Here is a 57,671-nt window from a genome sequence, read left to right as displayed (position 1 = left end):
ATCCGACCGACAACACCAAGACTGCGTGGGGGGCGAACGTCGCGGACCAGCTTCACCTGGCATGGGTGAACGGCACTCAGGGCGGAGATAATTTTGTGGCCGACGCGACCACGATCTCCGCCGATACGCTGGCGCTGATGGACCAGCATGAACGCGGCTTGAACGTCGAATTGGGAGCCGGCAACGACACGGCTGTCGGCACCGCCTACGGAGATAACTTCATCATGGGTGCCGGCGTGAACTACGTCGATGGTGGCGCCAACACCGGGAAGACCCCGTGGGGCAACAAGGCGAGCGACTCGCTGGATATCTTCGTGGCCGACCAGGCCGCCGCCAATGCGGTGGCGGTGACCGCGCTCACCGGCGGTGGCGATGCAAGCGATGTGGCGGCATTCGCGTCCGGTTACACGGCAAAGGTGGTGTCGGGCAGCGAAACGACCTACCTGAAAAACATCGAAGGCATCAATATCCAGATCTGGAACGATGGCGACGGCAACGGTCAGCGGGATTGGGGCACTGAAGTCACCCCGGGGCGGTACATCGCGCTGGCAGTCAACATCGGCGAGATCCAGCTGAACCCGACCGATACCACGAAGACCACCTGGGGGGCAAACGTGGCGGACCAGCATCACTTCGCCTGGGTGAATGGCACGCAAGGTTCGGACAATTTCGTAGCCGATGCGACGACGATTTCCGACGGCACGCGGGCGCTGATGGACTTGCATGATCGTGGCGTGTACGTGGAAATGGGCGCGGGCAACGACATGGCGGTAGGTTCGGACTACGGCGACAACTTCATCATGGGTACCGGGGTGAACTACGTCGACGGCGGCGCCAATACCGGGAAGACCCCGTGGGGCGACAAGGCGCGCGACGTGGTCGAGATCTTTGTCGCAAACCAGGCGGCAGCCGACGCAGTAGCCGTGACGACGCTCAGCGGCGCTGGCGATGCAACCGATGCGGCGGCGTACTCGGCGGGCTATACGGCAAAGGTGGTCGCGGGCAGCGAAACGACCTACGTCAAGAACGTCGAAGCGGTGAGTGTCCAGGTCTGGAACGACGGTAATGGCAACGGCCAGCGCGAATGGGAAACTGAAGTCACCCCCGCGCGCTTCATTCCGCTGCAAGTGAGCGTCGACGAAATCCGCCTCAATCCGACCGATAACACCAAGACGGCGTGGGGTGCGCAGGTGGCGGACCAGCATCACCTCGCATGGGTGAACGGCACTCTGGGCGCAGACAATTTCGTCGCCGATGCGACGACGATTTCCGCCGAGACCCTGGCACTGATGAGCCTGCATAAACGTGGCTTGAACCTCGACCTGGGAGCAGGCAACGATACGGCTGCCGGTACCGCTTACGGCGACAACTTCACGATGGGTTCGGGCGTGAACTATGTCGATGGCGGTGACAACACCGGAAAGACCCCCTGGGGCAACAAGGCGACCGACTCTCTGGATATCTTCGTGGCCGATCAGGCAGCCGCCAACGCTGTGGCAGTCACCGCGCTCACCGGCGGTGGCGATGCAACGGATGTGGCGGCCTTCACGTCCGGTTATACGGCAAAGGTCGTGTCGGGCAGCGAAACGACCTACCTGAAGAACATTGAAGGCATCAATGTCCAGATCTGGAACGATGGCAACGGTAACGGGCAGCGGGACTGGAACACTGAAGTCACGCCGGGAAGGTACATCGCGATGGCACTCAACATCAGCGAAATCCAGCTGAACCCGACTGACAACACGAAGACCGCGTGGGGGGCGAAGGTGGCGGACCAGCATCACCTCGCATGGGCGAACGGTACCGAGGGAGCGGACAATTTCACGACGTCGACCGATATCTCGACGGACACCCTCGCGCTGATGGACCAGCACGGCCGCGGGCTTTATGTCGACCTCGGCGCGGGCGATGACAGGGCGACGGGCTCTGCATACGGCGACAACTTTACGATGGGCTCGGGCGTGAACTACGTCGACGGGGGAGCTCAGGGTGGTACGACCCCATGGGGGAACAACGCGCAAGATGCCGTGGATATCTACGTGTCCGACGCCGCGGCGCTGAACGCGCTGACTCTGACGGTGCTCGACGGCAGCGGTAGCGCCACCGATAGCGCGGCCTTCGCGGACGGCTACACGACCAAGGTCGTGTCCGGGGACGAGACGACGTACATGAAGAACGTCGAAGCGGTGAACGTGCAGTTCTGGAACGATACGAACGGCAATGGCCAGCGCGACTTCAATACCGGGGAAATCACCCAGGGCCGGTACATCAACCTCGTGCCGACCATTTCTGAGAATACGGCCGATCACGCACTGTTGCTCAATTCCTTCCACATGGGCTGGGCTTACGGCACCGATACGGCAGACACTGTCGACCTGCGCAGCGGCTCGTCGATGATTTCGGCGTCGCTGGCAACGAAGATGTCCACCTACAAGCGCGGCATGTTCGTGGAAACGGGCGACGGGAACGATGTTATCTTCGGCACGGGCTACAACGACAATATCAATGCCGGCTCCGGCGTCAACCGCATCGATGGCGGCGCCAATCAGGGGATCCTGCCGGGCGGACCGAACCTGTCGCGCGATACGTTGGAACTGACGGTCAACAGTACGGCCGAGGCACAGGCAGTGTCGATCACCGTGCTTGCCTCTACAGCGAGTGGCGAGGATCTTGCCGCCTTTAACGATGGCTACCGTTACAAGATCGTCAGTGCGGCAACCAATGAGACGGACTATGTGAAAAACGTCGAAACGCTGAGCATCAGGATCTGGAATGACGCCAACGGCAACGGTCAGATCGATCACCATCCGGATCCGAGCTTGAGCGAAGTGTCGACCTATCGCACCAGGGCTTTGGGGCCGACCATCACCGACACGACGCCAACCGCCACGACGCCGTCCATCGGCTATCTCTTCGGCACGCAGTATAAGGACACGCTCAGCGCAAACAACGTGCTGACCGCGCTGGGCAAGACCGTCGATCCCGCCAATCCTTTCGGTGCGTTCATCTTCGCACTGGGCGGGAATGACGTTGTGACGGGTTCGGATGGTACCGACATCGCCCTTGTGACGCAGAAGGGTTCGCATCGCATCGACGGCGGCGCCGACTCCGGGTATTACAACCTGACGAGCGGAACTCCGGTCGCCTCGGCCGACCAGTACAGGCTGGTGGAACAGTGGGCTCCGACCGAAGTCCCGACACCGAGCGCGAGCAATGGCGGTCTCACTGCTTCACACTTCCAGCCGGGCAACTATCGTCTCGTCAATCTGGAACAGTGGAGCGGCTTCGCCACGACTTCGCTCGGCCAGATGGGCGCAAGCGCGGCAGGCGACCTGATCAACGGGCTTACGCAAGCTGCGCTTTCCGAAGCGGACGTCGCGGCAATTGCGGCAACGGCTACCGAACTTGGCATTACTGGTGTGGCCGGCGACGGCTACACGATGGCCGTGGTGAAGTACGACGCCGGCGGCCAGCTTCTCGGCGTCGATTTCCTCAAGGACATCGAGACCGTTCAGTTTGGCTTGTGGTACGACTCGAACCGTAACGACGTTCCCAACGGAAGTGCCGGCGAGACGGTCACGTATGCGACTTATACCGTTGCGCAGGATGTCTTCACGCTGTCGGCGCCGCACGCGGGATGGCTGAACGCTCATCTCGGCGGCACCACACTTTCGTTTGCAGGTACGGTTTCGGGCACAGCAGCCGGTGAAGCCATCGACGCGAGCACAGTGACGGTGCCCGACCATTTTGCCGCCGGCACCGGTTTCCGCGTCACCGACTTTGGCGGCAACGATACGGTGACAGGTTCCTCCGGCGCGGACTTGTTCACCCTGGGTGCGGGCAACGATGTCGTGCACGGCGGCGCTGGCGTCGATACGGCCGCCGTCTATTGGCGGCCGAATGTCAGTGGCGGCGATGCAAGCCTGAGCTATTCGGCGGTCAACCTGGGTGGCGTCACGACCATCACGGTTTCGCAGACGCAGGGCAGCGTCTCCACCGCACTGTTCAACCTCACGAATGATGGAACCGACGGCAACTGGACTTTCCAGACAACGAGCACGGAAGCCAACGGCCTCATTCGGCCGTCGGGCACCACGAATCTTGGGGTAGGGATTGATCAGCTTGTAAATGTAGAGTCGTTTGCGGTCTATCTCCAAGCCGGCGTAAGCGGTATCGCGACCGGTGGAGTCAGCACTACTTCCGCATTCGAGATCCAGCTCGTCGGCGTACCGGCCTGATTCACCTTTGCTGGCGCAGATTCCCCCTTTCGGGGGAACTGCGCAGCGCCTTATTCTGCTTTTCCAACCATGGGAGTGCTGTCGCACGCGAAGTACATGCGCGTCGGCACTCTTTACACTCGTCATCCGACGCTTTCCTCAAGTCTTTGATTAACAAGACAAGTTCCCCCTGGCACAAGCGTTGCTTCCCGGCCAGATACAACAACTGAAACAACCGGGGACAACATGATGAACAAGACCAAGGCGATCGGCATTGCCGTGACGGGGAGCTTGCTCGCCGTTGCGGTGATGATGGCGATGGAAAGCATGCCCGTTGCGCGTGCACACCTATCCGCCGCCCTTCCTTTTTCTGCGCAGTATGGCGCGGGTAATTTCCTGCAGGCAGGGCAGCAGCATGAGACGCTCTGCGACGGTTGCGATCTGAAGATGGAGCATGGAATGGCAGCGCCACCGTCTGCCCATCACAACAGCAACTACGCATCGTCCGGCGCTCCCGGGGATGAGCCCGTTGAACCCGTCGTGACCGCATCCGGCACACTGGCACTCACGCCCCCCGCGCACAACCAGGAGAAGGGCGAGACGGAAATCGCTGATGTACGCAGCAGCATGCCGGTGTCCTACGGTGCGCTTGCGCTCGCGAGTCCTTCTCGGCAGACTGCCGGAACGCCGGAATCTTCCCCCGGCGGCAGCGGTCCGGCCGGCGCTGGTTCCACCCCCACTGTGGGCGGTCCCGCTACCACACCCAGCGGCGCAGGCGGGGATACAGGCCAAGACACGACAAGCTCTCCCGGCGCCGCCCCGGTTTCGACTCCTCCGGCCATTGCGCCCGACGTCGCTTACTGCGCAGCCCCCCCTTGCGGCGGTACGCCAGGAGCGCCACGTGCCGATCCCGTGGATCCGCTCATCGTCCCGCCTCCCGGCGGTTCCGATACCGTGCCGATTCCTGATGGGGGCAGCACGCCGGGCGATGATCAGCAGACAGCCCCGAGGCCGAACGAAGTGCCGGAGCCTTCGCTTGCCGCCTTGTTCGGCATCGGCCTGCTCGGCCTCGCGCTGGGACGGCGGCGCCGCGCTTGATTTCCTTCTGCACGGAAATTGTGCTTGATCAATAAGCACGCAAATCCGTGGGGGAGAATGCGGAGACCGTTTCCGAAGGGTATCCGCATGAGCGCACTTCACATCGAGGAATACACTGCTGTCCGTCCGCCCCGCATGCATTGCCCGTATTGCGGCGACGATTTCATCCTGAGCCACGGCAGGCCGGTGGAAGGTTTCGGTGTCATTTGCCCGAACGTGAAATGCGGGAGCCGTATCCGCATGAACATCCGCCTTCCCGAGCGCGAGCCCGCTTCACTGAACCGATATTGAGCGCCGCTCGCCGCGCCTGGTTTCCTTTCTTTATTGACCCGAAGAGCCACGGACTTGACCCTGCGGCTCAGCCCGCCTGAGCAGGAGTTCCAACTTTTGAGTTGCATCAATGGCCGCGCAACCGCAAAGCGTTGTGTGTGGCCCCGGGCAATTTAAACTGGAGTTCCTCTGGACAATGATGGTGGGGAGCGCAATGAACAAGGAGATCGACGTCGAACTCGCGCCCGTGGACGACAAGCGCGCGCGGTTCAATACGAACAAGCTGCAGGCGGCGATGTGCATTGCGCTTTCCGCTACGGCCAGCCTCTCCTTCATTGCCTGGATACTCTCCTGAATATCCCGCTTTCCTTCCTCGCTTCCTGCCTTTCCGGCACGGCTTAAGCCATCCATCCGCCGCACTGACGGCCGCTTTCCATTCTCTGAAGAAATTTTCCGAGCGGTATTTGATTCCGCACAGACATCGCTGCGCGACTTATTACAGCCTGTAACTTCGTTGCGCTTTCTCAAGAATGTAAAAAGTTTCAACAGTTAACGTACGTCATGCAAATTGATTAATAGTAAAAAGCCGTGGCCCGCAGAAGAGCTGCAGCTTGGGCGCAGGCGACATTCAGAACAACGTCGGAGTTACCAATGGTAAAGATTTTCAACCACTACGTTTCCAAGCTGGTGTCCGCGCTTTTGCTCGTCGAGATTTTCGTGCTCATCCTTTCGCTGTATGCGGCGCACGACCTTTTGGTCGCGTATGGCATTCCGGTGCGTCCGCTGGATGCGGGCTTCTTTGCATCGGCCTCCGCTTACGCGCTGGTCACGGCGCTCAGCATGGCGGCGTTCGGTCTCTACCATCTCGACGGCAAGCCGACGGCGAGCATGACCGCGATGCGCCTGGTTCCAGCCGCCGGCCTCGGTTTTGCGATCAGCGCGGTGTTCCTGCACATGCTGCCGGAACTGTATGCCGACATGCGCGTGCTGTCGCTGGCTACCATCTGCTCCGGCCTGGCGATGCTGGTGCTGCGCAGCCTCGTGTTCCGCACGTTCGAACTCAGCTTCCTGGAGTCGCGCGTGATCTTCGTCGGGGAGGGCGCGCTGGCCAAGGAATGCAGCAGCCTCGCCGTCGATACGATCTTCCCCAAGAAGTACAACGTCGTCGGTTTCGTGCCGGTGCGCACCGAGGAAACCGCGGTGTCGCCTTCCGCGCTGCTGCCCGACGGCGAGTCGCTGTTCTCCATCGCGAAGAAGCATGACGTGCGTGAAATCGTGGTCTCCGCGCAGAACCGCCGCGGCGGCAGCTTCCCGCTGCACGAGCTGCTCGAATGCAAGCTCAACGGCATCAAGGTGACCGGTGCCGCGGCCTTCATCGAGCGCGAGGCACGCCAGATCCGCGTCGATTCGCTGTATCCGAGCTGGCTGATCTATGGCGACGGCTTCAACCAGAGTGCCTTGCGCACGCTGATCAAGCGCGCCTTCGACCTTGTGGTCAGCCTGATGATCTTTACCGTATCGCTGCCGGTGATGCTGCTGACGGCGGTCTGCATCTGGCTGGAAGACAGGGGGCCTGTCATCTATCGCCAGGAGCGCGTGGGCAAGAACGGCAAGAGCTTTTACGTGCTCAAGTTCCGCAGCATGCGCAGCGATGCGGAGAAGGGCGGCAAGCCGCAGTGGGCGCAGGCCAACGACGACCGCACGACGCGGGTAGGGCGCATCATCCGCAAGCTGCGTATCGATGAACTGCCTCAGATCATCAATGTGCTGCGCGGCGAGATGAGCTTTGTCGGCCCGCGCCCGGAGCGCCCGTACTTCGTGCAGCAGCTCAGCGAGCAGATCCCGTACTACAACGTGCGCCACACCATCAAGCCCGGCATCACCGGCTTTGCGCAGGTGCGCTACCAGTACGGCTCCTCGGTCGAGGATGCAGTCCAGAAGCTGCAGTACGACCTGTACTACGTGAAGAACCACGGCCTGTTCCTCGACCTGATGATCCTGGTCGAAACGCTGCAGGTGGTCCTTTTCGCCAAGGGAAGCCGGTAAGCGCCGGGGCCGCCGATGTTGACGAGTATCGTGGCGGCGAGCTACTTCTTCGCCGCCTTCGCCTTTGCCTTCCTGGCGCTGCTCCTGCTGACGAGCTGGCGCAAACGGCGCCGCGGCGCGGCCCTGACCTGTGCCTGCGCGACGACGGCGGCCTGGGCCGCAGTCACCGGCCTGGCCGCACTGCGCGGACCATCGCTGATGCCGCTGGCGGCGGTCGCGGAAATCCTGCGCGGCGCTGCCTGGTCCTTCTTCCTGCTGACCGTGCTCGGCCCCTTGCGCAAGGGCAGCCTGCGCAACCCGGCTGCGGGCGTCGGCGTCTTCTACGCCATCATGCTCGGCGCTACCTGCTGGTTCTATGCCGATCCCGCATTCGCGCGCGGCGCCGGCGGCTTCCTCACCTTTGTCGTCGGCCGCGTGGCGATCGCCGTGCTCAACATGCTGCTGGTGGAGCAGATCTACCGCAACACCGTGCAGGATGCGCGCTGGGCGATCAAGTTCGCCTGTCTCGGTATCGGCGGACTGTTCGCCTTCGATTTCTATCTCTACAGCGATGCCATGCTGTTCCGCCACATCAGCGCCGAGATCTGGGCCGCGCGTGGCGTGGTCGATGCGCTGACGGTGCCGCTGATCGCGGTGTCGGCCGCGCGCAATCCGCGCTGGTCTTCCGCCATCGCGGTGTCGCGCACCGTGCTGTTCCACTCCGTTGCGCTGCTGGGCTCGGCCATCTACCTGCTGGCGATGGCCGCCGCCGGCTATTACCTGCGCCTGTTCGGCGGCACCTGGGGCACGGTGATGCAGTTCGCCTTCCTGTTCGGCGCCGGCATCCTGCTGTTCGCGGTGATGTTCTCCGGCTCGGTGCGGGCCTGGCTCAAGGTCTTCATCAGCAAGCATTTCTACAGCTACCGCTACGACTACCGGGACGAATGGATCCGCTTTACCCGTGCGCTTTCCGATGCCGGCCCGGGTATCAACGAGCGCACGGTGCAGGCCATCGCCAAGCTGATGGAAAGCCCCTCGGGCGTGCTCTACATCCGTCGCGAGGAGTCGGGCTGCTGCGAGCCGGTCACGCACTGGAACATGAAGGCCGGGCACCAGGGTGAGCCCTTGCAGGGGACCTTGTGCCAGTACCTGGAAACCACGCAGTGGGTGATCGACCTGCAAGAACTGGCGGACTGCCCGGAAAAGTACGACGGCCTCGCCATTCCCGGATGGCTGGCGGAGATTCGCGAGGCATGGGTGGTCGTGCCGTTGCTGCTGGAGCGCCAGCTGTTCGGCTTCATTGTGCTCGGCCGTCCGCTCGGCCGCGCCAAGCTCAACTGGGAGGCGCTGGACCTGCTCAAGATCGCCGGCACGCAGGCGGCCAGCTACCTCGCCCAGCGCGAGACGCAGAATGCCCTGATGGTCGCGCGGCAGTTCGAGTCCTACACGCGGATGTCGACCTTTCTCGTGCACGACCTGAAGAACCTGATCGCGCAACTGTCGCTGATGCTGGCCAATGCCGAGCGTCACAGGAACAATCCTGCCTTCCAGGAAGACATGCTGGAAACCGTCGATCTGTCGGTGCAAAAGATGAAGCTGATGCTGCAGCGCCTGAGCCGAGTGTCGGCCACCGAGCGGCCCGAGCCGGTTGCCCTGTGCGAACTGCTGCGGCAGGCGGTGCAGCTGAAATCCGCCGGCGAGCTCAAGCCGGTGTTGCGCATCGAGTCACCGGAACCCGTTGTCTTGGCGGATGCGTCGCGGCTGGAACGCGTGCTGGGCCACCTGATACAGAACGCCATCGAGGCCACGCCGCGCACCGGAAGCGTGATCGTGCGCCTGCGCAAGCAAGGCGGCAGCGCCGTCGTCGAGGTGCAGGACACCGGCGCCGGCATGAGCGAAGAGTTCATCCGCGACAAGCTGTTCAAGCCGTTCGAATCCACCAAGGCGGCGGGCATGGGCATTGGCGCCTTCGAGAGCCGCAGCTATATCCGGCTGCTGGGCGGCGACATCGAGGTCAACAGCGTGCCGAACGCCGGCACCACCTTCCGCGTGACGCTGCCCTTACACCGGCAGGACAAACAAGAAACATTGGCGGCGGCGGCCGCCTGACAAAAATCCAGGGAGAAAACGCATGAGCGACAACAAGAAAAAATTGCTGGTCATCGAAGACGATCCGGGCCTGCAGAAGCAGCTGCGCTGGAGCTTCGATGCTTACGAGGTGCTGGTGGCAGGCGACCGCGAAAGCGCGATCGCCCACATCCGCCGCCACGAGCCGGCCGTCGTCACGATGGACCTCGGCCTGCCGCCCGATCCCGACGGCGTGAGCGAAGGGCTCGCCACGCTGCAGCAGATCCTGGCGCTGGCGCCGGATACCAAGGTCATCGTCCTCACCGGCAACCAGGACCGTGCCAATGCGGTCAAGGCCATCGGCCTGGGCGCCTACGATTTTCACCAGAAGCCCTTCGATGCCACGACGCTCGGGCTGGTCATCGAACGCGCCTTCCACCTGCATGCGCTGCAGCAGGAGAACCGCCGCCTGCTGCGCGTGCAGGAAGAATCGCCGATGACCGGCATCATCAGCCGCGACCCCGGCATGCTCAAGGTCTGCCGCAGCATCGAAAAGGTTGCGCCGTCCACCGCGACCGTGATGCTGCTCGGCAGCAGCGGCACCGGCAAGGAATTGCTGGCGCGTGCCGTGCACCAGATGAGCCCGCGCCGCGACAAGCGCTTTGTTGCGATCAATTGCGCGGCGATTCCCGAGACCCTGCTCGAGAGCGAACTGTTCGGCTACGAGAAGGGCGCCTTCACCGGCGCGGTCAGGCAGACGCCCGGCAAGATCGAAACCGCCGACGGCGGCACCTTCTTCCTCGACGAAGTGGGCGACCTGCCGTTCGCACTGCAGGCCAAGCTGCTGCGCTTCCTGCAGGAGAGGGTGATCGAACGCATCGGCGGACGGGTGGAGATCGCGGTCGACGTGCGCATTGTGTGCGCCACGCACCAGAACCTGCAGGACCTTGTCGCGCAGGGCCGGTTCCGCGAAGACTTGTTCTACCGCCTGAGCGAGATCGTGCTCAACATCCCGCCGCTGCGCGAGCGCATCGGCGATCGCACGCTGCTGGCGCACCACTTCAAGAACAAGTACGCGATGATGCAGCGCCGCACCTCGCTCAGCTTCAGTGAGGATGCGCTGGCCGCGATCGAGGCCCACGCCTGGCCGGGCAATGTGCGCGAGATGGAGAACTGCATCAAGCGCGCCGTCATCATGGCCGACGGGCCGCAGATCACCGCCGAAGACCTCGGCCTGGCCGTGCCGCAGGCGGAAGCCTTCATCAACCTGCGCCAGGCGCGCGACGACGCGGAATACAAGGCGCTGATCAAGTCGCTGGCACGCGTCGACGGCAACATCGTCAAGGCGGCAGAGCTGCTCGGCGTCAGCCGGCCGACCATCTACGATCTGATGAGCCGCCACGGCGTGAAGTAGGGAGGCAGCCCGATGAGCATGCTCATCCATGAGCTGGTCCACGCTGCCGCGCGGGCGACGCCGGGCGCCGAAGCCCTAGTCGACGAATACCGCCGCGTCACCTACGCCGCGCTCGCGCGCCGCCTCGACATGATGGCGATGGCCCTGGTCGAAGCAGGCCTGGGGCGCAGCGAGCGTGTCGCGGTCTACCTCGACAAGCGCATCGAAACCGTCGTCGCGCTGTTCGGTGCTGCCGCCGCCGGCGGCGTGTTCGTGCCGGTCAATCCCCTGCTGAAGGGCGAGCAGGTGGCGCACATCCTGGCCGACTGCAACGTCCGCATCCTCGTCACCTCGGCCGAGCGGCTGGCGATGCTGGCGCCCGTGCTGCCGCGCTGCCTCGACCTGCATACCGTCGTCTATACCGGTCATGCCGAGAAACTGCCGTTGCTGCCGGGGCTGCGCGTGGTGCACTGGGAAGATTTCCTCGCCGCCGGGCGGCCGGTGCCGCCGCATCGCTGCATCGACAGCGACATGGCCGCCATCCTCTACACCTCGGGCAGCACCGGCAAGCCGAAGGGCGTCGTGCTGTCGCACCGCAACCTTTTGGCCGGCGCGGACAGCGTGGTGCACTATCTCGCCAACCGTCCGGCAGACCGCATCCTCGCGCTGCTGCCCTTGAGCTTCGACTACGGCCTGAGCCAGCTGACCACCGCCTTCCGCAGCGGCGCCGCGGCGGTATTGATGAACTACCTGCTGCCGCGCGACGTGGTCCGGATGGTGGAGGAGGAACGCATCACCGGGTTGGCCGCCGTGCCGCCGCTGTGGGCCCAGCTCGCGCAGCAGGCATGGCCGAAGCCATGCACGCTGCGCTACCTCACCAATTCCGGCGGCGCCATGCCGCGGCCGGTGCTCGACGCGCTGCGGCGCGCGCTGCCCGGCGCCGACATCTACCTGATGTACGGATTGACCGAAGCCTTCCGTTCCACCTACCTGCCGCCGGACGAGCTCGACCGCCGGCCGGACTCCATCGGCCGCGCCATTCCCAATGCGGAAATCATGGTTGTGCGCCCGGACGGCACCCCGTGCGACCCGGATGAACCCGGCGAGCTGGTGCATCGCGGCGCGCACGTCGCGATGGGTTACTGGAACGATCCGCAAAAGACCGCCGAGCGTTTCCGCCCGGTGCCCGGCGCCGAAAGCGGGCTGCCGGTCAAGGAACTTGCCGTGTGGTCGGGCGACACGGTGCGCATGGACGAAGACGGTTACCTGTACTTCATCGGCCGGCGCGACGAGATGATCAAGGTGTCCGGCTATCGCATCAGTCCGACCGAAGTCGAGGAAGCCCTGCATGCCACCGGCCTCGTGGCCGAGGCCGCTGCCTGCGGCGTGCCGCATCCGGCGCTCGGGCAGGCGATCGTTGCCTCGGTCATGCCGGCACCCGGGCGGGACGTGACTCCGGCCATGCTGCTGCAGGAATGCCGCACGCGCCTGCCGGGCTACATGGTGCCGGCACATATCGAACTCAGCCCGCAATCGCTGCCGCGCAATCCCAACGGCAAGATCGACCGCGCCATCCTGCGCACAACCTTCCACACGCTGTTCGCACCTCCGGCGGCATCATGACTGATCCAAGACCCTTACCCTTTCCCGTCGTCGACAACTGCATGCAGATCGGCGGTATCTCTCTGGTCCGCCTGGCGCAGCGCGTGGGACGTACCCCCTTCTACGCCTATGACCGCACCATGCTCACGCGCCGCGTGCTGGAACTGCGTGACACGCTGCCGCGCTGCATCCGGCTGCACTATGCGGTCAAGGCCAATCCGATGCCCGCGCTGGTGCAGCACATGGCCGGGCTGGTGGACGGTTTCGACGTGTCTTCCGCCGGCGAGCTCAAGGTCGCGCTGGACACCGTGCTGCCGGCGCATGCGGTCAGCTTTTCCGGGCCGGGCAAGGGCGAGGACGCGCTGTCGCGCGCGGTGGCCGCGGGGGCGCTGCTCAATATCGAATCGCCGCGCGAGCTGGAGCGTGTGGCGCGCATCGGCGACCGGCTCGGCCTGCGTCCGCGCGTGGCGCTGCGCATCAATCCCGATTTCGAGCTGAAGTCTTCCGGCATGCGCATGGGCGGCGGGGCCAAGCCCTTTGGCGTGGATGCCGAGCAGGCGCCGGCCGTGCTGCGCGAGATCGGCCGGCTCGGCCTCGACTTCGAAGGGCTGCATGTCTTCAGCGGCTCGCAATGCCTGAACGCGGAAGCGATCATGGAAGCGCAGGCGCATACGCTGGCGCTGGCAATGCGGCTGTCCGGGCATATGCCGCAGCCGCTGCGTCTCCTGAACATGGGCGGCGGTTTCGGCGTGCCCTATTTCCCCGGCGAGTCCGCGCTCGACGCGGCGCCGATCGGCGAACACCTCGCGGCGCTTGCCGACCGGCTCGCCGCGCACGCACCTGAGGCCTCGATCGCACTCGAACTCGGCCGCTTTCTTGTCAGCGAAGCCGGCATCTACGTGGCCCGCATCACCGACCGCAAGGTATCGCGCGGCCGCACCTTCCTCATCGCCGACGGCGGCATGCACCATCACCTCGCGGCTTCGGGCAACCTCGGACAGGTGATCCGCAAGAACTATCCGGTCGTCATCGGCAACCATGTGCGCGCAACGGAAACCGAGACCGTGACCATTAGCGGCCCGCTGTGCACGCCGCTCGACATCATCGCCGACAACGTGACCTTGCCGCGCACCGACGTCGGCGACCTCGTCGTCGTATTGCAGTCCGGTGCCTATGGACTCAGCGCCAGCCCCACGGGTTTCCTCGGCCATCCGCTGCCGGAGGAAGTCCTTGTCTAGCTTCAGGAAGTTCGCCTTCTTCCTTGCCGGCCTCGCAATCGCGGGAGCAAGCCTTGCTCCTGCCGCACCGGTCATTGCCAAACCGCTCACTTTCAAGGAGCTTGCTAAACCGTCTACGCCCGTCCACGTTGTTTTGTTGCAGGGAAATAAAGCAAAAAAAAGTTTTATTTCATGGAACTATTTCCCGAACGGAATTCTCTTACCCCTCAGCAACCATTACGGTGTTGATCCAGGGAAATTATCTAAGGGGAGTTCCATGATCCGATTACCTAACGGACGCGCGATCCTGCGCGCCCTGTCCTGTGCCGGGGCGACGACGCTATTGCTGGCTTCGTGCGGCGGCGGAGGCGGCGATAGCGCTGCCGAAGACGCTTTCATGAAAACCACGAACATCAATGCGAACGCCAATGCGCAGATCAGCGCTTCCAATGCGGGCAGCCAGACCGAAGAAAACTACATTACGGCTCCCGAACCGCAGGCGCAGGAGATGACCGATACGGTCGAGAGCGAGCCCACCGCCAATTACGCCCCGACCGGGAGCAACCAGAACGGCACGACGGCGACCACTACGCCGACTACGACGACCGGCACGACGACCACCACACCGACCACCGCGCCGACCACCACGACCACCACCTCGCCGACCGCCGGCGCCATTACCAACCTCAAGATCCAGAACACCGCCGCAAGCGAACAGCGCAACGTGCCGTTCACGGTCGGCCAGGTCTTTGCGAAGGGCGCGCTGCTGCCCGCCGACGGCCTTGCCGGCAGGATGAGCAACGGCACCAGCATCAACCTGCAGGTGGACGTCAAGGCGACACATCCGGACGGTTCCGTGCGCCACGCCATCATTTCCGGCGTCGTGCCCGCGCTGGCCGCGTCCGAAGTGCGCGGCATGGATCTGGTCAAGGCCGCTGCCGGCTCGAAGACCGGCGCCGCGCCGACCACGCTGACCAATGCCGGATTTACTGCGGGCGTCAGTGTCAACCTGGGCGGCATCGTCTATACTGCCTCCGCCGATGCGCTGCTCAAGGCAGGCGGCTACAAGACCTGGATCACCGGCCCGCTGGTCAACGAATGGCAGGTCAGCGCGCCGCTGAAGAATTCCGCCGGCACGCCGCATCCGCACCTGACCGCGCGCTTTGCGGTGCGTTCCTACACCGGCCTCAACAAGGCCCGCGTGGACGTCACTGTCGAGAACAACTGGGCCTATGAGCCGAAGCCGCAGAACTTCACCTACGATGCCACGGTGACCGTCGGCGGCCAGACCGTGTTCTCGCAGCCGGCGCTCAAGCACTTCCACCATGCACGCTGGCGCAAGGTGTTCTGGTGGGGCGGCGCGCCCCAGGCCGAAGTGCAGCATAACGGCAAGTACATCATCGCCACCGGCGCGATGCCCAACTACGACACCACCGTCACCGTGTCGTCCACCGCACTGGCGGGACTGGACAGCCGCTGGCTGAAGTCGAACATCGCCCCGATGGGTTCCGGCGTGGTCCTGCCCGGCATGCCAACCACCGGCGGACGCCCGGACATCGGACCCTTGCCCGAGTGGAGCGCGATGTATCTGCTGAGCATGGATAACCGCGCCAAGAAGGTCACCCTGGGTGTGGGCGACCTCGCCGGCAGCTGGCCGATCCACTATCGCGACAAGAAGACCGACATGCCGGTTTCGCTCGACAACTATCCGTACATGACACTGCTCGGCGCGGCTAGCGATGCGATCAACCCGGTTACCAAGCTGAGCGAACTGTTCCCGGCCTGCGGCGGCGATTGCGCCACGATCTACCAGCCCGATTCAAGCCACCAGCCCTCGATGTCTTACCTGCCTTACGTCACAACCGGCGACTACTACTATCTGGAAGAGCTGCAGTTCTGGGCCAACTACAACATGCTCAAGGACAATCCGCGCTACCGCGAATTCGCCAAGGGCATCGTGAAGTCCGACCAGGTGCGCGGACAGGCATGGTCGCTGCGGACCCTCGGCCACGCGGCGTACATCACGCCGGACAGCCACCCGATGAAGAAGTACTTCGTGGATCGCGTCGGCTATAACATCGACTGGTACACCGCCACCTATGTGACGGGCAATCCCAATAACCTCGGCGTGATCGATGGTTCAGGTACGCTGGCGTTCAAGCCGATGGCTTACACGACCCCCGCCGGCGCCAAGACAGGCCTCGCCCCCTGGATGGACGACTTCTTCACCTGGAGCGTCGGACACTTGGTCGAACTGGGATTCACCAACGCCAAGCCCCTGCTGACCTGGAAGGCCAAGTTCCCCATCCAGCGACTCACCGGCGCGGGTTACTGCTGGATCGACGGCGCCACCTACGCGCTGGCCGTCCGTCCGACCGAAACCTCGCCGCTGTACGCCACCATCGGGGAAGCCTACCGCTCCACCATGCGCAACGCCAGCGGCGGCGCGCTGACCAACAGCACCGGCGCGGCCTACCTCAACCAGCAGTGCGCCAGCCAGGCAATGGCTGACTGGAGGACGCAGTACGACAGGGACCGCGGCGTTAACCGCGTGGCATGGAAGGCAGGTGAAATGGACGGCTACGCAACCGTACCGTCGGGCTATCCGTCCAACATGCAGCCCGCGCTTGCGGTAGCGGCTACCAGCGGCCAGGCAAACGCGCGTGCGGCATGGGATCTGTTCATGCGCAGGCCCGTCAAGCCGGACTACTCCACCGCACCGCAGTGGAATGTCGTGCCGCGCTTCTGACGAAACGCTTTGCAAGCCTGAAGACCTCGACCTAGTCGAGGTCTTTTTTTTCGGGCGCGTGGAGATGATGTATGTTGACCGCATGGCGGGTTTCGCTGCGCTCTACCCACCCTACTCCTTTATAGAGAATCGTAGGGTGGGTAGAGCGCAGCGAAACCCGCCGCTCACGCGGGAAGTGCTGCAGGCAAACGTTAACGCGGCGGGTGGTTGTCCGACTTCCGCAGATCGGCAAGAATCCATCCCTTCAGGAAGTGCAGCGCGCGGTACCTGTTGATGAGCTTTTCATAGGCGGTACCGGCAAGGAACAGGGCCGGGTTGAACATGAACATGGAGGGATACTGCCCCACGTAGTCGAAGGACAGCATCTCGAAACCGCTGCTCTGCGCCAGCCGCGAGATCGCCGGCCGCGTGTTCGAGTGGTAGTAGGTCGGGAAGACATCGTGCGCGGCGCGTCCTTCGAGCTTGTTCACGATCCACGAATGGAACTTGTTGGGCACCATCCACGACAGCAGCGACACATAGTCCCAGAAATTGGGGACGAGGAACACGAAGCGCCCGCCCGGCTTGAGGATACGATGGATCTCGCGGTACACCGGCTCGATGTCCTCGATGTGCTCCAGCACGCTGCGCGAGATCACCACATCGACGCTGGCCGACGGCAGGTCGATCCGGCTCAGGTCATTGTTCAGCAGCTCCACGCCCGAGGCTTTCGCCTGCTCCGTGAAATTGACCACCTCGACGCCGATCAGGCGCCCGGCCTTGCCCTTGAACTTCGTAATCAGGGGGGCCGACCTGCCGCAGCCGGCATCGAGCAGTACCGTGTTCTGGGTGAGGAGCGAATCGATCCGCCTTTCGAACACCTGATAGGGATGGATCTGTCCACCGAAATAACGCTCCTTCAGCCGTTCCGACATGGAGCGCATGCGGCCCAGCGATGCACTTGCTTTCATAAATCCTTTCCGGTCGCCTGCCTGGCGAATCCATTCTCAGAAGAAGCTTTCGGGAATCACCAGGATGTCGCCCGGACGCACCGGCATGTTGGCGGAGATGTCGCCGTCACGGATCAGGTCGTTCAGCCGCACGCCGACCTTCTGCTGCCGTCCGCCCACGTTGCGCACGATGCTGGCCCGGTTGCCGGCTGCGAATTCGGTGAGGCCGCCGACGGCGATCACCACATCCATCACCGACATTCCTTCACGATAGGCAAGCGCCTGCGGCTTGGTCGCCTGACCGATCACCCGGATCTGCTCGCCGTAAGGGCCAACGAATCCCGTTACCGTGACGGTGACCACCGGGTCCTGGATGAACTTGGCCAGCGCCTTCTCGATGTCGCGCGCCAGTTCGGTGCCGGTCTTGCCGCTCGCGGGCAAGTCTTCCACCAGCGGCGTCGTGATCTTTCCGTCGGGGCGTACCGGAACCGTCAGCGATACTTCAGGATGGCGCCATACCGAAATGATGACGTTGTCGCCCGGGCCGATGCGGTATTCGTGCTTGTAACCGGCGGGCTCCGGCGCGGCATCGGCAACCGGTATCGCAGGTCTGCCGGCGCAACCGGCGAGCAGCACTGCAACGACAAGCCACAGCCAGTGCAGGCAACGGCCCGCACCCATGATTTCCTTTTTCATTTTCGTCTCCCTGACAGGCACAGCGCTTATTGCTACGAGATTGCTACGAGAGCGTCAGTATTGCGCGGCAGAATCTCTCCGCGTTGATGCACCTCAATGGTGTGAACTTCTTGCGGCCGCGGAAAAGTGGCCTCGCATACACTCGTTTCTCATGACCAATATCAACGGCCGCCGGCAGTCAGGGAAACAGCGGCCATCACGTACGGACGGCCCAGTGCCGCCATCAGAGAAAAAAGGAAAACGATAATGCCTTCTCTTCGTCATAAAAAGCCGCTCTGTATCGCAATGATTTCGGGAAGCCTCCTTACGGGCGGGCTGGCGGCGTGCAGCAAGTCGCCGGACGTGCAGGCGCTCGTCAGCGAGGCCGGCGAGTATCACAGGAAAGGGGATAACAAGGCGGCGGTGATCCAGCTCAAGAACGCGCTGCAGCAAAGCCCCGAGGACATGCATGCGCGCCTTCTCCTGGGCACCGTTTACCTCGACACAAACGATCCCCAGTCCGCCGAAAAGGAACTGCGCAAGGCGATCGAACTGGGCATGGCGCGCGACAAGGCGCTACCGCCTTTGGCCAGGTCGCTGATCATGCAGGGGAAGTTCGAAGCGGTATTGGCTGAAGCGGGCGACGCACCGGACGACCTTGCGGCCGCACTGGCGCGCGGCAATGCCTTTCTCGGGCTGGGCAAGGGCGACGAGGCGAAACAGGCATTCGAACTTGCCCGCAAGCTGAGCCCGGACCATCCCGACGTGCTGATCGGGCTCGCGCGCCACGCCACGCTGTCCAGGGACACGCAGCTCGCTTCGCGCTACGCGGACGAAGCGACTGCCAGAAATCCGGCAAATGCCGACGCGTGGCAGTTCAAGGCCGATCTGCTGCGCGCGCAGAACAAGGCGGAGGAAGCGCTCGCGGCGTACGAGGAAGTCCTGAAGATCAAGCCGAACGCGGCCCCGGCGCTGGTGTCCCGAGCGGGAATCGAAATCGGAATGGGGAAGTACGATGCGGCGCGCGCCAATCTGGAAGCGGCGCGCAAAGCCGGCTCGGCAACCATCATCGGCATTTATACCCAGGCCCTGTTGGAGTACAGGGAAGGCAAGCACGCCGCGGCGCTGGAGCAGCTGCAGCGTATCCTGCGCTCGGCGCCGGACCACATGCCCAGCCAGCTGCTGGCAGGATCGGCGCAGTACGCCCTCGGTGCGACGCAACAGGCGGAAGTACACCTGAAGACATACCTGGATAGTCACCCGAAGGATATCAACGCACGCAAGCTGTATGCCGCCGTGCTGCTGAAGAACGGCGAGGCCAAGCGTGCACAGACCGTGGCCTCGGAAGCGTTGAAGGACGCGCCCCAGGACCCGCAGTTGCTTGCCATCGCCGGCGAGTCGTCCTGGCAGTCCAACGACCTGCGCGCGGCGAGCGACTATTTCAAGAAGGCCAGCGCCATTGCGCCGCAGGACGCCATGATCCGCGCTTCGCTGGGCAAGGCCAAGCTGGGCCAGGGTGACAGCGATGCTGCAATTGCCGAATTCGAAAAGGCCTATGCCCTCGACAAAAAGGACCAGACCGGCACCGCCCTCGTCCTGTCATACGTCCAGCAAAAGCGCTTCGACAAGGCACTGGAACTGGTGAACGGGATGGAAAAGGAGCAGCCGAAGAATGCCAGGCTGCGGCTGCTGAAGGGAGCCGTGCACCTGGCACGGAACGATACGGCCAATGCGCGCAAGAGTTTCGAAGAGGTACTGGCGATCGAGCCGCTGAACTATCCCGCAGCCGCGAGCCTGGCCAACCTCGATGTCAAGGAAGGCAAGCCCGATTCGGCAAAGAAGCGCCTGGAATCGCTGCTGGAAAAGGATCCGAAGAATCCGGAAGTCCTGCAAGCACTCGGCGCGCTGGCTGCGCAACAGAAGCAGAACGAGGAGGCCACCCGCTGGTTCGAGCGTGCGCATGCGGAAAACCCGGATGCAATGCAGGCCGCCGGGCAGCTTTTCATGCAGTACGTCCGCAACGGACAGAAACAGAAGGCATTGTCGCTCGCGCAAAAACTGCAGAGCGCAAACCCGCAAAGCCCGGAGGCGCTCGAAATGCTCGGCAATGCGCATTTCGCCAACGGCAACCGGGAAGCTTCACTCGAGGCCTACGAAAAGCTGGCCGTCCTCAAACCTGACGCGGCCGGCGTGCACTACCACGTCGGCATTCTGCAGCTCGGGGCGCAAAAGCAGGCGCAAGCGGCAGCCGCATTCAAGAAGGCGCTCGCGCTCCATCCCGATTACATCGAGGCGCACTTGGGACTGGCAAGCATCGATGTCATGGCAGGGCGCCACGAACCGGCGCTCGGTACGGCACGCAACCTGCAGAAGCAGCATCCGAAGTCTCCAGCCGGGCATTTGCTCGAGGGAGAGGTCCTGATGGCGCAAAAGAAGCCGGCGCTGGCAGCCGGGGCATTTGAACGCGCCTTCGCGGCAGGCAAGAACGGACAGACCGCGCAAAAACTGCATGCCGCGCTGGTATTGGCCGGCAAGGAAAAAGAGGCAGACAGCCACATCAACGAATGGCTCAAGGCGCATCCGAACGACAGCGCGTCCCATGCTTATCTTGCGCTCCATTACCTGTCGACCGGCCAGAACAAACAGGCGATCCGCCAGTACGAAACCATCGTGAAGGGCGATCCGAAGAACGTGCGCGCGCTGAACAACCTCGCCTGGGCCTATCAGCAGGAAAAGGACAGCCGCGCGCTGAAGCTGGCGGAGAACGCCTACGGTATCGATCCGCGCAACCCGGCAGTGATGGACACCCTCGGCGGCATCCTCGTCGAGAACGGGGAGGTGCAGCGCGGCCTGGAGCTGCTCGAAAAAGCGGTCGCCGGTGCGCCCGACGCGCCCGATATCCGCCTGCGCTACGCCGAAGCGCTCGTGAAAGCAGGCGACAAGGAGAAAGCACGCAGCGAACTCAAGACCCTTGTCGATTCAGGAAAGGACTTTCCCAAGCTGAAGGACGCACGCGCGTTGTTGGCCCAGCTTTGAACCGAGGCCCGGATGTGCGAACGGCAGGCATGAGCGCCTGCCGTTTTTTTTGCATCGATCATGCCGCGACCACGTCTCCGTGAGCACGCAAGCATGCAAGGCAAAAAAAAGCCGGCTTTGAAGGCCGGCTTTTCATGCTGCTGAAGTGCTTCGATCAGGCTTGCAGCTGCTTGCGGCGGCGTGTGGCGGCCAGGCCGGCCAGGCCGAGGCCAAGCAATGCCAGCGGGGCCGGTGCCGGAACCGGGACGGCGTCCAGGGTCACGATGGCGGCGTTGGTGATCGGGCCGGTGCTCGTGAAGTACATGTCGGAGAGGTTCACGGTGAAGGCGCCGCCGGTGCCGAAATTGACCGTCACCGGGTTGAAGTCGATGAACAGGTCGGTGATCGAGAACAGATTCGAGTTCACCGGGCCGGCGATGGCACCCGTCACGGCGACATGCTGCACAGTCTGCGCAACCGGGCTGGTAAAGGTCAGGTTGGCGGTGACGCCGAGGTTGTCCGTTTCATTGCCGCCGAAGCCGCAGCCCAGCAGGAAATCGAACAGGCCGACACCTGTGTTGATGCAGGACTCGCGCAGGTTGGCGGTGCCGAACAGGAAGGAGTGCGAGTCGCCCGCGCTGTTCAGGTTGAAATTCACCGGAGAGGTGACCAGGTTGGTGAATACGACGTCCAGCTGGCCGTTGCCGGTGCCGTAGCCGCTGCCGACGCTGAAGCTGCCGCCAGAGACGGTAAAGGGAATAGCGCTGGCGGTTGCGGAAAATCCGAGGGCCGATGCCAGACCCAGAGTGAGCAGTGCTTTTTTCAAGAGTTTCAAAATGATCTCCCCGACTAGAAGGTTAATGTGAGTGGTGCTGCCCGCCCGTATCAGCAAGCACCGTGCCCGAGGAGAAAAGGTCTTTTGCATCAAACAGTTGATGTCGCCCGGCTGATCGGCGGCGTCGTGTCTGTAAAGTCAGCCGACACAATCCGGCAGCGCGCGATACGACGCGTGCGCAGACCTGCCGCGGCGGCAGGCCGTCGAAAAGTCTTACAGCTTGCTTGAGGGATATCGCTAACTCGCTGCTAACTCCTTGAATCCAAAGGAGGCACGCCCTCCGGCACGCAAGTTGCTGATTAGGGGGCAGTAACGCACGTAGCGCCAAACCACAACAGGAGAAAAGAAATGACAATGAAAGCCTTATTGAAAACCGCATTCGCGGTATCGGTGCTCGGCTTTGCCGGCACCACCTATGCCGCTCCCTGCGGCACCGGACTCGACACGACGAACATGACGATCAACGGCGAGTCCGCCGACGCCTGCCACGGCCCGTTCACGCCGGCCAATAGCAGCCCGGGGCAGCTTCAAAATTATCTGAACACGAACAACGTCTTCGGCGGCGGTTGGGATCAGGTTGTCCGCGACGAGACACCGGGCGGCGGCACGAGCAACGGCGACACCGTCATGGGCATCCGGTTCAGCCTGAATGCGGTAGGCAACAATACCGGCACGTTCACGCTGACGCTCACTGACACCAATGGCGCGACGCCGCTGAACCTGCCCGTGGTCTTCGATCTTGTCGGCGTCCTGAAAGCGGCCACCAGCAGCGCCGCCTACTTCTTTGACGACATCGTCCTTGACGACAGCAACCCCGGCACGTACACCATCACTTTCGACAACAACGGCGGCAATAACCCCGCCCTGTCGCACATGGATTTCCTGGTCCGCGACGGCCGCACGCCCCCGCCCACCGACGTGCCCGAGCCTGTATCGTCCGGCCTGCTCGGCATCGGTATCCTTGCCGCCGCAACGGCACGCCGCCGGAGGAAGCAAGGCGCCTGATGACGGGACGAATGCCCCGTCTGGTGCTTGCGCTGCATCGCGCCATCATCCCTGCCTCACTTCAGCCTGGCGCCGAGCCAGGCTGTTTTCCTGTTCGCCGCTCCGCACGCGAGCCCTCGCTTGCGGGCAAAAGTTCCCGCTTCCTGTTGCCAGCTTGACAAACGTCAATTCTTACCTCCTGGATATAAGTAATCTTTGATGGCGCATCAAAAGCGGCAGCAGAACAACAATGAGCGCCTATCGTGGCCGCGCCGACTCAGGGAGCAGGAAGCAATGGAAGAACAACTCGCCCAGCTGGTTTCGCATATCAAGGGTGTCTGGAAGTACCGGTGGCTCGCCCTCGCGACCGCCTGGCTGGCCGCCGTCGCCGGCGGCATCGCCGTCCATCTCGTGCCCGACAGCTACCAGGCATCGGCGCGGGTGTATGTGGATACCCAGAGTATCCTCAAGCCGCTGCTGTCGAGCATGACCACGGTGCCCAACGTGGAGCAGCAGGTGGCAATCATGAGCCGTACGCTCATGAGCCGGCCCAACCTCGAACGCCTGACGCGCATGGTCGACCTCGACATCAAGGCCAGTACCGCGCGCGAAAAGGAAGAACTGCTCGACAAGCTGGCCAAGGACATCAAGCTCAGCGGCACGGCGCGCGACAATATCTACACCATCGCCTACAGCCACGAAAACCCGAGGTTGGCCAAGGAAGTGGTGCGCTCGCTGCTGACCATCTTCGTGGAAGCCAGCATCGGCGACAAGAAAAAGGAATCGGAAAAGGCCGTCAGTTTCATCGACGACCAGATCAAGAGCTACGAAGAGAAACTCACGGCCGCCGAAAACGCACTCAAGGAATTCAAGCTCAGGAATACCGGCTTGCTGTCGCGCCAGGGCGGCGACTACAGCAGCAAGCTGATGGATGCCAACGACGCCCTCGGCCAGGCGCGCCTCGAACTGCGCGAAGCGGAGCAGGCGCGCGATGCGCTCAAGCGCCAGATCGCCGGCGACGAAGCCGATGCGGCAGCCGCCATGCGCGCCGCCGCTGCGAGCAACCCGGAAATCGACGAACGCCTGCAGACGCTGCGCAAGAACCTCGACAACCTGCAGATGCAGTACACCCCGGCGCACCCCGACATCATTGCCAACCAGCGCCTGATCGCGCAGCTCGAAGAGCGCAAGCGCGAGGAAGCGAAGACCAGGAAGCCGAATGCCGACCGCGGCGCCAACTACAGTCCCTTGCTGCAGCAGCTGACGATCTCTCTGGCTTCCGCCGAGGCGCGTGTGGCATCGCTGCGCACACGCGTTGATGAATACGGCTCCCGTGTGGCGCGCCTGACTGCCATGAACAAGGCCGTGCCGGAAGTCGAGGCCCAGCTCGCGCAACTCAACCGCGACTATGAAATCAACAAGGAAAACTACGAAAAGCTGCTTGGCCGCCGCGAGGCCGCCAAACTCTCCGGCGAGCTGACCACCACTACCGACATGATGACCTTTCGCGTCGTCGATCCGCCGATGGTGCCGCAAACGCCGTCGGGCCCGCCGCGCATGAAGCTGTTCGGCGGCGTCGTGCTCGGCGCGCTGGCCGCCGGCATCGCCGCCGCCTTCCTGATGAGCCGCATCCGTCCGACTTTCCTTACGCAATACAGCCTGCGCGAGGCCACCGGCCTGCCCATCCTCGGCACGGTCGCCATGCACTGGACGGAGCAGGAGCTGGCGCGGCAGCGCAAGGGCACGATCGCCTTCGCGGGCTCGTTCGGGCTGCTGCTCGTGCTGTGCAGCGGCGTCATGCTGCGCATGCTGATGACCTCTTAAGGCAGGCCCTCCAACCGATTTCCCGGGAGAGAATGTGAGCATTATCGAAAAGGCCGCCGGACGCATTGCCGGCCAAGCGCGCGAAAGCCGTCCCCGTCCCCGTCCTGCCACCCCGCCGCCGCTGGTGGCCGCCGTGCCGCAGGAGCCGCCGGTAGTACAACTTGCGCAGGCCGAAGTCCAGCCTGCGCGCATCGCCCCCCGCCACCAGATCGACGTGGAGCGCCTGCACAAGGCCGGCATGGTCACCCCGAACAGCGAACGCACGCCGGTCGCCGAGGAATTCCGCTTCATCAAGCGCCCGCTGATCGGCAAGGCCCTCTACAAGGGCCAGGGCGCGATCCGTCACGGCAACCTGATCATGGTCACCAGCTCGCTGCCCGGTGAAGGAAAGACTTTCTGCGCCATCAACCTCGCGATGAGCATCGCGATGGAAATGGACCATACCGTATTGCTGGTCGACGCCGATGTCGCCCGTCCGTCGGTGCTGCCGGCCCTCGGCCTCGAGGCGGAGACCGGGCTGATGGACCTGCTGCGCGACGAGTCGCTCGATCTGGCCGACGTGCTGCTGCGGACCAATGTGGAGCGGCTGAGCATCCTGCCTGCCGGGAACAGCCAGAAGAATGCCACCGAACTGCTGGCCAGCCAGTCCATGAAAGCCTTGCTGGACGACATCGCCACGCGCTACGCCGACCGCATCGTGATCTTCGATTCCCCGCCCTTGCTGCTGACCAGCGAGGCACGCGTGCTGGCCGAGCAGATGGGACAGATCGTGATGGTGGTGGAAGCCGAAAAGACGACGCGCAACACCCTGAAGGATGCGTTGCGCAAGATCGAAAGCTGCGAAAACGTCAACCTGATCTACAACAAGGGCCGCAGCTTCGCCGAACCCGAGACCTACGGTTACTACCGCTCCTGACGCCATGCGACACTTTCCCGATCACGCCATCCTCTTTCCGCTTGCGCCGATCGCCGCCTGCGTCGCGCTCGCATGGCCCGGGTCGGCCGGCGCCGCCGAGTGGACAGTCACGCCCGGCGTCGACCTCAGGGAAACGTATACCGACAACATCAGGCTGTCGCCGGCAGGCAGCGAGCAAAGCGATTTCATCACCGAGGTCGCACCGCGCCTGTCGATCCGCGGCATCGGCGCGCGCATGAAACTGTCGGCCGACTACGGCATGCGCAATTTCTTTTATGCGCGCACCGACGGCGCATCCAATACGCAGCACTACCTGCAGGCAAATGCCAACGCGGAGCTGGTCGAAAACCTGTTCTTCATCGACGGCCGCGCATCCTCCGGTCAGCAGGCGATCTCCGAATTCGGGCCTCAGGTCAGCGGCAATGGCAACCTGAGCGGCAACGAGACGGAAGTGCGCAGCGCCAGCATCAGCCCTTACCTGCGCCACCGCTTCGGCCGGGCGGCCACCGGCGAACTGCGCTACAGCCGCGACATGGTCAACGCGGACGCCGGCGGACTGCGCGACAGCAATTCCGACCGCGTGCGCCTGAGCATCGACAGCGGCTCCGATTTCCATACCCTGCAATGGGGCGTCCTCTACGACGACCAGCGCATCGAATACAAGGATGCGGAAGACGTCGACACCCGCGCGCTGTCCGGCACCTTGCGCTACCTGGTGACGCCGCGCATCTCCCTGACCGCGACCGCCGGCCGCGAAGAAAATAGCTATGCGAGCATCGGGCGCAATCCGGAGGGCAGCTTCTGGTCGCTTGGCGCCATCTGGGCGCCGTCGGAACGCACGCACATTTCGGCCGCCGCCGGCAAGCGCTTCTTCGGCGATACCTTGTCCATCGACGCCCGCCACCGCACCCGCATGGGTATCTGGAGCATCGGCTACCAGGAAGATATCACCACCGCGCGTTCGCAATTCCTCGTGCCTGTCACGCAGGACACCGCTTCCTTCCTCAGCGGCCTGTGGGAGGCCAGCATCCCCGACCAGGCCGCGCGCGAGCAGCTCGTGCAGGAATTCATCCGCGACGCCAGCCTGCCCTCGACCATGGTGTTCCCGGTGACCGCCTATACCAACCGCGTGTTCCTGCAAAAGACCGCGCATGCGTCGGTCGCCTTCCGCGGCGCGTTCAACACCCTGATCCTCAACCTGTTCCGCACCCAGCGCGAACCGCAATCCGCATCTGCCGCGGACGCCTCGCTGGGCGTCGGCATCGGCGCACTCGCCGGCGAGGCCACACGCCAGACCGGTGCGGGCGCGGTATGGAACTGGCGCCTGTCGCCGCGTACCAGCGTGGTTGCCAGCGCAGGCATCAACCGCATCCACGGCCAGGCCAGCGGCCGGGAAGACGACAACATTTCCGCGCGTATCGGCATCACGCGCCAGCTGCAGCAGAAGGTCAAGGGCGGGGTCGAACTGCGCCGTCTCGAAAAGCGGTCCAATCAGGTGAACGCGGAATACCGCGAAAACGCCGTCACCGCTTTCCTGCAGATATCCTTTTAACGGAGCCAAGTCCGCAATGTACGAATCCTTTTACGGATTGACCGCCAATCCCTTCCAGCTCAAGCCCGACCCGGCCTTCTTCTATGGCAGCAAGGGCCACAAGCGCGCGATGGCCTACCTCGATTACGGTATCTCGCGCGGCGAGGGATTCATCGTCATCACCGGCGAGGTCGGCGCCGGCAAGACCACGCTGATGCGCAACCTGTTCCACAAGCTGGACGCCAACCGCATCCGCGCCACCCAGATCGTCAACACCGCGCTCGACGCCGACGACATCCTGCGCACCGTCGCCGCCGCATTCGGCCTGCCGCACGAGAACGCCAGCAAGACCACGCTGCTGGGGCGGCTGGAACTGTTCCTGCGCCAGTGCGACCAGCAGGGCAGGCGCGCGCTGCTCGTCGTGGACGAAGCACAGAACCTGCCGCCGCGCGCGGTCGAGGAATTGCGCATGCTGTCCAACTTCCAGACCGACGACAGCTGCCTGATGCAGATCTACCTGCTCGGCCAGCCCGAGTTCCGCCGCACGCTGCTCAGCCCCGACATGGAACAGCTGCGCCAGCGTGTGATCGCCACCTACCACCTCGGTCCGCTCGACTACTTCGAAACCTGCGCCTACATCGAGCACCGCCTGCGCACCGCCGGCTGGCAGGACGACCCGCGCATCACCGACGACGCCTTCGCCGCCATCCATGAATACACGGGCGGCGTGCCGCGCAAGATCAACACCCTGTGCGACCGCCTGTTCCTGATGGGCTACCTGGAAGAGCTGCACGTGTTCGACGAACCGGAACTGCAGACCGTGATCGGCGAAGTGCAGCGCGAATTCGGCATGCACGCCGAATAACAGGCAATGCTGTTCAATTCCTACGCCTTCCTGCTGGCCTACCTGCCGGTCACGGCCGTGGTCTTTTTTCTGCTCGCGCGGCGCAGGCGGGAACTGGCGGCCGCGTGGCTCGCCGCCGCCTCGCTGTTCTTCTATGCATGGTGGAGCCTGGCCTACCTGCCGCTGCTGCTGGCATCGATCGCGTTCAACTTCCGCGCCGGGCAATGCATCGCCGCCGCCAAGGGCAGGGCGCGCCGCCGGTGGCTGGCGTGCGCGGTGGCCGCCAACCTCATCGTACTGGCCTACTTCAAGTATGCGGACTTTTTCCTGGCATCGGTCAACGCGTTGGCGGGAAGCGAGTTCCCCATGCTGCACGTTCTTCTGCCAATCGGCATTTCCTTCTTCACCTTCACCCAGATCGCCTTCCTGGTCGATACCGCGCAGGGAAAGGTGAGGGAATTCCGCTTCACGCACTACCTGCTCTTCGTCACCTACTTCCCCCATCTGGTGGCCGGCCCCGTGCTGCACCACAAGGAGATGATGCCGCAGTTCGCGGAAGAGGCGACCTACCGTTTCTCGGCGCAGAACCTCGCGGTCGGGCTCACCATCTTCATCATCGGCCTGGCCAAGAAAGTGCTCATCGCCGACAACCTCGCCGACCACGCGAACTTCGTGTTCGACAAGAGCGATTCCGCCAGCCTGCTGGTCGCCTGGGGCGGCGTGCTCGCCTATGCCTTCCAGCTCTACTTCGATTTTTCCGGCTATTCGGACATGGCCATCGGCCTGTCGCGCATCTTCGGCGTGCGCCTGCCGCTCAATTTCAATTCGCCGTACAAGTCGGCCAGCATCGTCGAGTTCTGGCGGCGCTGGCACATGACGCTCTCGCGCTTTCTGCGCGACTACCTCTATATCCCGCTCGGTGGCAACCAGAAGGGGCCGCTGCGGCGCCATGCCAACCTGATGGCGACCATGACGCTGGGCGGGTTGTGGCACGGCGCTTCCTGGAACTTCGTGCTGTGGGGCGCGCTGCACGGCGCCTACCTCATGCTCAACCATGCATGGGCAGCGCTGGCAGGCGACAGCCGCTTCCGCCGCAGCCGCGCCTGGCATGCTGCGGGCGTGCTGCTGACCTTTGCCGCCGTCTGCGTCGCCTGGGTGTTCTTCCGTGCCACCGACCTGCCCAAGGCGCTCTGGATTCTGCAAGGCATGGCCGGCATGTATGGCGTCGGCCTGCCCGATGCGATCGGCTACCAGCTCGGCGCGGCAAAACCGCTGCTCGAACAATGGGGCGTCACTTTCTACCTGGGGGGCGGCGCGCGCTTCATGCAGACCTGGGGCTGGGTCGCCTGCGCCGCGGCAATTGCCTTCCTGATGCCCAACACGCAGGAGCTGATGCGCCGCTTCGAACCGGCACTGGACGTTGCCGCCGATGCGGCGCAGCGCGTGCGCGGCCTTGCCTGGCAACCCGGCACACGCTGGGCGGCGGCGGTCGGCGTGCTGGCCGTGTTTAGCCTGCTGTCGCTGAACCGCCCCACCGAATTCCTGTACTTCCAGTTCTGAGGCCATGAACGCGACATTCGACCGTGACCACGCGCGCTTCCTCCGGCGTACCTGCGCAGTGGTCGCTGCCGGCGTGCTGCTGGCAGCGGGGACGGCGGTGCTGGTCGATCCCTATGGTCTGTTCGGCATCGTGCAGAAGCCCGGCTTCAACGCGGTGAAACCGCGGCCGGACCGCTACCAGGAAGAGATCAAGCTGACCGCCGCGCGCCGCCTGCAGCCCGAAGTTGTCATCGCCGGCAACTCGCGTGCCGAAATCGGTTTCGATCCGGCCCATACAGCGCTGGCGGGCAAGAACGCGTACAACCTTGCCATTCCCGGCACCAGCATCCACGCCACCCGGCGCCAGCTCGACTACCTGCACGCGGCGGGGCAGCGGCCCGCGGCAGTCATCCTCGGCGTGGAGTTCCTCGATTTCCTGACCGCCCCGGAGGTGCGCCGCCGGCAGGTGGCGGCGGCGGGGACGCAGCAGAAGGTCGATGCGTTCGGCTGGAAGGTGGATGCCGTCTTTTCGCTGTCCGCACTCGCCGACAGCCTCGCCACGCTGCGCCTGCAGCGCGATCCGGAAGGCAAGACCATCGCGCCCAACGGCTTCAACCCGCTGCTCGAATACCGCCGCTTTGCGCGCGAGGGCGGTTACCACGCGCTGTTCCGGCAGCGCGCGGAAGAATATGCAAAGGCCTTCGCGCGCCTGCCTCGCACCGTGCCCGGGCCCGAGACCGGCGGCTCGCCCGACCTCGATGCCCTTGGCCAGATCCTGCGCACACTCGCGCCGGCCTCGGAAGTGCATCTCGTGATCTATCCCTACCACGCGCAGATCCTTGCGATGTTCGAGGAAACCGGCCTGTGGGACGCCTTCGAGCAATGGAAAGCGATCCTCGCGCGCGAAGTGGCGGCGGTCCGCCGCGCGCATCCCGATGCGCGCCTCACCTTGTGGGATTTCAGCGGCTATTCGTCCTACCAGTGTGAGCCCATTCCCGTCAGCGGCGACAGGAAGACGGAGACCCGCTGGTACTGGGAGGCGGGCCACTTCAAGTCCGCGCTGGGTGGAGCGATGCTGTCGCGGATGATGGGTGAAGGGATGGATGGCTTCGGTCATGTGCTGACCGTGGCCCGGCTGGAAGAAAACCGACAACGCATCCGCCAGGAGCGAGCGTCGTGTGCGGCCGCGCAGCCGGCATTGTTCCGCGACGCCGCCGCAATGATTCAACGCGCAGCCCATTGAAATTGCCCCACGGCATTTGCTGCAATGCAGGTATATCGATGCAGCAATCTTGCACGGTTTCACTATTTGTCCATTATCAAAACCGGCGCTCCATCCGCCTTGCACAATAAACACAAGCTTGCAAAAAAGTTCATTGCAGCAGCCGCACCAAACGACATGAACGGCTGCGCGATAGGGCGTCCGAATCAACAACGATAAAAACAGGGAGTGTGTCATGCGTTCCATCCACAAGCGCCACACCGTCTGGCGGCTGCCGGCTGCACTGGCAAACCCTCTGTCGAGCCTGCGCTAACGCGCGCCTATCCACCTTTCCACAATACGATTCCATGCAGAACACACCGTACCGTCTCCTGTGCGTCGTCGGCGCGCGTCCCAACTTCATGAAAATGGCGCCCATCATGGCCGCCATGAAGGAAGCCGCACCCGAGATCGATGTCTGCCTGCTGCACACCGGGCAGCATTACGACGCGGCGATGAACCACCAGTATTTCGATGCGCTGGGCATCCCCGCGCCCAACATCAATCTCGATGTCGGCTCCGGCAGCCATGCCGCGCAGACGGCGGACGTGATGCGCCGCTTCGAGCCTGCGCTGGACGCCGAGCAGCCCTCCGCCGTGCTGGTGGTGGGCGACGTCAATTCCACGCTGGCCTGCGCGCTGGTGGCCGCCAAGAAAGGCGTGCGCGTGATCCACGTCGAGGCCGGCCTGCGCAGCTACGACCGCAGCATGCCCGAGGAAATCAACCGCATCCTCACCGACCAGATCTCGGACCTGCTGTTCACCACCGAGCGCGAAGGCCGCAACAACCTGCTGCGCGAGGGCGTGGCGGACGAGCGCATCCACTTCGTCGGCAATGTGATGATCGATACCCTGCGCCGCAACCTCGCACGTGCGGTGCCGGTGCAAGACATCCTCGAACAGGCGGGCGCGAGCAATCTGCTTGCCGGCGGCAAGGACTACGCGATATTTACCCTGCACCGCGCCTCCAACGTCGACGACCCGGGCACGCTGCGCGGTCTGCTGGACACGCTGGCGACTGTCAGCAAGTCGCTGCCGGTGATCTTCCCCATGCATCCGCGCACCCGCAGCATGATCGAGAAGGGCGGCATGGCCCGCCTGCTCGATCCGGCCCGCATCCTGCAGCTGCCGCCGATGGGCTACCTCGAAATGCTCGGCCTGATGCGCGATGCACGCGTCGTGCTTACCGATTCCGGCGGCATCCAGGAAGAGACCACGGCGCTCGGCATTCCCTGCATCACCCTGCGCAACAATACCGAACGTCCGATCACCGTCACCGAAGGGACCAATACGCTGGCCGGCACCGATCCCGCCAACATCCTCGCGATCTTCGACGAGGTGATGCGCGCCGGCGGCAAGGCCGGGCGCATCCCGGAGTTCTGGGACGGGCGGGCGGCGGTACGCATCGCGCAGGTGATCCGCGGCTGGATCAAAGGCGAGATGGAACCGGCAGCACTGGCCGCCTGAGGAGTGCGCATGGCTATCCGCAACGCCATGACCATCGACGTGGAGGACTATTTCCAGGTCTCCGCCTTCGAGCGCCACATCCCGCGCGCGCAATGGCCGTCATTGCCGTGCCGGGTGGAAGCAAACATGGACCGCATCCTCGCGCTGCTCGACGCCGAAAACGTCAAGGCCACCTTCTTCACGCTCGGCTGGATCGCCGAGCGCTATCCGGCGCTGGTGCGCCGTATCGTCGACAACGGCCATGAGCTGGCCAGCCACGGCTACGGCCATGCGCGCGCCTCCGACCAGACGCCGGAAGAATTCCACCAGGACGTAAGCCGCGCCAAGGCGCTGCTGGAAGACATCGGCGGCAAGCCGGTGCGGGGCTATCGCGCGCCCAGCTTTTCCATCGGCCTGCGCAACCTGTGGGCGCTGGATGTGCTGGGGGAAGCCGGCTACCGCTACAGCTCCAGCATCTACCCCATCAGCCACGACCACTACGGCATGCCGGATGCGCCGCGCTTTGCGCACTACCCGCGCGGCAGGGACGGCGTGCTGGAAGTGCCGATCACCACGGTACGCGTGATGAAGAAAAACCTGCCCTCCGGCGGCGGCGGCTATTTCCGCCTGTTCCCCTATGCCGTGTCGCGCTGGCTGCTGCAGCGCGTGAACCGGGAAGACCGCCAGCCCGGCATCTTCTACTTCCATCCCTGGGAAATCGACCCCGGGCAGCCGCGACAGAGCAACGTGGGCCTGAAGACCCGCTTCCGTCATTACGTGAACATCCACCGCACCGAGGCGCGCCTGAAGGCACTGACGCGCGATTTCCGCTGGGGCCGCATGGATGACATTTTCCTGGTGAACAATTGAACACACTCGTCGAACCGCGCGCATTCGCCGCGCCGCTTGCCCCGGCCGCCAACGCAACCCTCGCCGTGCGCGAAATGCAGCGCGGCGACATCGCTCGTTGGGATGCCTTCGTCACTGCCTGCCCCGAGGCCACCTTCTGCCACCGCGCCGGATGGAAGGAAGCGATCGAACGCGCCTTCGGCCATCGGACATGGTTCTTGTTTGCAGAAAACCAGGGGCGCATCGAAGGCGTGCTGCCGCTGGCGGAAGTGAAGAGTCTGTTGTTCGGCCACTCCCTGGTCTCGCTGCCGTTCTGCGTCTACGGCGGCATCGCGGCCAGTACCGAGGCCGCCCGGCAAGCCTTGCACCGCGAAGCGCAGGCACTGGCGGCGCGCCTCAAGGTCGGCCACCTCGAATACCGCAACCTGGAAGCGAAGCAGCCCGACTGGCTGGGCAAGGAACTGTACGTCACCTTCAGGAAGGAAATCTACGCCAGCGACGACGACAACATGCGCGCCATCACCAGCAAGCGGCGCGCAATGGTGCGCAAGGGCATCAAGGCCGGCCTGCAAAGCGAGATCGACAGCGGCATCGACCGCTTCTACGACGCCTACGCCAAGAGCGTGCACCACCTCGGCACGCCGGTGTTCTCGAAGAACTACTTCCGCATCCTGCGCGAGGTGTTCCCCCACGATTCCGAGATCATGACCATCACGCTGGACGGCCGCACCATCAGCAGCGTCATGAACTTCTACTTCCGCGACCATGTGATGGCGTATTACTGGGGCGGCGCGGGCGAGGCGCGCGAAGTCGCCGGCAACGACTTCATGTGCTGGGAAGTGATGCGGCGCGCCGGCAAGCGCGGTATCCGCACCTTCGATTTCGGCCGCAGCAAGATCGGCACCGGCTCCTACGACTTCAAGAAGGGATGGGGATTCGAACCGCAGCACCTGCCCTACGCTTACCAGCTGCACCGCGCCAAGGCACTGCCGGACAACAACCCGCTCAACCCGAAATACCAGCGTTTCATCAAAATGTGGCAACGGCTTCCGCTGCAGGTCGCCAATGCCATCGGCCCGCATATCGTCAAGAATCTGGGGTGATGCCTTGGAACACCTCCTTCTCCTGGTCCACCGCATGCCGTACCCGCCCAACAAGGGTGACAAGATCCGCTCCTACCACCTGCTCGCACACCTGGCACAGCGGTTCAAGGTGCATCTCGGCACCTTCGTCGACGACACCGACGACTGGCGCCACGCGGACACCGTCAGGCATCTCTGCGCCACGGCGCACATCGCCGCCTTGCATCCGATGCGCGCCAAGCTGCGCAGCCTGCGCGCATTTGCCGCCGGCCGGGCGCTCACGCTCGACTATTACCGCGATGCCGCCATGCAGGCCTGGGTGGAAAAGACGGTGGCCGAATACGGCATCCACCGCGTGGTCGTGTTCTCGTCCGGCATGGCGCAGTACGCCGAAGGCATCCCCAATGCCTGCCGCATCATCGATTTCATCGACGTCGATTCCGACAAATGGGTGCAGTATGCCGACACCAAGCCATGGCCTCTAAGCTGGCTGTACCGGCGTGAAGGGCAGGAACTGCTGCGCTACGAGCGCCGGGTTGCACGGGAATTCGACGCTTCGCTGTTCGTCTCCGCGGCCGAAGCAGGCCTGTTCCGAAAACTCGCCCCGGAGAGCGCGGCCCGCATCGGCCATATGAGCAACGGCGTGGACACCGCCTATTTCTCGCCCGAACGCAGCTACGACAACCCCTATTCCCCCAACGAGGCGGCCGTCGTGTTCACCGGTGCCATGGATTACTGGCCCAATATCGACGCCGTCCAGTGGTTCGCCGAAACCATCATGCCGGCGGTGCGCGAGCGCAATGAAAAGGCGATGTTCTACATCGTCGGCGCGCGGCCCACCCAGCAGGTGAAGAACCTGGAACAGATCCCCGGCGTAAAGGTGACCGGAGCGGTGGACGACGTGCGTCCCTACATCGCCCATGCCAAGGTGGCCGTGGCACCGCTGCGCATCGCCCGCGGTATCCAGAACAAGGTGCTGGAAGCGATGGCGATGGGCAAGTCGGTGGTGGTCTCGCCCGCCGCGCTGGAAGGCATCGACGCCGCACCGGGGCGCGAGATCCTGCTTGCCGGCGACGACACGCAATATGTCAATGCAGTCACCGCGCTGCTGACCCTCTCCCTGCCCGAGATCGGGCGCGCGGCGCGGCGCAAGGTGGTCGAGCAGTACGGCTGGGCCAGCCATCTGCGGACACTGGACACTCTGCTGGATGTGCCGGCCGGCGAGGCCCTGCAGCCGCTGGCAGGAGAACGCGCGTGAACACCGCCGGCGCACAAGCGCTTTCCCTGCCCCGTCTGCCGGCCGCCATCGCGCTTGCCGGCGTGCTGCTGGCCGTTCTCGCCATCTATGCCGACACCGCCCGCTCGATCGTCGCCATCTGGGACAGTTCCGAGACCTTCGCCCACGGCTATGTGATCCTGCCGATCAGTCTCTGGCTGATCTGGCGCCGGCGTACGGAACTGGCCCGGATCGCGCCCCAGCCCTGCTGGCCGGCCCTGTTGTTGCTGGCCGTCGTCGGCTTCGGCTGGCTGCTGGCCGACGTCGGCGGCGTGCAGGTCGTGCGCCAGTACGCCTTCGTGGCGATGCTGCTGCTGACCGTGCTGGTGGTGGCCGGCCTGCGCCTGTCGCAGGCGGCGGCATTCCCGTTGCTGTTCCTGCTGCTTGCCGTGCCCTTCGGCGAAGCCTTCGTCCCGCCGCTGATCGACTTCACCGCCGACTTCACGGTGGCGGCACTGCAGCTCACGGGCATCCCGGTGCTGCGCAACGGCAGCAATTTCGAGATTCCGACTGGCAGCTGGTCGGTGGTGGAAGCCTGCAGCGGCGTGCGCTACCTGATCTCCTCGTTCACGCTGGGCTGCCTGTATGCCTATCTCAACTACCGTTCGCCGCTGCGCCGGGGGATGTTCGTCGCGCTGTCGATCGTGGTGCCCATCATCGCCAACGGCCTGCGCGCCTACATGATCGTGATGCTCGGCCACCTCAGCGGCAACAAGCTCGCCGTCGGCGTCGACCATCTGATCTATGGCTGGGTCTTCTTCGGGCTCGTCATGTTCCTGATGTTCTGGATCGGCGGCTTCTGGCGCGATGACGGCAAGGATGAGGAGCCGGCGGCGCCGCGCGCCACGGAGGCGCCGGCGGCATCGCCCGCTACCATCGCCGCTGCCGCCGCTGCCAGCATTGCCTGCGTCGCCGTATGGCCGTTCTACGCGCATTACCTCGACCGCGCCACCTACAATCCCGAGCCGGTCAGGCTCGACGCCTTCCACACCACTTGGAAACCGGCACCCGCATTCACCGGCTGGCGGCCCGGCTTCACACCGGCGGCGCTGGAGTTCGACCGCTTCTACCAGGAAGGCGGCGCGAAAGCAGGCATGTCGATCCGCTACTACCGCAACCAGCACGAGAGCGCCAAGCTCATCAGCTCGTCCAACCGTCTCGTGCAGGAAAAGGAGAAGCGCTGGCTGCACGTGGCAACAGCCGGCCGCAGCGAACAGATCGGCGGCCGCACACTTGCCCTGCGCGAAGCGCGTGTGCAAGGCGAGGGCGGGCCTTTCCTGGTTTGGTCCTGGTACTGGATCGACGGCCGCTTCCTCGTCAACGACTATCTCGGCAAGCTGCTGCAGGCAAAGGAAAAGTTGATGATGCACGGCGACGACGGCGCCGCCATCCTGCTCTATGCACCCTACGACTCGAACCCGGAACAGGCGCGGGCGGCGATGCGTACCTTCCTGTCCGCGCACCTGCCGCAACTGGAAACGGCGCTCGCCGCCAACAGGAAATAAGCCATGGCGCACGCAGCTCCCCTGGTCGTCCACCTGATCTACCGTCTCGATTTCGGCGGGCTGGAGACTCTGCTCGCCGAATGCGTGAACCGCATGCCGGCGGGGAAGTATCGGCATGCGATCGTCTGCCTGACCGGCTATACCGGTTTCGCCAGCCGCGTCACCCGGCCGGGCGTGGGCATCTTCGCGCTGGACAAGCCGCCCGGGCTGGCGCCGATGACCCACGTCAAGCTGTGGAAGCTGCTGCGCCAGCTGCGGCCGGCCGTCCTGCATACCTATAACTTCGCCGCGCTCGAATACAACGTCACGGCCGCGCTGGCCGGCGTGCCGGTGCGCGTGCATGCGGAACACGGACGGGACGCGTCCGACCCCGAAGGCTTGAACCGCAAGCACAACCTGCTGCGCAGCCTCCTGATCCCCTTCATCGATTGCTACATCCCGGTCTCGCGTGACCTGCAGCGCTGGCTGCGCGAGCGCGTCGGCATCCCCGAACAGAAGAACCTGCTGATCAACAACGGTGTCGATACCGATGCATTCCATCCTGCGCCGGCTGCGCGTGACGGCGAGTTCGTGATCGGCACGGTCGGACGCGTGCAGGACGTGAAGGACCACGCCGGCCTCGTCGATGCCTTTCTCCATTTGCGCGCGCTGGTGCCGGAGCATGCGCACCGCCTGCGCCTGGCCATCGTCGGGGACGGCCCGCTGCTGCCGGCGCTGAAGGCAAAGGTCGCGGCCGCCGGCATACAGGATTGCGTCCGGCTGCCCGGCGCACGCGACGACGTGGCTCAGCTGATGCAGGGGTTTTCCGTCTTCGCGCTGTCGTCGATCGCAGAAGGCACTCCGGTCACGCTGCTCGAAGCGATGGCCTGCGGCCTGCCCGTCGTCGCCACGCGCGTCGGGGGCATCCCGGACGCCGTGGTCGACGGGCACACCGGGAGGCTGGTCGCACCGAAAGACCCGGTCGCGCTGGCCGAAGCGCTGGCCGCCTATGTGCGGCAGCCGGAATTGATCGAACAACACGGTGCCGCCGCGCGCGAACGCGCGGAGCGGCATTACAGCATCAGCGCCATGGTGGCGGCCTATACCGGCCTGTACGACCGCCTGTGCGACACCAACAACCTGAGAGAGGCAAGCCAAGCATGTGCGGAATAGTCGGGATGTTCGATACGCGCGGCAAGCGCGAGATCAACCGTCTGCTCCTGGAGCGGATGAATGAAAGCCAGCACCACCGCGGCCCGGTGGAAGGCGGCCTGCACCTGGAACCCGGGCTCGGCTTCGGCCATCGCCGGCTGTCCATCATCGACCTGTCGTCCGGCCGGCAGCCGCTGTTCAACGAAGACGACAGCGTGGCCATCGTCTTCAACGGCGAGATCTACAACTTCCACGAGCTGATGGCGGAACTGATCGCCCTCGGCCACCGCTTCCGGACGCGCTGCGACACCGAGGTGATCGTGCACGCATGGGAAGAGTGGGGCGAGGATTGCGTGCTCCGCCTGCGCGGCATGTTCGCCTTCGCCGTCTGGGACCGTAATCGCCAGACGCTGTTCCTCGCGCGCGACCGCCTGGGCATCAAGCCGCTGTTCTATGCGCTGCTGCCCGACGGCATGTTCGCCTTCGGATCGGAACTGAAGTCCCTGCTCGAATTGCCGGGACTGGCGTGCGACATCGACCCGCGCTCAGTCGAGGACTATTTCGCCTACGGTTACGTGCCCGAACCGCGCACCATCTACAAGTCGGCCAGCAAGCTGGCGCCCGGCTGCATGCTCACCCTCCGCGCCGGCAAGCCGGTACCGGCACAGCGCCGTTATTGGGACGTGCCCTTCACGCCGAATGCCGCGATGGCGGAAGCCGATGTCGAGCATGAACTGATCGAGCGCCTGCGCGAAGCGGTGCAGAGCCATCTCGTGTCCGACGTGCCGCTCGGCGCATTCCTTTCCGGTGGCGTCGACTCCAGCGCGGTGGTCGCGATGATGGCGCAGATGTCCGCCGGCCCGGTCAACACCTGCTCCATCGGCTTCGACGATCCGCGATACGACGAATCGCGCTACGCCGCCATCGTCGCCACCCGCTACCGGACCGACCACCATGGCGACACCGTCGACGAAAACGATTACGGCCTCATCGACAGGCTGGCCGCGCTCTACGACGAGCCCTACGCCGACAGCTCCGCCATTCCCACCTACCGCGTGTGCCAGCACGCGCGCAGGCGCGTCACGGTCGCGCTGTCCGGCGACGGCGGCGACGAGAACTTCGCGGGTTACCGCCGCTATCGCATGGCGATGGGAGAGCAACGTGTGCGCGAACTGGTGCCCTCGTCGCTGCGCAAGCCGCTGTTCGGCTTCCTCGGCAACTACTACCCGAAGGCCGACTGGGCACCGCGGGTGTTCCGTGCCAAGACCACCTTCGAAGCGCTGGCGCGCGACCTCGTCGAAGGCTATTTCCACGGTGTGTCCACGCTGCCCGACCGCGTGCGGGAAAAATTGTTCAGCGATGGGTTCCGCCGCGCGCTGCAGGGCTACCGCGCGATCGAAGTCATGCGCGGCCATGCGCGCAACGCGCCGACCGACGATCCGCTGTCGCTCCTGCAGTACATCGACATGAAGACCTACCTGCCGGGCGACATCCTCACCAAGGTCGACCGCGCCAGCATGGCCCATGCGCTGGAAGTGCGCGTGCCGCTGCTGGACCACCGCTTCGTCGAATGGGTCTCCGGCCTGCCGGCGTCGAGCAAGCTGCGTGGCGGCGACGGCAAGCATGTGTTCAAGAAGGCGCTGCGTCCCTACCTGCCGGACGACATCCTGTACCGCCCCAAGATGGGTTTCTCGATTCCGCTCGGCGCGTGGCTGCGCGGGCCGCTGCGCAACAAGGTGCGCGCCGCCGTGCTCGGCCCGGCCCTGCTCGATACCGGGATCTTCAATGAATTCACCTTGCGCCAGATGCTCGAACAGCACCAGTCCGGCCTGCGCGACCATACCGTCGCGCTGTGGTCGCTCCTGATGTTCGATGCCTTCCTGCGCAACCACGGCGCGTGCAGCGTAAAGGCGGCCTGACTATGCGAATCCTCCACATCCTCGACCACTCCATTCCGCTGCACAGCGGCTATACCTTCCGCACCCTGTCCATCCTGCGCGAGCAGCGAGCGCGCGGCTGGCAGACCTTCCACGTCACCAGCGCCAAGCAGCGCTCTGGTGACATGCTGGAGGAAAACGTGGACGGCATGCGCTTCTACCGCACTCCCGTCGGCAAGGGGCCGCTGGCGAAGCTGCCCGTGCTGAACCAGGTCGACGTCATCGACGGACTTGCGAAGAGGCTGATGCAGATCATCCCGCAGGTGCGTCCCGACGTGCTGCACGCCCATTCGCCCTCGCTCAACGCAGTCGCCGCGCTGCGTGCCGGACGCCAGTTCGGCATACCCGTGGTGTACGAGGTGCGCGCCTTCTGGGAAGACGCCGCCGTCGACCTTGGCACCGGCAAGGAATTCGGCGTGCGATACCGGCTGTCGCGCAGGCTGGAAACCTGGGCGCTGAAAAAGGCGGACGCGGTCACCACCATCTGCGAGGGCTTGCGCAAGGACATCGTCGCGCGCGGCATCCCGGCGGACAAAGTGACCGTCATCCCGAACGCGGTGGATATCGAACACTTCAGCGCCGGCGGCCTGCCGGACAATGCCCTGAAAGCCACGCTCGGCCTGCAGGGCAAGCGCGTCATCGGCTTCATCGGCTCCTTCTATGCCTACGAAGGGCTGGACGTGCTGCTGCGCTCCTTGCCGCGCATCCTGCAGTCCGCGCCGGACGTGCGCGTGATGCTGGTGGGCGGCGGCCCGGAAGAGTTGCGCCTGCGCTCGCTCACGCGTGACCTCGGGCTGGACGACAAGGTGTGCTTCACCGGCCGCGTGCCGCATGCGGAAGTGCAGAAATACTATGATTTGCTCGACGTCCTGGTCTATCCGCGCCTGTCGATGCGCCTGACCGATCTGGTCACGCCGCTCAAACCGCTCGAAGCCATGGCGCAGCAGCGGTTACTGGTGGCCTCTGACGTCGGCGGGCACCGCGAGCTGATCACCGACGGCAGCAACGGCGTGCTGTTCAAGGCCGGCGACCCGGCGTCGCTGGCCGACAAGGTGGTGTCGCTGCTCGACGCCAGCAGCCGCTGGCCGGCGCTGCGCACTGAAGGGCGCCGTTTCGTGGAAACCGAGCGCAACTGGCACGAGAGCGTCTCGCGCTATGAGCATGTGTACGGCCGGCTGGCGGGCGCAATGGCGATATGAAGATCCTGACGTTCTCCACCCTGTACCCGAACCGGGAACGTCCCGGCCACGGCATCTTTGTCGAGACGCGGCTGCGCCACCTGGTCATGAGCGGCAAGATCGAGGCGCGCGTGATGGCACCGGTGCCGTGGTTCCCGTTCGCGCACGACCGCTTCGGCCAGTACGCGAGCCATGCGCGCGCGCCGCGCAACGAAATTCGCGACGGCATTGCGGTCGACCATCCGCGCTACCCGGTGCTGCCGAAGATCGGCATGAACGTTGCGCCGCAGCTGCTGGCAAAGGCGGTCATGCCGGCCATCCGCAAGCTGATCGATGCCGGGCAGGACTTCGACCTCATCGATGCCCATTACTTCTATCCGGACGGCGTGGCCGCGGTGATGCTGGCGAAGCACTTCAACAAGCCGGTGGTCGTGACCGCGCGCGGCTCCGACATCACGCTATTCCCGCACTATCCGCGTCCGCGCAAGCTGATCCTGCAGGCAGCCAGCGAAGCCGACGGCGTGATCACCGTCTGCCAGGCGCTCAAGGACGAAATGGTGCGCCTCGGCGTGCCCGCGCAACGCATCACCACGCTGCGCAACGGCGTCGACCTCGACCTCTTCGCGCCGGTCGAGCGCGAGCCGGTACGGCGCCGCCTCGGCATCGAGGGCTTCACCCTGCTGTCGGTCGGCAACCTCATTCCGCTGAAAGGGCACGATCTTGTGATCGACGCCTTGCAGCAGCTGCCCGGCGTGCGCCTGCTGATCGCCGGCAAGGGGCCGGAACGCGGGGCGCTCGAAGCCCGGGCAAAGGCACTGCAGGTGGCGGACCGTGTGCGCTTCCTCGGCACGCTGCCGCAAGCCGAACTGCGCCACTATTACGGCGCCGCCGATGCGCTGGTGCTCGCCTCCAGCCGTGAGGGCTGGGCCAATGTCCTGCTCGAAGCGATGGCCTGCGGCACGCCGGTGGTTGCCAGCCGCGTATGGGGCACGCCGGAAGTGGTCGCCTCGCCGGATGCCGGCCTGTTGATGGAAACGCGTTCCGCCGCCGGCGTCGCGCAGGCGGTGCGGCAATTGCAACGGCATTATCCAGACCGCGGCATGACCCGCCGCTACGCCGAAGGCTTCAGCTGGGACGACACCACCGCCGGGCAGCTGCGCCTGTTCACCGACATCCTCCGCCGCCGTTCCGGGCAGCGCACGCTTGCCGAGGCCGCATGATCGCGACAGCAGAAAAGAACCTGGGCCGGGTGACGGCCGGCATGCTGCGCACCGTCGGCAATGCGCTGTCGGCCGGCGGCAGGAACGGGCGGCGCGTCTGCATCCTCAGCTACCACCGCATCCTGGAAGCGCATGATCCCTTCCTGACATCCGAGCCGGACGTCCACACCTTCCGCTGGCAGATGGAACTGCTGGCGGAATGCTTCAACGTGCTGCCGCTGCACGACGCGGTGGAAGTGATGGGCAGGGGTGACCTGCCGCCGCGCGCCGCCTGCATCACCTTTGACGACGGCTACCGTTCTACGCACGACCTCGCGCTCCCCGTGCTGCGCGAATACCGCCTTCCCGCCACCGTGTTCGTGACCACCGGCTGCATGCGCAAGGGCAACATGTGGAACGACCGCATCATCGAAGCGGTGCGCCGCTTGCCGGGCACGCGCTTGGACATGCGCGACGCCGGCATCGGCGTTCTCTCCCTGGCCGGCGACCTCGCCCGGCATGAAGCTGCGCACCGCTTGATCGAAGCCTCCAAGTACCTGTCGCCCGGCGAGCGCGACGCCATCACGCGCAAGATCGAAGCGCTGGGCGGCCACGCTGACAGCAACGGCCTGATGCTCACCGCCGACATGGTAGCCGCGATGGCGCGCCAGGGTGTGGAGATCGGCGGTCACACCGTGTCGCATCCCATCCTCACGCGCCTGGACGACGACGCTGCCAGGACGGAAATCGAGACCGGCAAGAAGGAACTGGAAGCCATCACCGGCCGCCCGGTGCGCCTGTTCGCCTACCCCAACGGCAAGGTCGGCAAGGACTACGATGACCGCCATGTGCGCATGGCGCGCGAGGCCGGCTTTACCGCCGCTTTCACCACCGCGGTCGGTGCAGCATCGCGCCAGCACGACCGTTACCAGCTGCCGCGCAGCCGTCCCTGGGACGCCACGCCCGGGCGATTCGGCATGCGCATGCTGAGCTGGCTGGCAGCCTGAGGACGAAGCATGAACAAGCGCGCCCTCATCATCGCCTACCACTTCCCGCCGCAGGCCGCGAGCAGCGGCATTCAGCGTACGCTGAGCTTTTCCAAATACCTCGGTCGCCACGGCTGGGATGCGATGGTGCTGTCCGCCCATCCGATGGCCTACAGCGCCAAGAATCCGTCGCAGCTTGCCAGCGTGCCGCCTTCGCTTGTCGTGCGCCGCCCGCTGGCGCTGGATGCCAAGCGCCACCTCGGCTTGTTCGGCCGCTATCCCGACATCCTCGCGCTGCCCGACCGCTGGAGCAGCTGGTGGCTGACCGCCGTGCCCACCGGGCTGTCGCTGATCCGCAAGCAACGGCCGGAAGTCATCTGGTCCACCTTTCCGATCGCCACCTCGCACCTGATCGGCCTCACGCTGCACCGCCTGACCGGCATCCCCTGGGTCGCCGATTTCCGCGACCCGATGCTGCAGGAGGGCTATCCGGCCACCGCGATGCAGCGCAATGCCTTTGCCTGGATCGAGCGGCAAGCGATCACGCGCTGCTGCAAGGCGGTGTTCACCACGCACAGCGCGCTGCATGCCTATCGCCAGCGCTTCCCGCATCTGCCTTCGGAAAAGTTTTCCGTGATCGAAAACGGCTACGACGAGGAAGGCTTCCTCGGCACGGATGCGCCTGCTCCTGCCGTACAGCGGCGGAACCAGAAAGTGACCCTGCTGCACAGCGGCGTGCTGTACGCGGAAGGGCGCAACCCATCCGCCTTCTTCGATGCCATCGCGCGCCTCAAGGCGCAGGGCAGGGTGGATGCGGCGTCGCTGTCCGTCGTCCTGCGCGCCACCGGCGACGATGCGCGCTTCGCCGCGCTGGCGCAGAACTACGGCGTCGGGGACATCGTCCGCATCGAAGGCGCGGTGCCCTACCGCGAAGCCTTGCGCGAGATGCTCGATGTCGACGGCCTGCTCGTGTTCCAGGGCACGCCCTTCAACACCCAGGTGCCCGCCAAGATCTACGAATACTTCCGCGCCCGGCGCCCGATTTTCGGGCTGGTCGACCCGGCCGGGGAAACCGCGCGCATCCTCGGTGCGGCGGGCTTTTGCAACATTGCCCCGATGGACGAGGCCGAACGCATCAGCGCCGCGCTGGCCCTCTTCATCGACGAGATTCGGCAGGGGAGCGCTTACTGCGCCAGCGAAGCAGTGGTCACGGCGTCTTCGCGTGAGCACCGCACGCGCGAGCTGGCCAGCCTGTTCAACCAGGTCGCGCTCGCCTGAAGAGGCGTTGCAAAAAGGAAAACGTCCGTTGAGCTTGGTCAAGATTCCCGTCAGGCATTTCCCTAGACTGGCTCCACTCCGACGGGATTACCCATGACATTCCTTTCCCCGCTCCGCAGCCGGCTCGCCTCCGGCTCCTGCACATGCCGCCAGCCCTGATGCGTTCCCACCGGCCCACCGGCGTTTTCCACGGCGCCATCCTGACTGTCTCCATGCGCTGGACGGACAGGCTCATCGGCTTCGTCAGCACGCTGATCCTCGCGCGCCTGATCACGCCCGACGATTTCGGCATCATCGCCATGGCCTCGCTCGTGATCGGCCTGATCGATGCCTTGCTGGCACTGGGCGTGAACGTCGCGCTGATCCAGAACCGCGACGCCACCCAGGCTCACTACGACACGGCCTGGACGGTCAGGCTCGCGCAGTCCGCGCTGGCTGCCGCCATCATCTTCTGCGCCGCCTTCCCGGCCGCGGATTACTTCAACGATGCGCGCGTCACGCCGGTCATGCAATGGCTGTCCCTGAGCATGCTGATGCTGGGCTTTGAAAACATCGGCATCGTCAACTTCCAGAAGGAAATGCGCTTCGGCATGGAATTCCGCTTCGTGTTCTACAAGCGGCTGACCGGCTTCATCGTGACCATCGCCGCCACGCTCATCCTGCGCAACTACTGGGCGCTGGTGATCGCCACCATCGCTGCGCGTTTCTCCGGCGTGCTGTTCAGTTACATGATGCATCCGATGCGCCCCCGCCTGAGCATCGAGAAGCTGCGCGAGATCCTGTCGGTCTCGCAATGGATGCTGGTGCATAGCGTGGGCGTCTATCTCAACCGCGGCATCGACAAGATGTTGCTCGGCCGGCGCGCTCCGGCCGGCGTGGTCGGCGGTTATGCGCTGGCCGATGAGACTTCGGCCATGCCGACCACGGAAATCCTCGCGCCCATGAACCGCGTGCTGTTCCCCGCCTTCGTTGCCGCCAAACACGACTTGCGGGAATTGAAGCGCCTTTACCTGCTCGCGCAGGGCGTGCAATGCCTGGTCGGGATGTCGGCCGGCGTCGGGCTGGCGCTGGTCGCGCATGAAACCGTGCTGCTGCTGCTCGGCGAGCAATGGCTGTTCGTGGTGCCCATCGCCCAGGTGCTCGCGCTGGCAAGCGTGGTCGAGGCCATCACGACCAGCGGCGCCTACGTGTGCGTGACGCTTGGGGCGATCCGTTACGGCTCGCTGGTGAACTGGTCGCAGGTGGCGGTCTTCGTGATCGCGGCGCTGTTGCTGCTGCCGCAGGGCGAGGCCATGCACTTCGCATGGCTCAGGCTGGCGGTGGTGGGGGCCGGTCTGTTCCTGTCCATCGCGCTGCTGATGCGCGCGCTGCACAACGTACGCCTGGTCGAAATCGCCCGCACCGTGTACCGCCCGCTCGCCGGAGTGTGCGTAATGGCGCTGGCGGTCATCTTCGTCGGGCAGCACCTCCACCTGCCCCTGCTGCCCGCGCTCGCGGTGAAGGTCGCCACCGGCGCCGCGGTGTTCACCTCCACCGTCGTCGCGCTCTGGCTGGCAGGCGGGAAACCGGAAGGCGCGGAATCCTATCTGCTGTCCAAGGCCGCGCCCCTGTTCGCCCGGCTCGCGCCCTGAAGGAGATCGATATATGGAAGCCCTGCTCATGGTCTGCGCGCTGATCGCCGTCATCCTGCTCCTGCTCGGCTACCGCCGCGCGGCGCGGCAGGAACAACCGGACGACGCGAAGTGGCTGTTCTCCTATCGCACCGATGCGCCCGCCGAGGGTGCGCGCCGCAGCGGGAGGCGATGATGCGCGACCTCGTGATGCTGGCAGCGATGTCGGTGCTGGTGCCGATGGCGCTGGCCGAGGGATTCATCGCCTACGTGCTCTGGGGATGGACTTCGTTCTTCTCGCCGAATTACTACGTATACGGCTTCATGGATGGGATACGCTACAACCTGATGTTCGCCAGCATCGCGCTGCTCGCACTGCTGCTTGGCGGCAGGCGCGCGCCGGTGCAGTGGAGCGGCACGCAGAAGCTCTTCCTGGCATTCGCCATCCACGCCACGCTGTGCGCGCTGTTCGGCTATGCGCCGAACAAGCTCAATGCCGAAGTGTATGAAGTGCTGATCAAGGGCCTGGTCTTCTGCCTCGTCATGCCCTGGTTCGTGACGGATCGGCTGCGCCTGCATGTGCTGCTGGTCGCGATTGCCGCCGGCCTGGGTTTCCACGGCGTGCTCGAAGGTGCGAAATTCGTCGGTACCGGCGGCGGCCACAAGATCGTCGGCGTAGCGACCTCGATGATCAGTGACAACAACCACCTCGCCCTCGGCCTGCTGATGGTGATCCCCATCCTGTACTACCTCTATCGCTATTCCGACAGGCGGCTGGCGCGTTACGGCTTCCTCGCGGCCTGCATCCTGACCACGATTGCGGTCATGGGCACGTTCTCGCGCGGCGGCTTCATCGGCCTGTCCGCCGTCGCCATCTGGTTCGTGCTCTCGAGCAGGAACAGGATAGGCTCGCTGCTTGCCGTCGCCCTGGTCGCGCTCGTGCTCTACCACGTTGCGCCGGCCGCATGGTTCGAACGCATCGACACCATCAACAATGCGGGTGAGGATTCCTCGTTCCTGGCGCGCGTCAATGCCTGGAAGATCAGCTTCGCGATCGCCCTGCACAATCCGGTGTTCGGCGGCGGCTTCCATGCGGTGCAGACGCTGCAGGTGTGGTCCACCTTCAGGGAAGCGATCGACTTCCTCGCCTTCATCCCGACGCCGCCGGTGGAAGTGGGCGGACGCGCAGCCCACAGCATCTACTTCGAAGTGCTGGGCGATACCGGCTTCGTCGGCCTGTTCCTGTTCCTCGCCATCTGGATCAGCGGCTGGCGCACGGCGGGAGCGGTGAGACGGATGGCGGACGGCCGGCCCGAGCTCAGGTGGGCGGGCGACCTCGCCGCCATGCTGCGCCTGTCGTTGCTGGTGTATGCAATCAGCGGCGCCGCCGTGAGCATGGCGTACTTCGAAATGTTCTACATCGTCGTCGCCGCCACCGCCGTGCTCAGACACTGCGTGCAGGCGCTGCCGGTTGCGGATTCTCAAGATGCGCCGGCTTGTGCAAAGGTTAAATGCGTTGTTGCAGGGAATCTCCAAATAAAAAACCCCTGAGGGAGAGCATATGTTGCAGACACTAAGAAGCGTCGCAAGCAAATTCGTGCCATCGAGACTGCCGGCAGCGGCTTCGCGCCAGCTCGAGCAAGACTTGCGCGGCCTGCCGCCGGTCGACCCCGGTCCCGAGCGCGTGATCGCCGCCTGCATCGCATGGCTGTGCGCCGCGCAAGACAATTCCGCCAGCGCGGATGGCGGCGTGGCGCGCGATTACAGCCTGCTCACCGGCTGGGCGACTTCCTATCCGGAGACCACCGGCTACATCATTCCGACCATGATCGAGGTGGCACGCCGCACCGGGCGGCAGGAACTGCACGCGCGGGCCAGGCGCATGCTGGACTGGTGCGTCGCGATCCAATACCCGGAGGGCGGCTTCCAGGGCGGGAAAATCGATGCCCAGCCGCGCGTGCCGGTCACCTTCAACACCGGCCAGATCCTGCTCGGGCTGGCCGCGGGCGCCGCTGCCTATGACGATGCGCGCTATCGCGCCGCAATGGAACGCGCCGCACGCTGGCTGTGCGAGACGCTCGATGAGGACGGCTGCTGGCGCAAGCATCCGACGCCCTTCGCCAAGCCCGGCGAGAAGGCGTATGAAACCCACGTCTCCTGGGGCCTGTTCGAAGCCGAGCGCGTCGCGTCCGGCAAAGGCTACGGCGAGGCCGGCCTGCGCCAGGTCGAGTGGGCGCTGAGCAAGCAGCTGCCGAACGGCTGGTTCGACTCGAACTGCCTGACCGACCCGACGCGACCGCTCACGCATACCATCGGCTACGTGCTGCGCGGTGTGATCGAAGCCTATCTGCTGTACAAGCGTCCCGACCTGCTCGCCGCGGCGATCCGCACCGCCGACAGCCTGGCCGATGTGATCGCCGCCGACGGCTACCTGCCGGGCAAGCTGGACAACAACTTCCGCGCCGCCGCCGGCTATGCCTGCCTCACCGGCACCGTGCAGATCGCGCATTGCCTGTTCCTGCTCTACGAACTCACCGGAGAGAAGAGCTATCTCGATGCCGGCAAGCGCGCCAACCGCTACGTGCGGCGGACCGTGGCCCTCGAGGGTCCGGCAGGGACGATGGGCGGCGTCCGGGGTTCGTTCCCGGTCAACGGCGAATACGGCCAATGGCAATACCTGAACTGGGCCGCCAAGTTCTGTATCGACGCCAACCTGCTGGAGACGGACATCGTCCGCGCGGCCCATGGCTAATCCCGTCAAGGAAGTGCTGAAATCCGGGCTGGAGTCGATGCGCCGGCACATGAGCGCACGCCAGCTGAAGCAGTCCGAAGAATGCTTCAGCCGTGCCGACCTCGTGCGCGGCCTGCGTGCGATGGGCATCACACCCGGCGATACGCTGTTCATCCACTCCTCGCTGCGCAGCATCGGCTATGTGGAAGGCGGGGCGGAGACGGTGATCGCCGCCTTGCAGGAAGCGGTGGGCAGCGAGGGGACGCTGCTGATTCCGACCTACTACATGCCGGGCGGCACGATACACGGCACCTGCGCATTGACCGATTATGTCTTCGATCCGCGCCGGCATGGCACCCACATGGGGCGCATCCCGGAGCTGTTCCTGAAGACAAAGGGCATCTACCGGAGCATCCATCCGACGCATTCCGTCTCCGCATGGGGACGGCACGCGCGCTACCTGACGGAAGCGCACCATCGCGCCCCGTCCGTGTTCGGCGAGGGCTCGCCCTGGCAGCGCTTCCTCGATATTTCCGATGCCAAGGTGCTCGGCCTCGGTATCTCGATGGGGCCGGTCACTTTCTATCATGTGCTGGAAGACAGCCTCGGCGAGCGCTTCCCGCTACGCATCTGGCAGGATAAGGTTTATCAATTGCCCTGCGTGGATGAATACGGTGCGCTTTGCCATGTCCCTGTCCGGCCCTTCGATCCCGAGGTCGTGAAGCGACGCATCGACCATCCCGAACGCGGCGACCTGCGCGACTACTTCTGGCACGATTTCCAGACCCGGGGCTTGCTGGCGCAAGGACAGGTCGGCAGTGCAAGGACGTGGTCCGTGCGGGCGGACGATTTCTACGCCCGGCTCGCCGCGCTTGCCGGACGTGGCATCACGATCTATTCGGCGCCCCAAGATCTCGCCGCGGCAATAGAGAACAGCCGACGGGATTAGTAATGCGCTGCCCTTCCTAATGCGGCGGCAACATGTGGAGGCCGTGTGCATATTGCGCCATCGAAACTTCCGCTGGCAGGCCCGCTTAGGAAATCAAAAAAGGAAGCGATTTTCGCAAATTCGCTAATTTTTTTCGAAACACGGCCGCTGTGGCGGCTGTCCAATCCAGTCTAAATTGACCCGAGGAGAAGCTCATGACACCCAACCTGACGTCAGCAAGGCAAGCAATCCAGGCGGAGCTGTCGCATGCCCGCCAGGGTGTGGCCTTTTATTCCGCGCGCGTCGAAGCCCTCGAAACCGCGCTCAACCAGCTGGAAAGCGTCGAGGGCGATGAGGCGGCACCCGCCCGGAAGACCCGGGCCAAGTCCGCAAACGGACGCAGCGCCGCGTCCAGCGGACGCGGACGCAAGCCGCGCGCCGCGAAATCCGACGAGGCGCCGGCGGCACGCGGAGCCGCAAAGGGGCTGGCACGCCAGCAGAAAGGCGGGCAGCGCGCGGCACGGACCAAGGGCAAGGAGGGCAGGGGAGGGCAGGAGAGCGGACTGCCGACCACCGGCACCGACTTCTGGCTGCGGCTGGTAACCGACGAGCCGCGTACCGCGGTGGAAATCGCCAACGCCGCCGCACAGGAAATCGGCATCAAGCCCGAGCAGAAGGAACAGATCCAGAAACTGAAGCAGCGCGTGGCGCCGGCGCTGGCCACGCTAGTTTCCGCTCAGAAGGTGCAGGATACCGGCGCCGGACGCGAGCGACGCTTCTTCAAGGCGGCAGGGGCGGCCTGATCAAGGCTCGGCCGCCCGGGGTCTACGCTTGCGTTCTTGCAAGCTCGGGCGCCGCCGCCGTGCCGGCCGGGATGCCCCGAAGCCAGCGCAGGGTGGCGGCCGCGGCTTCATCGCGCCACGTCCTGCGCGAAAACGTATGGTTCGCGCCTGCCAGCCGGTGGCAGTGCACGTGCCCGGACTTCATCAGGTCTTCCCATTTGCCGGACTGCTGCACGAGGTCGCCGAATTCCTGCGCGGTGAGGTCGTTCTCGCTCAGGATCACCAGCACGTTTCCGTCGAAGCGCGCCAGCGCCTGGTACAGCCGATCGGGAAGCGGTTGCGGGTCATCGGCATCGTTGACCGCCGCCGGATTTCCATAAGCCCGCCCGACGGCGCTCCACAGCGAACGCGCCGCCGAGCCGAAGTCGAAGTCGCCGGCGGCGATCCTTTTCCACACGCCGGCGTCGAGCAGGCGCGCGCGATAGTAGTGCTTCAGCTGCGCCTTGGCTTCCCCCGCCTCGGTGCGCGTCCACGGATTCACCAGTACCGCCCCGCATACTCGCGCATCGCCGGGCGCATAGAAGGCGGCGGCGGTAGCGCCGTCGCACAATCCCCATACCACGGCCTCGCGCACCGCGGGCACGGCATCGAACAGCGCATCGAGTGCGGCGCGGATGTCGTCGCCGGCATCCTCGAAGTTGCGCGGCTCGCCCTCGCTGTCGCCCATGCCGCGGTAATCGAAGCGCAGGACCGGATAGCCCTGCGCCGCAAACGCGCGCGCCAGCAGGACGAACTGGCGGTGGCTGCCGGCCCGGTACTGCGGGCCGCCGACGACGATCAGTATTGCCCTCGACAAGGGTTGCGCCGGCTTGCTCAGGATGCCGTAGAGCGTGGCTCCGTTGCAGGAAAACGCGATCGGAATTTCATCGTGGCTCATGCCGTCGCTTCCGCAAAGATGCCGGCCGTTTCCGCGATCAGGCCCGGGCACTCGGTGACTTCGCGCGTCGCCCAGAACGACGGCCCGGTGACCGCGTGCAGGCGCACGTCCATGTTCCGGTCCGCCCAGTCGCGCGCCGTACGAATGCGGGCGGCGGGTACCAGCGTCTGGTCGTCAGGGACCAGTTCGAACCAGTGCAGGGGCGGCGCGATGCTGCGCAGCCCGGACAAATCGATACGCTCGATGCCGGCCACCAGGGCGGGCGCAAGTTCGTAACCGCCGATCTCGACGGTATCGCCACGCGCAAGCGCCTGGCGCGGGTTCTCCCGGCCGGCCTGCCGTTCCGTCATGTCGGCAGCCAGCGCGAGCCGCAGGAACTGCGTCATCCAGGTTTTCCCGTCGATGACGGGCTGCCACAGTATGCACTGCGATGCCGTGACGCTGCTGCTGCGCACTGCATCGAGGGCGAGCGCCGCGCCCAGGCGCAAGCCCCACAGCGTCACGACCGGCGACACATGCCTGCGCAACCATTGGGCAGCGGCGGCAAGGTCTTCCTTCCAGGTCTCCCAGGTGGCGTCGCGCAGGTCGCCGTCGCTGTCGCCGCAGCCGAACAGGTCCATCTGCAGCACGCCGTAGCCGGCCTGTGCGAATTCGCGCGACTGCAGCGCGGCCATGCGGCGCGACAGGTTCATCTCATCGCCGAAGGGATGCACGTAGAGGATCGCTCCCGGGCGTGCGTGCTCCGGCATCGGCGCGTGGTACAGGCAGAAGCGTTTGCCCTGCGGCGTGTCGAGGAAAAAGGGCAGGGCCGGCGGCCGGCGCTGCGGGTTCATTGCAGACGCTTGCGGTCGACCGCCGATGCCAGCGTGCCGACCGACTGGAACAGGCCGGCGGTGATCTCGTCGTCCTCGAAGCGGATGCCGAAATGATCTTCCATCGCAGCGATGAGGTTGACCACCGCAAGGGAATCGAACTCCGGCAGATTGCCAAGCAGGCCGGTGTCGGCCGTCAGCCGTGCGGCGCGCTCACCGAGGCTGAGCGTGTCGGCGAGGATGGTTTTGACTTGTTCTAGCGATTGCATCGCGGGCTCCCCTGTCACGCGTGGAATGGTCCGCCCGCCCGGTCTGTCGCGGGCGTGGGAATGCCGCACCGGACGGCGTGAAGGCGCGCGATGCGATGGACCAATGACGTTGGTTATCTTGCCTCGGACAAAATTCCTGCAATTGCGCTTTATCAAAACATCAACATACTGACCAGCAATACTTTGGCAGACGAAAGAGATTGAACGAAGCCAATTACTGCCAAAGGAGAAGCGCTTGATTACGCATGAACCGTATTCGCCGGAACTGAAGAACGTCATCGATACCCAGCTCGCCCGTATTTCCCAGCTCAGCGCTACCGCGCTCGACGATACCAAGGTTGTTGCCGTCGTCGGCCTCGGCTATGTCGGCCTGCCGCTCGCGGTTGCATTCGGAAAACACTACCAGACCGTGGGCTTCGACCTGTCCGAGACCAAGATCGAAAATTACCGGCGCTTCATCGACCCCACCGGCGAAGTCTCGAGCGAAGACCTGCGCGCCGCCACCGGCCTCGAATGCAGCTGCGATCCGTCGGCACTGGCGAAAGCCGACTTCATCATCGTCGCCGTGCCCACTCCCGTCGACATCGCACACCAGCCGGATTTCACACCGCTGATCGGCGCCAGCCAGTCCGTGGGCAAGCACATGAAGCGCGGCGCCATCGTGGTGTATGAGTCGACCGTGTACCCCGGCGCGACCGAGGAAATCTGCGTGCCCATCCTGGAAAAGTTTTCCGGCATGCAGTGGAAGAAGGACTTCCATGTCGGCTTCTCGCCCGAGCGCATCAATCCCGGCGACAAGGAACATACGCTGGCCAGCATCGTGAAGATCGTCTCCGGCGACGACAAGGACACGCTCGAGCAGGTCGCCGCGCTGTACGAGCGCGTGGTCACCGCCGGGGTACACCGTGCCTCCAGCATCAAGGTCGCCGAGTCGGCGAAGGTCATCGAAAACACGCAGCGCGACCTGAACATCGCACTGATGAACGAGCTGGCGATCATCTTCGACAAGCTCGGCATCGACACGCTGGAAGTGCTGCAGGCCGCGGGCACGAAATGGAACTTCCTGAACTTCCGTCCCGGTCTCGTCGGCGGCCACTGCATCGGCGTCGATCCCTACTACCTGACCCACAAGGCCGAAATGATCGGCTACCACCCGCAGGTGATCCTTGCCGGCCGCCGCATCAATGACGGCATGGCCAAGTTCGTCGCAGAGAAAACGGTGAAGGAACTGATCGCCGCCGGCTTCCCGGTCAAGGGCAGCAAGGTCAATGTGCTCGGTCTCACCTTCAAGGAAAACTGCCCGGACCTGCGCAATTCCAAGGTCGCCGACCTCGTCTTCGAGTTGCAGTCCTATGGCGTGGACGTCTATGTGCACGATCCCGTCGCGGAAGCGGAAGAGGCAAAGCATGAATACGGCCTGAAACTGGTCGACTGGGATGAACTGCCGCGCGCCGACGCGGTGATTGCCGCCGTCGCCCACCGCGAACTGCTCGGCCGTCCGATCGAAGACATCCGCGCCAAGCTGGTCGACAAGGGTTGCTTCATCGATGTCAAATCCCAGTTCGATCCGACCACCTTCGAGCGTGCCGGCATCAGCGTGTGGAGACTGTAATGGCTGCGCCTCTTTCCGCGCAGTACGAACAGGTGCGCAGGCAGTTGGCGGGCCGCCAGTATCACTGGCTGGTGACGGGCGCCGCCGGCTTCATCGGCTCCGGCCTGGTCGAAGCGCTGCTGAAGCTGAACCAGCGGGTCACCGGCCTGGACAACTTCTCCACCGGCTATCGCCACAACCTCGATCTCGTGCGGGAATCCGTCGGCGACCGGGCCTGGCAGAACTTTCGCTTCATTCAGGGCGATATCCGGGAACTGAAGGAATGCGCGCGTGCCTGCGAGGGTGTCGACTACGTCCTGCATGAAGCGGCGCTTGGTTCAGTGCCGCGTTCCATCCATGATCCTATCCTCACCAACGCCAACAACGTGACCGGCTTCCTCAACATGCTGGTCGCCGCGCGCGATGCGAAGGTCAGGCGCATGGTGTACGCCGCGTCCAGTTCGACCTACGGCGACAGTCCCGACCTGCCCAAGGTCGAGGACGTGATCGGCCGTCCGCTCTCGCCCTATGCCGTCACGAAATACGTCAACGAACTCTATGCCGATGTGTTTGCGCGCTGCTACGACGTGGAAACCATCGGGCTGCGCTACTTCAACGTCTTCGGCCCGCGCCAGGACCCGAACGGCGCCTATGCCTCGGTGATCCCGCAATGGATTGCCGCGCTGATCAACGACCAGCCGGTGAACATCAACGGCGACGGCCTCACCAGCCGCGACTTCTGCTACATCGACAATGTCGTACAGGCCAACCTGCTCGCCGCCTTGAGCGACGACCCGGGCGCGGTGAACCAGGTGTACAACGTCGCGGTCAACGAACGCACCAGCCTCAACGAGCTGTACGAAATCCTGCGCTCGGAACTGGCCGGCACCTTCCCGCGCCTGAGCGAACACCGTCCCCGCCATGTGTCCTTCCGCGAGGGCGACGTGCGGCATTCGCAGGCCGACATTTCCAAGGCGGCGGCGCTGCTCGGTTTCCACCCCACGCACCGCATCCGAGAAGGCTTGCGCCAGACCATCGCGTGGTACAAGGAACATCTCGCCGTCACGTGCTGATGCCGCGCGTGAGGGTTTACGAAGGCATCGCCAGCCTGCCCGCTTCCTGCGCCGGGCTGTTCCGCGGCGGCGTGTTCCACAGCCTGCCGTGGTTCCGCGTGCTGGAAGATACGCTCGGCGGCATGCGCATCCATGCGCTGGAGTCGGAGGAGGGCGTGCACGCGCTGTTGCCGATGTGCGTGCAGTCCTCCGTCGGCCTCCTTGCGCCGCGCCGCCTTGGTGCGGCGGCGAACTACTACACGCCCTTGTTCCATCCGCTGCTGGCGGATTATGCGTCGGAGCAGGTCTGTCTCGACGCCCTTGCGCGCGGCATTGCAGGGGCACGGTGGGATGGCGTCACCTTTTTTCCGATGGACCGCGAGGCGCCGCATTTTTCGGCGCTGTGCTCGGCCCTGCGCGCCGCACGGATGGCGGTGCAGCCTTACCTGTGCTTCGGTAACTGGTACCTCAAGGTCAACGGACGTTCCTATGATGATTACGCCGCATCCCTGCCGCCGCGCCTGCGCAATACGCTCAAGCGCAAGGGGCAGCAGCTTGGCAAGCGGATGCGCATCGAGATACTTTCCGGCGGCGACAGGCTGGATGAAGCGATCACTGCCTACGAAGTGGTTTACCGCGCGAGCTGGAAGCCGCCTGAGGGATATCCGCAGTTCATGCCATCGCTGATTCGTGCCTGCGCGGATGAGGGATGGCTGCGCATGGGGGTGGCGTGGATTGATGGGGTGCCGGCGGCGGCGCAGGTGTGGATGGTTTCCGATGGCGTTGCTTCCATCTTCAAGCTTGCCTATGACCAGAGGTTTGTGAAGCATTCCGTTGGTTCGTTGCTGACTGCTGCATTGATGCGGCATGTGATTGATGTTGATGGGGTGACGGAGGTCGACTTTCTGAGCGGGGATGATCCTTACAAGCAGGATTGGATGTCGCATCGTAGGGAGCGGTGGGGGATTGCTGCGTTCAATCTTCGGACTTTGCGTGGGGTGTTGTTGGGGTTGCTTCATATTGGGGGACGCTGGGTTAAACGCCTGTTTCTCTCTTCGGTGGCCCGGTTTCGGTCGTCACTCCGTTGGGGCTTGCCGGGACTCGCCCCGGCGGGCGACCTACTTTCTTTGCTTCGCCAAAGAAAGTAGGCAAAGAAAGGCGACCCCGGTACGCAGCCCCCTTCGGGGGTCCCCGAAAAAATGCAGTGGAAAGCGGGAAGCGCGGAAACTCGCCTTCGGCTCAGACAGTCCGCGCTTCTTTATCCGCTTTCCACTGCATTTTTTCGGCTGCGTACAGGGGCCAACTGCTTAAACCCATCCCCACCCTAGCCCTCCCCTTGAAGGGGGGGGGAACTGTCAGGCTTGCCAAAGTCCGGAGAGTGGGTTTGAGTTCCCTCCCCTTCAAGGGGAGGGTTAGGGTGGGGATGGGTTTCCGCTTTTCTCCCTTGTGCCGACGCCAAAAGAGCGGACGCAAAATCGGATAAAGAAGCGCAGATGTCTGAGCCGAAGGCGAGTTTCTGCGCTTCCCGATTTTGCGTCCGCTCTTTTGGGGACCCCCGCAGGGGGCGGCGGTACAGGGTCGCCTTTCTTTGCTTACTTTCTTTGGCGAAGCAAAGAAAGTGAGTGGCCCGCCGGGGCCAGTCCCGGCAAGCCCCAACGGAGTGACTACAGGCCCGAATCACCGAAGAAAGAAAACACCAGCATCAAACAACAACCTAAGCCCGATACTGATCCCTCAAACTCCTCACCTGATCATGATTCTGCAACACCCCCTGATACTGCCTCTCCACCACCGCCCTCACATCCGCCGGCAGATTCCTCTCCAGCGCCCGCCGGTAGCTGGCCACCGCAAAGTCCTCCCCCCGCTCGCACTCCCGCAATACCGCCTTCAGATCCTTGCCGGTGACGAGCGCCTTGATGTCGACCCAGCGGCGGTGCAGGGCGCCGCCGAGCCCGCCGCTGGTTTCCGGATTGCCGCCATAGGCACGGACCAGGTCCTGCAGTTCGATGGCGGCGGCCGCACAGCTTTGGGCGCGGTTTGAAAAGAAAGTTTTCAGCTGCGGGTCGCTGACGTCGCCCGCGCAGGTCCGGAAACCCTCGTCG

General features: G+C 64.5%; 45 protein-coding genes (1 of these 45 running past the window's edge). 38 read left to right on the top strand and 7 right to left on the bottom strand.

The genetic code is table 11. From position 1 onward, the window contains the following. The 10 genes from VFF99_RS10555 to VFF99_RS10510 form a co-directional block, all read left to right on the top strand. Positions 1–4,238: the 3' portion of a hypothetical protein gene (locus VFF99_RS10555; RefSeq protein WP_325017624.1), read on the top strand. The gene continues 1,756 nt to the left of window position 1, outside the view; 4,238 of the gene's 5,994 nt are visible here — the last part of the coding sequence; its start codon lies off the left edge, out of view; its stop codon occupies positions 4,236–4,238. Positions 4,239–4,463: 225 nt separating this feature from the next. Then, positions 4,464–5,315 (top strand): PEP-CTERM sorting domain-containing protein, encoded by an 852-nt coding sequence (locus VFF99_RS10550; protein ID WP_325017622.1) that lies wholly within the window; start codon positions 4,464–4,466, stop codon positions 5,313–5,315. An 87-nt stretch (positions 5,316–5,402) separates the two neighbouring features. Continuing rightward, a complete protein-coding gene (locus VFF99_RS10545; protein ID WP_325017620.1) occupies positions 5,403–5,606 on the top strand; it encodes a hypothetical protein in 204 nt (67 codons plus the stop codon). 193 nt (positions 5,607–5,799) lie between these two features. Beyond that, positions 5,800–5,940 carry a hypothetical protein gene (locus tag VFF99_RS10540; protein ID WP_325017618.1) on the top strand — a complete coding sequence of 47 codons (141 nt, stop codon included), beginning with the start codon at positions 5,800–5,802 and terminating at the stop codon, positions 5,938–5,940. Positions 5,941–6,236: 296 nt separating this feature from the next. Beyond that, a complete protein-coding gene (locus tag VFF99_RS10535; RefSeq protein WP_325017617.1) occupies positions 6,237–7,631 on the top strand; it encodes a TIGR03013 family XrtA/PEP-CTERM system glycosyltransferase in 1,395 nt (464 codons plus the stop codon). A 15-nt stretch (positions 7,632–7,646) separates the two neighbouring features. After that, positions 7,647–9,719 (top strand): XrtA/PEP-CTERM system histidine kinase PrsK, encoded by a 2,073-nt coding sequence (gene prsK / locus VFF99_RS10530; protein WP_325017615.1) that lies wholly within the window; start codon positions 7,647–7,649, stop codon positions 9,717–9,719. 22 nt (positions 9,720–9,741) lie between these two features. After that, the gene (prsR, locus tag VFF99_RS10525) at positions 9,742–11,091 is read left to right on the top strand and encodes a PEP-CTERM-box response regulator transcription factor (protein ID WP_325017613.1); all 1,350 of its coding nucleotides are present in this window, start codon (positions 9,742–9,744) and stop codon (positions 11,089–11,091) included. A 12-nt stretch (positions 11,092–11,103) separates the two neighbouring features. After that, complete coding sequence (locus VFF99_RS10520) at positions 11,104–12,693, top strand: acyl-CoA ligase (AMP-forming), exosortase A system-associated (RefSeq protein WP_325017611.1); 1,590 nt, start codon at positions 11,104–11,106, stop codon at positions 12,691–12,693. Continuing rightward, positions 12,690–13,910, top strand: coding sequence for a pyridoxal-dependent decarboxylase, exosortase A system-associated (locus tag VFF99_RS10515; RefSeq protein WP_325017610.1), 1,221 nt, complete (start codon positions 12,690–12,692; stop codon positions 13,908–13,910). Before VFF99_RS10520 ends, VFF99_RS10515 begins: the two co-directional genes overlap by 4 nt. Positions 13,911–14,166: 256 nt before the next feature. Next, positions 14,167–16,638, top strand: coding sequence for a hypothetical protein (locus VFF99_RS10510; protein WP_325017608.1), 2,472 nt, complete (start codon positions 14,167–14,169; stop codon positions 16,636–16,638). Positions 16,639–16,829: 191 nt separating this feature from the next. Here VFF99_RS10510 and VFF99_RS10505 read toward each other — a convergent pair whose 3' ends face one another. Both VFF99_RS10505 and VFF99_RS10500 read right to left on the bottom strand, forming a co-directional pair. Next, positions 16,830–17,588, bottom strand: a complete 759-nt coding sequence (locus VFF99_RS10505) for a class I SAM-dependent methyltransferase (protein WP_325017606.1) — start codon at positions 17,586–17,588, stop codon at positions 16,830–16,832. A gap of 36 nt (positions 17,589–17,624) precedes the next feature. Further along, a complete protein-coding gene (locus VFF99_RS10500) occupies positions 17,625–18,263 on the bottom strand; it encodes an XrtA/PEP-CTERM system exopolysaccharide export protein (protein ID WP_325017604.1) in 639 nt (212 codons plus the stop codon). Between the two features lie 285 nt (positions 18,264–18,548). Here VFF99_RS10500 and prsT point away from each other — a divergent pair, with 285 nt between their 5' ends. Further along, a complete protein-coding gene (prsT, locus tag VFF99_RS10495) occupies positions 18,549–21,278 on the top strand; it encodes an XrtA/PEP-CTERM system TPR-repeat protein PrsT (RefSeq protein ID WP_325017602.1) in 2,730 nt (909 codons plus the stop codon). A 154-nt stretch (positions 21,279–21,432) separates the two neighbouring features. Here prsT and VFF99_RS10490 read toward each other — a convergent pair whose 3' ends face one another. Continuing rightward, a complete protein-coding gene (locus VFF99_RS10490; protein ID WP_325017600.1) occupies positions 21,433–22,083 on the bottom strand; it encodes a PEP-CTERM sorting domain-containing protein in 651 nt (216 codons plus the stop codon). A 357-nt stretch (positions 22,084–22,440) separates the two neighbouring features. On the opposite strand from VFF99_RS10490, the gene VFF99_RS10485 reads away from it, so the two are divergent. The 24 genes from VFF99_RS10485 (at position 22,441) to VFF99_RS10370 (ending at position 50,929) form a co-directional block, all read left to right on the top strand. Beyond that, the gene (locus VFF99_RS10485; RefSeq protein WP_325017598.1) at positions 22,441–23,097 is read left to right on the top strand and encodes a PEP-CTERM sorting domain-containing protein; all 657 of its coding nucleotides are present in this window, start codon (positions 22,441–22,443) and stop codon (positions 23,095–23,097) included. 273 nt (positions 23,098–23,370) lie between these two features. Further along, entirely contained in the window at positions 23,371–24,900 is a 1,530-nt protein-coding gene (locus tag VFF99_RS10480) for an XrtA system polysaccharide chain length determinant (protein ID WP_325017596.1), read from the top strand. A 34-nt stretch (positions 24,901–24,934) separates the two neighbouring features. Then, positions 24,935–25,816 carry an XrtA-associated tyrosine autokinase gene (locus tag VFF99_RS10475; RefSeq protein ID WP_414691528.1) on the top strand — a complete coding sequence of 294 codons (882 nt, stop codon included), beginning with the start codon at positions 24,935–24,937 and terminating at the stop codon, positions 25,814–25,816. Positions 25,817–25,820: 4 nt separating this feature from the next. Beyond that, the gene (locus tag VFF99_RS10470; protein ID WP_325017594.1) at positions 25,821–27,368 is read left to right on the top strand and encodes a TIGR03016 family PEP-CTERM system-associated outer membrane protein; all 1,548 of its coding nucleotides are present in this window, start codon (positions 25,821–25,823) and stop codon (positions 27,366–27,368) included. A gap of 16 nt (positions 27,369–27,384) precedes the next feature. Next, positions 27,385–28,212, top strand: a complete 828-nt coding sequence (locus tag VFF99_RS10465; protein ID WP_325017592.1) for an XrtA/PEP-CTERM system-associated ATPase — start codon at positions 27,385–27,387, stop codon at positions 28,210–28,212. A gap of 6 nt (positions 28,213–28,218) precedes the next feature. Next, positions 28,219–29,751: an MBOAT family protein gene (locus VFF99_RS10460; protein WP_325017590.1), complete on the top strand. Its 1,533-nt coding sequence runs from the start codon at positions 28,219–28,221 to the stop codon at positions 29,749–29,751. A 4-nt stretch (positions 29,752–29,755) separates the two neighbouring features. Continuing rightward, positions 29,756–30,973 (top strand): hypothetical protein, encoded by a 1,218-nt coding sequence (locus VFF99_RS10455; protein WP_325017588.1) that lies wholly within the window; start codon positions 29,756–29,758, stop codon positions 30,971–30,973. A gap of 326 nt (positions 30,974–31,299) precedes the next feature. Beyond that, positions 31,300–32,457: a non-hydrolyzing UDP-N-acetylglucosamine 2-epimerase gene (wecB, locus tag VFF99_RS10450; RefSeq protein ID WP_325017586.1), complete on the top strand. Its 1,158-nt coding sequence runs from the start codon at positions 31,300–31,302 to the stop codon at positions 32,455–32,457. Between the two features lie 9 nt (positions 32,458–32,466). Further along, complete coding sequence (locus VFF99_RS10445) at positions 32,467–33,306, top strand: XrtA system polysaccharide deacetylase (protein ID WP_325017584.1); 840 nt, start codon at positions 32,467–32,469, stop codon at positions 33,304–33,306. Beyond that, positions 33,303–34,388: a FemAB family XrtA/PEP-CTERM system-associated protein gene (locus VFF99_RS10440; protein ID WP_325017582.1), complete on the top strand. Its 1,086-nt coding sequence runs from the start codon at positions 33,303–33,305 to the stop codon at positions 34,386–34,388. Before VFF99_RS10445 ends, VFF99_RS10440 begins: the two co-directional genes overlap by 4 nt. Before the next feature lie 4 nt (positions 34,389–34,392). Next, entirely contained in the window at positions 34,393–35,625 is a 1,233-nt protein-coding gene (locus VFF99_RS10435) for a TIGR03087 family PEP-CTERM/XrtA system glycosyltransferase (protein ID WP_325017580.1), read from the top strand. Beyond that, positions 35,622–37,148, top strand: coding sequence for an exosortase A (gene xrtA / locus VFF99_RS10430; RefSeq protein WP_325017578.1), 1,527 nt, complete (start codon positions 35,622–35,624; stop codon positions 37,146–37,148). Before VFF99_RS10435 ends, xrtA begins: the two co-directional genes overlap by 4 nt. Positions 37,149–37,151: 3 nt before the next feature. Then, a complete protein-coding gene (locus VFF99_RS10425) occupies positions 37,152–38,300 on the top strand; it encodes a TIGR03088 family PEP-CTERM/XrtA system glycosyltransferase (protein ID WP_325017576.1) in 1,149 nt (382 codons plus the stop codon). Further along, on the top strand, positions 38,288–40,198 hold the full coding sequence (locus VFF99_RS10420; protein ID WP_325017574.1) for an XrtA/PEP-CTERM system amidotransferase: 1,911 nt from the start codon (positions 38,288–38,290) through the stop codon (positions 40,196–40,198). Before VFF99_RS10425 ends, VFF99_RS10420 begins: the two co-directional genes overlap by 13 nt. 2 nt (positions 40,199–40,200) lie before the next feature. Further along, entirely contained in the window at positions 40,201–41,415 is a 1,215-nt protein-coding gene (locus tag VFF99_RS10415) for a TIGR04063 family PEP-CTERM/XrtA system glycosyltransferase (RefSeq protein WP_325017572.1), read from the top strand. Next, a complete protein-coding gene (locus VFF99_RS10410; protein ID WP_325017570.1) occupies positions 41,412–42,614 on the top strand; it encodes a glycosyltransferase family 4 protein in 1,203 nt (400 codons plus the stop codon). The genes VFF99_RS10415 and VFF99_RS10410 overlap by 4 nt, the downstream gene beginning before the upstream one ends. Continuing rightward, entirely contained in the window at positions 42,611–43,600 is a 990-nt protein-coding gene (locus tag VFF99_RS10405; RefSeq protein WP_325017568.1) for a polysaccharide deacetylase family protein, read from the top strand. Before VFF99_RS10410 ends, VFF99_RS10405 begins: the two co-directional genes overlap by 4 nt. Before the next feature lie 9 nt (positions 43,601–43,609). Then, complete coding sequence (locus VFF99_RS10400) at positions 43,610–44,857, top strand: glycosyltransferase (RefSeq protein WP_325017566.1); 1,248 nt, start codon at positions 43,610–43,612, stop codon at positions 44,855–44,857. A gap of 143 nt (positions 44,858–45,000) precedes the next feature. Beyond that, positions 45,001–46,488: a lipopolysaccharide biosynthesis protein gene (locus VFF99_RS10395; RefSeq protein WP_325017564.1), complete on the top strand. Its 1,488-nt coding sequence runs from the start codon at positions 45,001–45,003 to the stop codon at positions 46,486–46,488. A 13-nt stretch (positions 46,489–46,501) separates the two neighbouring features. Then, a complete protein-coding gene (locus tag VFF99_RS10390; RefSeq protein WP_325017562.1) occupies positions 46,502–46,663 on the top strand; it encodes a hypothetical protein in 162 nt (53 codons plus the stop codon). Then, positions 46,660–48,018, top strand: coding sequence for a putative O-glycosylation ligase, exosortase A system-associated (locus VFF99_RS10385; RefSeq protein WP_325017560.1), 1,359 nt, complete (start codon positions 46,660–46,662; stop codon positions 48,016–48,018). The genes VFF99_RS10390 and VFF99_RS10385 overlap by 4 nt, the downstream gene beginning before the upstream one ends. A gap of 46 nt (positions 48,019–48,064) precedes the next feature. After that, on the top strand, positions 48,065–49,219 hold the full coding sequence (locus VFF99_RS10380) for a hypothetical protein (RefSeq protein WP_325017558.1): 1,155 nt from the start codon (positions 48,065–48,067) through the stop codon (positions 49,217–49,219). After that, complete coding sequence (locus VFF99_RS10375; RefSeq protein ID WP_325017556.1) at positions 49,212–50,147, top strand: AAC(3) family N-acetyltransferase; 936 nt, start codon at positions 49,212–49,214, stop codon at positions 50,145–50,147. The genes VFF99_RS10380 and VFF99_RS10375 overlap by 8 nt, the downstream gene beginning before the upstream one ends. Positions 50,148–50,341: 194 nt before the next feature. Next, positions 50,342–50,929, top strand: a complete 588-nt coding sequence (locus VFF99_RS10370) for a hypothetical protein (RefSeq protein ID WP_325017554.1) — start codon at positions 50,342–50,344, stop codon at positions 50,927–50,929. A gap of 22 nt (positions 50,930–50,951) precedes the next feature. On the opposite strand, the gene VFF99_RS10365 is transcribed toward VFF99_RS10370, so the two are convergent. The 3 genes from VFF99_RS10365 to VFF99_RS10355 are packed head-to-tail and all read right to left on the bottom strand — an operon-like array spanning position 50,952 to position 52,926. Beyond that, positions 50,952–51,845 carry a hydrolase 1, exosortase A system-associated gene (locus VFF99_RS10365; RefSeq protein ID WP_325017552.1) on the bottom strand — a complete coding sequence of 298 codons (894 nt, stop codon included), beginning with the start codon at positions 51,843–51,845 and terminating at the stop codon, positions 50,952–50,954. Then, positions 51,842–52,678 carry a hydrolase 2, exosortase A system-associated gene (locus VFF99_RS10360; protein ID WP_325017550.1) on the bottom strand — a complete coding sequence of 279 codons (837 nt, stop codon included), beginning with the start codon at positions 52,676–52,678 and terminating at the stop codon, positions 51,842–51,844. The genes VFF99_RS10365 and VFF99_RS10360 overlap by 4 nt, the downstream gene beginning before the upstream one ends. Beyond that, complete coding sequence (locus VFF99_RS10355; RefSeq protein WP_325017548.1) at positions 52,675–52,926, bottom strand: acyl carrier protein; 252 nt, start codon at positions 52,924–52,926, stop codon at positions 52,675–52,677. Before VFF99_RS10355 ends, VFF99_RS10360 begins: the two co-directional genes overlap by 4 nt. 298 nt (positions 52,927–53,224) lie before the next feature. Here VFF99_RS10355 and VFF99_RS10350 point away from each other — a divergent pair, with 298 nt between their 5' ends. From VFF99_RS10350 to VFF99_RS10340, 3 genes are read left to right on the top strand one after another with little or no spacing between them, the layout of a single operon-like run. Then, entirely contained in the window at positions 53,225–54,538 is a 1,314-nt protein-coding gene (locus VFF99_RS10350; protein ID WP_325017634.1) for a nucleotide sugar dehydrogenase, read from the top strand. Beyond that, entirely contained in the window at positions 54,538–55,590 is a 1,053-nt protein-coding gene (locus VFF99_RS10345; protein ID WP_325017546.1) for an NAD-dependent epimerase/dehydratase family protein, read from the top strand. The genes VFF99_RS10350 and VFF99_RS10345 overlap by 1 nt, the downstream gene beginning before the upstream one ends. Beyond that, the gene (locus tag VFF99_RS10340) at positions 55,590–56,717 is read left to right on the top strand and encodes a GNAT family N-acetyltransferase (protein ID WP_325017632.1); all 1,128 of its coding nucleotides are present in this window, start codon (positions 55,590–55,592) and stop codon (positions 56,715–56,717) included. The genes VFF99_RS10345 and VFF99_RS10340 overlap by 1 nt, the downstream gene beginning before the upstream one ends. A 566-nt stretch (positions 56,718–57,283) precedes the next feature. On the opposite strand, the gene VFF99_RS10335 is transcribed toward VFF99_RS10340, so the two are convergent. Further along, on the bottom strand, positions 57,284–57,671 hold a 388-nt coding region (locus VFF99_RS10335), incomplete at its 5' end, for a PA2169 family four-helix-bundle protein (RefSeq protein WP_325017544.1).

Origin of the sequence: Noviherbaspirillum sp. (genome assembly GCF_035654295.1) — a bacterium.
GTDB lineage: Bacteria > Pseudomonadota > Gammaproteobacteria > Burkholderiales > Burkholderiaceae_D > Noviherbaspirillum.
Note: the sequence above shows the minus strand (reverse complement) of the source record. Positions and strands in the feature narration are given on the sequence as shown.

Bases quoted from the DNA above. Each gene is read 5' to 3' on its own strand.
- VFF99_RS10550 (WP_325017622.1), top strand. From the start codon at position 4,464: ATGATGAACAAGACCAAGGCGATCGGCATTGCCGTGACGGGGAGCTTG.
- VFF99_RS10545 (WP_325017620.1), top strand. From the start codon at position 5,403: ATGAGCGCACTTCACATCGAGGAATACACTGCTGTCCGTCCGCCCCGC.
- VFF99_RS10540 (WP_325017618.1), top strand. From the start codon at position 5,800: ATGAACAAGGAGATCGACGTCGAACTCGCGCCCGTGGACGACAAGCGC.
- VFF99_RS10535 (WP_325017617.1), top strand. From the start codon at position 6,237: ATGGTAAAGATTTTCAACCACTACGTTTCCAAGCTGGTGTCCGCGCTT.
- prsK (WP_325017615.1), top strand. From the start codon at position 7,647: ATGTTGACGAGTATCGTGGCGGCGAGCTACTTCTTCGCCGCCTTCGCC.
- prsR (WP_325017613.1), top strand. From the start codon at position 9,742: ATGAGCGACAACAAGAAAAAATTGCTGGTCATCGAAGACGATCCGGGC.
- VFF99_RS10520 (WP_325017611.1), top strand. From the start codon at position 11,104: ATGAGCATGCTCATCCATGAGCTGGTCCACGCTGCCGCGCGGGCGACG.
- VFF99_RS10515 (WP_325017610.1), top strand. From the start codon at position 12,690: ATGACTGATCCAAGACCCTTACCCTTTCCCGTCGTCGACAACTGCATG.
- VFF99_RS10510 (WP_325017608.1), top strand. From the start codon at position 14,167: ATGATCCGATTACCTAACGGACGCGCGATCCTGCGCGCCCTGTCCTGT.
- VFF99_RS10505 (WP_325017606.1), bottom strand. From the start codon at position 17,588: ATGAAAGCAAGTGCATCGCTGGGCCGCATGCGCTCCATGTCGGAACGG.
- VFF99_RS10500 (WP_325017604.1), bottom strand. From the start codon at position 18,263: ATGAAAAAGGAAATCATGGGTGCGGGCCGTTGCCTGCACTGGCTGTGG.
- prsT (WP_325017602.1), top strand. From the start codon at position 18,549: ATGATTTCGGGAAGCCTCCTTACGGGCGGGCTGGCGGCGTGCAGCAAG.
- VFF99_RS10485 (WP_325017598.1), top strand. From the start codon at position 22,441: ATGACAATGAAAGCCTTATTGAAAACCGCATTCGCGGTATCGGTGCTC.
- VFF99_RS10480 (WP_325017596.1), top strand. From the start codon at position 23,371: ATGGAAGAACAACTCGCCCAGCTGGTTTCGCATATCAAGGGTGTCTGG.
- VFF99_RS10470 (WP_325017594.1), top strand. From the start codon at position 25,821: ATGCGACACTTTCCCGATCACGCCATCCTCTTTCCGCTTGCGCCGATC.
- VFF99_RS10465 (WP_325017592.1), top strand. From the start codon at position 27,385: ATGTACGAATCCTTTTACGGATTGACCGCCAATCCCTTCCAGCTCAAG.
- VFF99_RS10460 (WP_325017590.1), top strand. From the start codon at position 28,219: ATGCTGTTCAATTCCTACGCCTTCCTGCTGGCCTACCTGCCGGTCACG.
- VFF99_RS10455 (WP_325017588.1), top strand. From the start codon at position 29,756: ATGAACGCGACATTCGACCGTGACCACGCGCGCTTCCTCCGGCGTACC.
- wecB (WP_325017586.1), top strand. From the start codon at position 31,300: ATGCAGAACACACCGTACCGTCTCCTGTGCGTCGTCGGCGCGCGTCCC.
- VFF99_RS10445 (WP_325017584.1), top strand. From the start codon at position 32,467: ATGGCTATCCGCAACGCCATGACCATCGACGTGGAGGACTATTTCCAG.
- VFF99_RS10425 (WP_325017576.1), top strand. From the start codon at position 37,152: ATGGCGCACGCAGCTCCCCTGGTCGTCCACCTGATCTACCGTCTCGAT.
- VFF99_RS10420 (WP_325017574.1), top strand. From the start codon at position 38,288: ATGTGCGGAATAGTCGGGATGTTCGATACGCGCGGCAAGCGCGAGATC.
- VFF99_RS10415 (WP_325017572.1), top strand. From the start codon at position 40,201: ATGCGAATCCTCCACATCCTCGACCACTCCATTCCGCTGCACAGCGGC.
- VFF99_RS10410 (WP_325017570.1), top strand. From the start codon at position 41,412: ATGAAGATCCTGACGTTCTCCACCCTGTACCCGAACCGGGAACGTCCC.
- VFF99_RS10405 (WP_325017568.1), top strand. From the start codon at position 42,611: ATGATCGCGACAGCAGAAAAGAACCTGGGCCGGGTGACGGCCGGCATG.
- VFF99_RS10400 (WP_325017566.1), top strand. From the start codon at position 43,610: ATGAACAAGCGCGCCCTCATCATCGCCTACCACTTCCCGCCGCAGGCC.
- VFF99_RS10395 (WP_325017564.1), top strand. From the start codon at position 45,001: ATGCCGCCAGCCCTGATGCGTTCCCACCGGCCCACCGGCGTTTTCCAC.
- VFF99_RS10390 (WP_325017562.1), top strand. From the start codon at position 46,502: ATGGAAGCCCTGCTCATGGTCTGCGCGCTGATCGCCGTCATCCTGCTC.
- VFF99_RS10385 (WP_325017560.1), top strand. From the start codon at position 46,660: ATGATGCGCGACCTCGTGATGCTGGCAGCGATGTCGGTGCTGGTGCCG.
- VFF99_RS10375 (WP_325017556.1), top strand. From the start codon at position 49,212: ATGGCTAATCCCGTCAAGGAAGTGCTGAAATCCGGGCTGGAGTCGATG.
- VFF99_RS10370 (WP_325017554.1), top strand. From the start codon at position 50,342: ATGACACCCAACCTGACGTCAGCAAGGCAAGCAATCCAGGCGGAGCTG.
- VFF99_RS10365 (WP_325017552.1), bottom strand. From the start codon at position 51,845: ATGAGCCACGATGAAATTCCGATCGCGTTTTCCTGCAACGGAGCCACG.
- VFF99_RS10360 (WP_325017550.1), bottom strand. From the start codon at position 52,678: ATGAACCCGCAGCGCCGGCCGCCGGCCCTGCCCTTTTTCCTCGACACG.
- VFF99_RS10355 (WP_325017548.1), bottom strand. From the start codon at position 52,926: ATGCAATCGCTAGAACAAGTCAAAACCATCCTCGCCGACACGCTCAGC.
- VFF99_RS10345 (WP_325017546.1), top strand. From the start codon at position 54,538: ATGGCTGCGCCTCTTTCCGCGCAGTACGAACAGGTGCGCAGGCAGTTG.
- VFF99_RS10340 (WP_325017632.1), top strand. From the start codon at position 55,590: ATGCCGCGCGTGAGGGTTTACGAAGGCATCGCCAGCCTGCCCGCTTCC.